General features: G+C 62.4%; 34 protein-coding genes and 3 pseudogenes. 29 read left to right on the top strand and 8 right to left on the bottom strand.

Translation table 11 applies throughout. The features are described from left to right. Positions 1 to 591: pseudogene (locus BMIN_RS07940) on the top strand (IS256 family transposase); the annotation flags it as partial. A 161-nt stretch (positions 592 to 752) separates the two neighbouring features. Next, a complete protein-coding gene (locus tag BMIN_RS01360) occupies positions 753 to 1175 on the top strand; it encodes a hypothetical protein (RefSeq protein WP_152595264.1) in 423 nt (140 codons plus the stop codon). 466 nt (positions 1176 to 1641) lie between these two features. Here BMIN_RS01360 and BMIN_RS08845 read toward each other — a convergent pair. Continuing rightward, a pseudogene (locus tag BMIN_RS08845) lies at positions 1642 to 2904 on the bottom strand (IS3 family transposase). Positions 2905 to 3271: 367 nt separating this feature from the next. Here BMIN_RS08845 and galE point away from each other — a divergent pair. Continuing rightward, positions 3272 to 4282, top strand: coding sequence for a UDP-glucose 4-epimerase GalE (gene galE / locus BMIN_RS01340; protein WP_022861818.1), 1011 nt, complete (start codon positions 3272 to 3274; stop codon positions 4280 to 4282). Between the two features lie 389 nt (positions 4283 to 4671). On the opposite strand, the gene BMIN_RS01335 is transcribed toward galE, so the two are convergent. After that, on the bottom strand, positions 4672 to 5109 hold the full coding sequence (locus BMIN_RS01335) for a hypothetical protein (protein ID WP_022861819.1): 438 nt from the start codon (positions 5107 to 5109) through the stop codon (positions 4672 to 4674). 260 nt (positions 5110 to 5369) lie between these two features. Beyond that, complete coding sequence (locus tag BMIN_RS01330) at positions 5370 to 6425, bottom strand: alpha/beta hydrolase (protein WP_162138771.1); 1056 nt, start codon at positions 6423 to 6425, stop codon at positions 5370 to 5372. Positions 6426 to 6951: 526 nt separating this feature from the next. On the opposite strand from BMIN_RS01330, the gene BMIN_RS01320 reads away from it, so the two are divergent. Genes BMIN_RS01320 through BMIN_RS01310 form a run of 3 tightly spaced genes read left to right on the top strand, consistent with a single transcriptional unit; the run spans position 6952 to position 10770 of the window. Further along, the gene (locus tag BMIN_RS01320; RefSeq protein WP_022861822.1) at positions 6952 to 8736 is read left to right on the top strand and encodes a DUF4012 domain-containing protein; all 1785 of its coding nucleotides are present in this window, start codon (positions 6952 to 6954) and stop codon (positions 8734 to 8736) included. After that, positions 8736 to 9296 carry an arsenate reductase/protein-tyrosine-phosphatase family protein gene (locus BMIN_RS01315; protein WP_022861823.1) on the top strand — a complete coding sequence of 187 codons (561 nt, stop codon included), beginning with the start codon at positions 8736 to 8738 and terminating at the stop codon, positions 9294 to 9296. The genes BMIN_RS01320 and BMIN_RS01315 overlap by 1 nt, the downstream gene beginning before the upstream one ends. A gap of 55 nt (positions 9297 to 9351) precedes the next feature. Further along, positions 9352 to 10770 (top strand): tyrosine-protein kinase domain-containing protein, encoded by a 1419-nt coding sequence (locus tag BMIN_RS01310; RefSeq protein WP_022861824.1) that lies wholly within the window; start codon positions 9352 to 9354, stop codon positions 10768 to 10770. Positions 10771 to 11619: 849 nt separating this feature from the next. On the opposite strand, the gene BMIN_RS01305 is transcribed toward BMIN_RS01310, so the two are convergent. Next, positions 11620 to 12636, bottom strand: coding sequence for an aggregation-promoting factor C-terminal-like domain-containing protein (locus BMIN_RS01305; RefSeq protein WP_022861826.1), 1017 nt, complete (start codon positions 12634 to 12636; stop codon positions 11620 to 11622). A gap of 207 nt (positions 12637 to 12843) precedes the next feature. Next, positions 12844 to 13185 carry a thioredoxin gene (gene trxA, locus BMIN_RS01300; RefSeq protein WP_022861827.1) on the bottom strand — a complete coding sequence of 114 codons (342 nt, stop codon included), beginning with the start codon at positions 13183 to 13185 and terminating at the stop codon, positions 12844 to 12846. A 189-nt stretch (positions 13186 to 13374) separates the two neighbouring features. On the opposite strand from trxA, the gene BMIN_RS01295 reads away from it, so the two are divergent. The 13 genes from BMIN_RS01295 to BMIN_RS01235 all read left to right on the top strand — a co-directional run bounded on the left by BMIN_RS01295 (position 13375) and on the right by BMIN_RS01235 (position 29182). Continuing rightward, complete coding sequence (locus BMIN_RS01295; protein ID WP_022861828.1) at positions 13375 to 14001, top strand: NUDIX hydrolase family protein; 627 nt, start codon at positions 13375 to 13377, stop codon at positions 13999 to 14001. Positions 14002 to 14096: 95 nt separating this feature from the next. Then, positions 14097 to 14957 (top strand): alpha/beta fold hydrolase, encoded by an 861-nt coding sequence (locus tag BMIN_RS01290; RefSeq protein ID WP_022861829.1) that lies wholly within the window; start codon positions 14097 to 14099, stop codon positions 14955 to 14957. Beyond that, positions 14957 to 15982, top strand: coding sequence for an NAD(+) diphosphatase (gene nudC, locus BMIN_RS01285; RefSeq protein ID WP_022861830.1), 1026 nt, complete (start codon positions 14957 to 14959; stop codon positions 15980 to 15982). The genes BMIN_RS01290 and nudC overlap by 1 nt, the downstream gene beginning before the upstream one ends. A 40-nt stretch (positions 15983 to 16022) precedes the next feature. Beyond that, positions 16023 to 17747, top strand: coding sequence for a L,D-transpeptidase family protein (locus BMIN_RS01280; protein ID WP_022861831.1), 1725 nt, complete (start codon positions 16023 to 16025; stop codon positions 17745 to 17747). Positions 17748 to 17810: 63 nt separating this feature from the next. Then, positions 17811 to 18218, top strand: a complete 408-nt coding sequence (gene gcvH, locus BMIN_RS01275) for a glycine cleavage system protein GcvH (RefSeq protein WP_022861832.1) — start codon at positions 17811 to 17813, stop codon at positions 18216 to 18218. Continuing rightward, positions 18215 to 19438, top strand: coding sequence for an App1 family protein (locus BMIN_RS01270; RefSeq protein WP_022861833.1), 1224 nt, complete (start codon positions 18215 to 18217; stop codon positions 19436 to 19438). The genes gcvH and BMIN_RS01270 overlap by 4 nt, the downstream gene beginning before the upstream one ends. A 120-nt stretch (positions 19439 to 19558) precedes the next feature. Then, entirely contained in the window at positions 19559 to 21931 is a 2373-nt protein-coding gene (locus BMIN_RS01265; RefSeq protein WP_241435587.1) for a S9 family peptidase, read from the top strand. A gap of 99 nt (positions 21932 to 22030) precedes the next feature. Beyond that, positions 22031 to 23071, top strand: coding sequence for a 3-isopropylmalate dehydrogenase (locus tag BMIN_RS01260; RefSeq protein WP_022861835.1), 1041 nt, complete (start codon positions 22031 to 22033; stop codon positions 23069 to 23071). Between the two features lie 64 nt (positions 23072 to 23135). Next, positions 23136 to 23693: a TM2 domain-containing protein gene (locus BMIN_RS01255; RefSeq protein WP_022861836.1), complete on the top strand. Its 558-nt coding sequence runs from the start codon at positions 23136 to 23138 to the stop codon at positions 23691 to 23693. 17 nt (positions 23694 to 23710) lie between these two features. Beyond that, on the top strand, positions 23711 to 24847 hold the full coding sequence (locus tag BMIN_RS01250) for a lipoate--protein ligase family protein (RefSeq protein ID WP_022861837.1): 1137 nt from the start codon (positions 23711 to 23713) through the stop codon (positions 24845 to 24847). Between the two features lie 46 nt (positions 24848 to 24893). Next, positions 24894 to 25619: a Crp/Fnr family transcriptional regulator gene (locus BMIN_RS01245; protein WP_022861838.1), complete on the top strand. Its 726-nt coding sequence runs from the start codon at positions 24894 to 24896 to the stop codon at positions 25617 to 25619. A 158-nt stretch (positions 25620 to 25777) separates the two neighbouring features. Beyond that, entirely contained in the window at positions 25778 to 27934 is a 2157-nt protein-coding gene (locus tag BMIN_RS01240) for a transglycosylase domain-containing protein (protein ID WP_022861839.1), read from the top strand. Between the two features lie 99 nt (positions 27935 to 28033). After that, positions 28034 to 29182, top strand: a complete 1149-nt coding sequence (locus tag BMIN_RS01235; protein ID WP_022861840.1) for an NADH:flavin oxidoreductase/NADH oxidase — start codon at positions 28034 to 28036, stop codon at positions 29180 to 29182. 51 nt (positions 29183 to 29233) lie between these two features. Here the strand turns inward: BMIN_RS01235 and BMIN_RS01230 are convergent, their stop codons facing one another. Beyond that, complete coding sequence (locus tag BMIN_RS01230) at positions 29234 to 30379, bottom strand: quinone-dependent dihydroorotate dehydrogenase (RefSeq protein ID WP_026647638.1); 1146 nt, start codon at positions 30377 to 30379, stop codon at positions 29234 to 29236. Positions 30380 to 30528: 149 nt separating this feature from the next. Between BMIN_RS01230 and BMIN_RS01225 the strand changes: the two genes are divergently transcribed. From BMIN_RS01225 to BMIN_RS01200, 6 genes are all read left to right on the top strand, one after another. Further along, complete coding sequence (locus BMIN_RS01225) at positions 30529 to 31269, top strand: polyprenol monophosphomannose synthase (RefSeq protein WP_022861842.1); 741 nt, start codon at positions 30529 to 30531, stop codon at positions 31267 to 31269. A gap of 21 nt (positions 31270 to 31290) precedes the next feature. Beyond that, positions 31291 to 32094 carry a DeoR/GlpR family DNA-binding transcription regulator gene (locus BMIN_RS01220; protein ID WP_026647639.1) on the top strand — a complete coding sequence of 268 codons (804 nt, stop codon included), beginning with the start codon at positions 31291 to 31293 and terminating at the stop codon, positions 32092 to 32094. Between the two features lie 21 nt (positions 32095 to 32115). Beyond that, positions 32116 to 33519 (top strand): galactokinase, encoded by a 1404-nt coding sequence (locus tag BMIN_RS01215; RefSeq protein WP_022861844.1) that lies wholly within the window; start codon positions 32116 to 32118, stop codon positions 33517 to 33519. Positions 33520 to 33539: 20 nt separating this feature from the next. Further along, positions 33540 to 36083 carry a glycoside hydrolase family 31 protein gene (locus tag BMIN_RS01210; RefSeq protein WP_051126491.1) on the top strand — a complete coding sequence of 848 codons (2544 nt, stop codon included), beginning with the start codon at positions 33540 to 33542 and terminating at the stop codon, positions 36081 to 36083. 98 nt (positions 36084 to 36181) lie between these two features. Then, positions 36182 to 36454: an ACT domain-containing protein gene (locus BMIN_RS01205; RefSeq protein WP_022861846.1), complete on the top strand. Its 273-nt coding sequence runs from the start codon at positions 36182 to 36184 to the stop codon at positions 36452 to 36454. A gap of 17 nt (positions 36455 to 36471) precedes the next feature. Further along, positions 36472 to 37836: a PFL family protein gene (locus tag BMIN_RS01200; RefSeq protein ID WP_022861847.1), complete on the top strand. Its 1365-nt coding sequence runs from the start codon at positions 36472 to 36474 to the stop codon at positions 37834 to 37836. 93 nt (positions 37837 to 37929) lie between these two features. Here BMIN_RS01200 and BMIN_RS01195 read toward each other — a convergent pair whose 3' ends face one another. Continuing rightward, positions 37930 to 38529: a tRNA (cytidine(34)-2'-O)-methyltransferase gene (locus BMIN_RS01195; RefSeq protein ID WP_081648092.1), complete on the bottom strand. Its 600-nt coding sequence runs from the start codon at positions 38527 to 38529 to the stop codon at positions 37930 to 37932. A 621-nt stretch (positions 38530 to 39150) separates the two neighbouring features. On the opposite strand from BMIN_RS01195, the gene BMIN_RS01190 reads away from it, so the two are divergent. The 4 genes from BMIN_RS01190 to BMIN_RS01175 all read left to right on the top strand — a co-directional run bounded on the left by BMIN_RS01190 (position 39151) and on the right by BMIN_RS01175 (position 48761). Further along, positions 39151 to 40020: an HhH-GPD family protein gene (locus BMIN_RS01190; RefSeq protein WP_033395815.1), complete on the top strand. Its 870-nt coding sequence runs from the start codon at positions 39151 to 39153 to the stop codon at positions 40018 to 40020. Between the two features lie 100 nt (positions 40021 to 40120). Beyond that, entirely contained in the window at positions 40121 to 40840 is a 720-nt protein-coding gene (locus BMIN_RS01185; RefSeq protein ID WP_026647642.1) for a hypothetical protein, read from the top strand. A 251-nt stretch (positions 40841 to 41091) separates the two neighbouring features. Further along, positions 41092 to 44658, top strand: a complete 3567-nt coding sequence (rpoB, locus tag BMIN_RS01180; RefSeq protein WP_022861851.1) for a DNA-directed RNA polymerase subunit beta — start codon at positions 41092 to 41094, stop codon at positions 44656 to 44658. Positions 44659 to 44753: 95 nt separating this feature from the next. Then, positions 44754 to 48761 carry a DNA-directed RNA polymerase subunit beta' gene (locus tag BMIN_RS01175; protein WP_022861852.1) on the top strand — a complete coding sequence of 1336 codons (4008 nt, stop codon included), beginning with the start codon at positions 44754 to 44756 and terminating at the stop codon, positions 48759 to 48761. A gap of 506 nt (positions 48762 to 49267) precedes the next feature. On the opposite strand, the pseudogene BMIN_RS01170 reads toward BMIN_RS01175, so the two are convergent. Continuing rightward, a pseudogene (locus BMIN_RS01170) lies at positions 49268 to 49478 on the bottom strand (transposase); the annotation flags it as partial.

Raw genomic sequence — 49478 nt, 5'->3', positions numbered from 1 at the left:
CATGAAGGAGGATGCCGTCAGTTGGCAGAATTTCATCACCAGTCTGATCGCACGCGGATTGACGGGTGTGCGCCTCGTGGTGGGTGACCGGTGCGCCGGTTTGGTCTCGACGGTCGGCGAACTGCTGCCCAGGGCGCGCTACCAGCGGTGCATGGTGCATTTCATGCGCAACATCCTCTCGAAGGTCTCGCGTCGTCACAGCCGGTGGGCCGCCGACGCGCTGAAAGCCATCTTCGCTTCGGAAACCCGTCAGGCCGCCTTGGCCAAGGCCGAAAGCGTCGCCACCGAGATGGAGCAGAGGAAACTCAACCAGGCCGCCACGTGTCTGCGGGAGGGGATCGGCGAGACCACCACCTACCTGCTCGACGATTATCCTCGTGAGCACCGCCGGCGGATCCGCACGAACAACATGATCGAACGATTGAACCGCGAGATCCGCAGAAGGACCCGTGTCGTGGGCGCATTCCCCGACGGCAAATCAGCTTGATGCTCATCACCGCCAGAATCAGATACGTCACCGCCAACGACTGGTCCACACGCCGCTACCTGGACATGTCCCGCCTCCAGGACACCATACAGGAAGCGAACTGAAAACCCACACAGGCGGGCAAGAACCAAAGTGCGCAAGAACCCGGGCACTACCGGTTCTTCCTTTCCAGATCATCAAAGGCATCGAGATAGCGGGCTTCATGGCCGTCGGTCTGGTATGCCGCCAAGCGTTGCTTTCGGTCACGAGACCTCGGGCGGCCTCAATGGCGATTCCGTTGATTGCGCTGTACGTGGTCGTGGCGGTGTCGGCTGTTCATTTCACTGTCCCTGAGGGGATGCTGTGGGTGGTGAGGATGATTGCCGCGATATCAGGTGCAGTGGGGTTTACGATGCTCTGTATCGTTGTCGGGGAGCAGCCGGTGCTTGCACGGGTCGGTCGTGACAGTCTCGTTTTCTATGCCGTGAATGCTCTGTCGCTCAACGTCGGGAAACTCGTGATATTCAAGTTGTTGGACATTGATGCGGTGCACTGGGGTTATGTGGGGCAGTTGGCTATGGGATTGGCGACCACTGCGTTCGCGATGCTGGTCATGCTTCTCATTGATCTTGTGGTGCAGAGATATTTCTGGTGGTCCATCGGCAAGGACCGTCCGATGAGCGTATCGCGAACCGGTACTGCGGAATAGCGATGCAACTGAGAAATCTTCTAGTGCGGGTATGTTCCGTAGGGTGACTACAGGGGGAGCGGATCAGGGACTTGGTCGCGGGCGGGAGCCCGCGCGTGCGGATCGTGCTGGTGTGGGGAGGCGGCTGACGGTCGCCGTCGTTTCTCATAAGCCGTATCGGATGCCGGCGCTTGTTCGTGGATGAGTTCAAACCGTGCCGAGGTGAGGGTCGCTATGATCATGTCGTTTCACAGGATGAAACCAGTGAGTTTTCTCTTCCACTCCGACGTTATTTTTTCGAATTGATGTCGTTGTCGCATCGAAATCACCTGCAATCGTTGCCCTGCGTCTTCGATTACTCGCAGTTTGACAATACTTGGCGAATTACGGGGTTGTGCAGGTAGCCGAGTTTTCTGACGAGTGTCGACCAAATGATGGCTCGTATGACGATATGTACTTAATGTGCCTATTATGAATCGTCCGAAGTTCAGCGGGTGATGTGGACTGGTTTTTGTTCCCGGTGTCTTATTGGGCGACGAGTGTCGCCTTGGTTTGATGATACAGGGTTTCGACTTCTGCTGGTGTCCGGTAGTCGAGGTGCTGGTGCAGGCGCTCCCGGTTCCACCAGGAGACCCATTGGAAGGTGGCCTGTTCCAGGGCGTGCACGGATTCGAACGGGTCGGATCGTTTGATCAATTCCGTCTTGTATGCGCCGTTGACGGTTTCTGCCAGCGCGTTATCATACGAGTCGCCCACGCTGCCCGTGCTGGCGAGAATGCCGGCTTGGTTGAGGCGCGTGCCGTACAGGCCGCTGATGGACTGGGTGCCGTGATCCGAATGGTGGACCAGGCCGCGCGTATCCCCATGTCGGGCAGCCCGGCTGATGGACTAATCCAAGGCGATCAACGGCAGTCGCGTGGTGTGCTGGCTCGTGCTGACGGCCCAGCCCACGATCCGACGCGCGTACGCGTCGGTGACGAACGCCGCATAGGCGAACGAGCCTGACGCGAGTCGTGATGATGGTGATGTCCGCCACATGCAGGCGGCCCGGAGCTTCGGCGGTGAATCGGCGTTCCACCAGATCCGGCCTGCCACCCGCGCTCCTGGCGGGGCGCGTGGTGATGGGAATCCTGCCACGACGCACTCCCTGGATGCCGAGTTCCTGCATGACGTGCAGCACCTGGTCGCGCCCGATCCCACGCCATCCCCGGCGGATCAGCCGGTGATACACCTTGCGATACCCGTACACCGCCTGGAACCGGTGCGCGTGCATCACCTGGATGTCGCGTGCCAGCGTCCCATGACGCGCCCGCATCCTACTGGCGGCACGCTTCTTGGCCTGCCAGTAGGCTCTGGCGGTGAGAAACCCGCCAGCCAGCGCGGCCCGCAAGGACCGTGCGGATCGGCCCGACCCCAAACCTGGCACGATGCGCGTCGATATACGCGACCATCAACGCCGTGTCGGGTCGAGCCGCGAGGCGAAAAAAGCCGACGCCGAGGAAAGGATCCCGTTCGCCCGACGCAGCTGTGCATTCTCCCGGCGCAGGCGCCTGGGCTCACCGGACTCCTCGCGATCCGTAGTGCATGCCGTATCGGCCTTGGCCTGCCAGCGGCGCAATGATTCCGCCGCCACACCCGGATCCTTCGCCACGCCGACCAATGCCTGCGTCTGCGACGAATAATTCCCACGGGACTCAGCCAGCAGCCTGACCGCCCGTTCCTTGAACTCCTTCGTATATCGAGTGCTCATAATTCCATCATTCCTTATCTGGGGAAATCAGGAACAAAACCCAGTCCATATCAGTCATGGAGTCCATCGACCTGGTACGGTGTCGGTGGACTCCATCGTGTTGTGGGGACGTGTTGTGTTGTGGGGACGTGTTGTGTTGTGGGGACGTGTTGTGTTGTGGGGACGCTGTTTTCCACGATATGGTGACGGCGGTGAACGATCGGATTCCGGTGGATCTCGAAGTGGATCCGTCGAGCGATTTGTTCGTTTTTGTTGTCTTTATGTGATATATTGTTAGTGCGATAAGGCAGACAACGGTGTGATGGTCACGAGGCGCCAGTGAGGGTCGACGTTCAGCACGCCATGATTTTGATGGGGATGTGATCATATGACAGTTCTTGTTACCGGAGGATGCGGATACATCGGCGCCCATGTCGTTCATGCGCTTCATGAGTCCGGGAAGAGGGTCGTCGTGGTTGACGATCTGAGCTACGGGAAGCCCACTCGCATCGAGGGCGCCCGCCTGTATGGCATGGACATCTCCTCTCCCGGTGCCGGAGAGCGTCTGGGGGAGATCATGAGCGACGAGGATGTGGACTCCGTCATTCATTTCGCGGCCCGCAAGCAGGTCGGCGAGTCCGTCGCCAAACCTCTGTGGTACTACCAGCAGAACATCAACGGGATGCTCAACGTCCTGACGGGCATGACCAAGTCCAACGCCAGCCGTCTGGTCTTCTCGTCGTCGGCGGCCACCTACGGAGTCCCTCCGGTGGACGTGGTCCCCGAGGACGTCGTTCCCATGATCCCGATCAACCCCTATGGCCAAACCAAGCTGTTCGGTGAGTGGATGGCCCGCGCGTGCGAGGAGCCGTTCGGAATCCGCTTCTGCGCGCTTCGGTACTTCAATGTGGCGGGCTGCGGCCCGGTCGAGCTTGAGGATCCCGCGATTCTCAACCTCATTCCGATGCTGTTCGATAGGCTGAAGAAGGGCAAAGCGCCCCTCGTCTTCGGCGATGACTATCCCACGCCCGATGGGACATGCGTGCGCGATTACATCCATGTGTCGGATCTTGCGGACGCGCATCTTGCGGCCCTCGCGTATCTCGACCGTGACGAGCGCCGTTATGACGCCTTCAACGTGGGCACGGGTGAGGGGACCTCCGTGCGTCAGATCGTGGATGAGGTCAAGAAGGTCACGGGTCTTCCCTTCGTCGAGACGGTCGCGCCGCGCCGCGCCGGCGATCCGCCGCATCTTATCGGGTCTCCGAAGCGAATCAACGACGAGATGGGATGGCATGCGCGGTACGGCGTGCACGACATCGTCGAGTCCGCGTGGAAAGCCTGGCAGGCCAACCCCGAACACCACATTGATGTGGATGCGTGGAAGCAGGAGGACTAGCGCGACCTCATATTCCTCTATATATTCCGCACGGCGCTGGTGGCTGCCGCCGCATTGGCGGCCGCCGCTGCCACGCCGTCCGCCATCGCCACGTCTATCGCCGTGTCGTGACGCCCCGCGTCCTGGTCGCGCCGTCGCATCGATGCGGGAACATGACCGGGGAAGTATGACCGGGAACAAGACAAAATAAAACAAGGGTGCGCGGATCACGAATGATGGCCTATGCCGTGTCATGATCGCGCACTCCTCGTTGTGTTGCCGCGCCTCGTGCCGTCGTGATCGCGCATCCCTTGATCCGCGCGTCCTCTGATCGTATCGGTTCCATCCGGTTCCGGCGGCGCCGTCGGAACCGGATGGTCGAGACCGGGATGATGCGGGGATCTCTCCACTCAGGCTGCGGACGCCTTCTTGCGGCCGCGGCGCTTCATGGTTCCGCTCACGGCTTCGGACGCGGTGAAGACGGCGATTTTCTCGTTCGGATAGAGGGTCCCGGACACCAGCTGGTAGGAGAGTTCTCCGTCGGGTGCCTCGGGAAGCTTGAAGAACTTCGCGACCGCGTCGAGAAGGGCCTTGTCCTTGAGGCTGACCGAAGCCGTCTGCTTCCCCTCGGGCTTGCTGAACTTGATGGCGTTCTGTTCCTTCGCTCCACACGGCTGGACCGCGACCTGACCGGTTTTGGCATTCACCAGAATCTTGACGTATGCCGGGAACCCCAGCGCCTCCGCGGTTCCCTTGTTGAAGCGAAGAACGGATTCCATAACGGTCATGGTTATCTTGATGGTCGGAACATCAGTGCTGATTTCTTCAAATCCTTGCAAAATGGCCATTAATTCTCCTTGTGATCAATATCTTTGTTATCGCTATTCAGTGTTACCACTATTTCGTGTCATCACCAGATCAGTGTTGTCGCCAGTCATAGTGAAGTTGTCGTCGTGAATGGGAAGATTTGATCATGTCCATTCACCATGCCAATTATAAATGGTAAAACAAATAAAAATGACAATGTGGAGAAAATTCCATCTCGTTTATTCACATCTCGTATTTATACGGATACTGTGTTCCTTATGCGGATACTGTGTTCGCGAGGTTATTTCATCATCGACGTGAGAAAATCACTCACGTCGTTCCAGACGAGTCCTGATTCCGGATAGGCGAAATCAAACTGAAATTCATGGGGGAGCGAGGGCTCGTCGGGGAAGAAACGGGACTTTACGGAAACCTTCGCGTCGGTGAGCCTTTCGACGAGGGACCGTCCCTGATCCGGGAACGAGACAAGGTTGCCATCCGTGACATAGGTGGGAGGAAAATTCGAGAAGATGTGGTTGACGATGGTGGCTTCGTCAAGCTCGGTGCTGTCCTTCCAATCACGCCGTCCGAGATATCCCCAGCCGATGGTGTTGATGAACCATTTCTTCACCACGGAGGATTCCTCTGCGGCGGACGACTCCAGATCATAGGGTCCACAGAACAGGATCGCCCCTTTGAGCGGGCTAGACAGCGATGTCTTCGCGATATGCGTCCACTGAGAATATCCCGGTGTGGTGTTGACGACGACGAACTGCGCCGCGATCTGAGCCCCGGCCGAATCTCCTCCCACGATGATCCTCGTCGGGTCGAGGTCACGGCGCGAGGCGATGGTGGACACGTAATCCACCATCTCGCCCATCTGGATAACCGGCGTGGGATATGTTCCATCAGGTGCGTAGTCATAGTTCACCGTCACCACGGCGTATCCCTCGTTGGCCATCAATGTGGCATACGTCTCCATGCTCGCCTTGTCGCCGGCAATGAAGCCTCCGCCATGCGCCCATACGATCACGGGCAGCGGCTTGGCGCTTTTCTTCGTGGGCTCATAGAGATCGAAGGTGTTGCGGCCGTATCGTGAGGGGTAGGTAGGGTTGTGAACCACCGTCACGCCGGCCTTGACGCGCGTGAACCCGGCGGGCTTCGTCAGCTCCTGCTGCCGGAAGGCGTTGCGGAGAAGAAGGATGGATGGCGTCGGGGTAATCGAGAACCAGATCGCGGCCAGAATGACGGATGTCGTGATGGATAGCGCCACGGCCAGCCAGAAACGCCGTATGCGGGTATGAACCGATGGGCGGCGACGCGGCTGCTGGTCCGGAACGTGGCTCGATGATGGCATGCCCGTCGTGATAGCCGCAGCCGGACCCATGCCTTCATCATTCCTTCACGGGACGAGGCATACTATGACATTAGTGGGTATTGTCCATGACAATGAGGTGGTGCGCCGTGAGAGGACGACATTGTGCAGTGCCGTTGTGCGATCAGCCTGTTGAGGAGTTCTGGGACACCATCCGTCAGGAGCGCTCCTCGGACGGCGAATCGCCTGCGACACTTCCCGTATGCCGATTTCATTCATGGATTCTTGACAGGGGTGGACATCTGACCTTGAGATATCGAGGATGATGACCGTGCCATGCGGCTAGTTTCAGGATGCGTGGATTGCCGATCGTGACGAGCGAATCGTAGCGGGCCATGATAACCGGAACGGCGGATGATGCCGACGTCGGCGACATGGGGGGATGCCCATCTGTTATAGGGTTTCTCTCGTGGATCGTGATGATACGGAAGATGAGGGAACGATGGGGAGACATACTGTGGTCCATGCAACGCGGAAGCCGCCACGGCCACGGCGTATCTGGATCCGGGTGCTTGTCGTTGTGGGAATCGCGTTTGTCGTCATTGCCGTCGCCGCGGGCGTGATGTCTTGGCGACTGTATCAGCAGGCTCGTTCGGTCAAGGAGTATGAGAGCCGAGCGGTGAGTTCTCTGTCATCCCTGTCATCGGTGGTGAAGGCGGATGGGATCTCGCAGAGTGAGTTCTCCAAACTGGAGGAGAAGATCTCCTCCGCCCAGATGAACACGAGAAAGGCAAAGGCGATAACCCACGGGCGCCTATGGGATTTCGCTGCGGTTCTTCCTCTGGTCGGTGATGACATTGCGACGGTGCAGGGGATGACGGACGTGGTATCGGATGTGGCGGAGAACGTCGTGCCACGGCTTGCCGACGTGATCCACACCCTCCAGAATTCGACGCTCAGCGCCGGAGACGCCACGATCAATCTCAGCCCCATACTCGCCTCCCAGAAGGAGATGTCCTCGATCAGCGTGGCCTTGAACCGGCAGACCGAGAAATACGACAATCTGGCCACCCCTCGATTGACGCCGATAAAGACGGCGTATCTATCGGGCCAATCGTCCTTGTCCTCCGTCAAGGACTCCGTGACGAGTCTGGCGGATGGATTCCGGATACTTCCGGAATTCCTCGGCGCGCAGGGCGCCAGAACGTATGCCGTGATGGCGATGACGACGTCGGAGGCGCGATCCTCCGGCGGACTCATCGGATCGGTCGGAGAGATGCATACCAATAAAGGAGCCATCAGCATCGGCGACTTCCGGTCGAACAAGGATTATCTGTCCTATAAGGGGGGAACGCCGACATCGGATGAATCGCGGCTTTTCACCGCGTGGGGACCCTTGAAGATGTCCTTTGACATCCGTGATTCAGCGGTGTATCCCGACACGGCTCGTGTCGCCGAGGCGATGAAGGGCATATGGAAGAACACCCCATGGGGAACGCAGGAGGACCTCGATGGGGTCATTCTCGTCGATCCCGTCGTCCTGCAGCAGTTGATAGCCGCCACGGGAAACGTCACATTGCCGGATGGCCGTGTGCTCACCGGGAGCAATACCGCGGAGTTCCTGCTGAACACGGTGTACATCGATTATCCGGTCGCTCAGCAGGATCAGCTGTTCGAATTGGTCGCCGAGCGCACCCTGAGCAGCGCGTTTTCGGATATGACGGTCAGCAAGCTCATGACCATTGGCACGATCATGGGATCCATGGCCCAGGGCCGCCATATGTCGGTGTTCGTCTTTGACTCGGCTATCCAGAAGGCCGTGGCCGCGGCCGGTTTCACGGCATCGTCCCCTGACAGCGAGAAGAACCCCTCCGTCGGCGTGTATATCACCCAGCAGTCCCCCTCGAAGATGGATTGGTACGTCCACCGCACGTCCACGGTCGTTCGTCTTTCCTGCAATACCGATGGGTCCCAGACATATCAGGTTACCTACAGGATGAAAAACACGTTGTCCAGTGACAAGGTCGCGGATCTCCCCTCATACATCACCGGCTCGACGCGTAGCGGCAACGCCGTCGAGAAGACGCTCGTCTATCCGCCGAGCGGCGGGTCGATCAGGGATCTGACGATCGACGGTGACGCCACTTCCCCGAAAAATACCACGCTGAACGGTAAAAAGGTCTATGCGAGCGTGATCACCATACCCCCCGGAGGCGAGGCGACCATATCGTTCACTGCGGTCACGTCGGTCAAGTCGGTGACCGACCTGCGAATGGATCAGACTCCTATGGGGTGGGTGGATCAGGGAATCACCTACGACATGTCCGTCTGCACCGTGGAAAAGCGATCCTGATGAGAATCCTTGTCGTATGCACGGGGAACGTCTGCCGCTCTCCTCTAGGGGAGTTGCTGCTGAAACGTTACCTTGAGGGGACCTCCATCCGTGTGGAGAGCGCGGGGACCAGAGGCCTTCCCAACCATGCCATCGATCCCTCAAGCGCCCGTCTGCTTGATGGGGTCGGCATCGAGTCGCAGGACTTCCGCTCGCGACGATTGACGAAGGATATGGTGGAGTCCGCCGATCTCGTGCTGTGCTTTGAGCGTCAGCAGAGACGTGACATCGTCTCTCTCGTGCCCGCCTCCGTCCGATGGATCTTCATCCTGCCCGAGTTCGCCGCGATGTGCCGCTATTGCGCGGACCACGGCAGTGTGGTGGGGCGGACTATCGGGGAGCGCCTTATCTCCGTGGCCGAGCAGGCGACGCTGGTGCGTGCACGGATTCCCCCGTTCGAGGACGTCCCCGACCCTTACGGGCGTGATTTCGAGTGTTTTCTGCGGGTCGCGAACCAGATCAATGAATCCCTGCGCACCATGCTGCGAAGCATGCGCCTGGGACACCGGATTCGGGGATGACCTGATGGTAGAATACCGTACTGTTTGACATTTTTTGGGGAGAAATGAGAGTATCGTGACCTTAGCCGATATGTGGATCATTCTGAAAAAGCGACGTGTGACGGCGTTGGTGACGGCATTCGTCGTCTTTGGCCTCGTCGTCATAGTCACCTTCCTCATGCCTCCGAAATACACCGCCACGGCGGAGATCTTCGCTTCGTACGCGAGCAAGAGCGAAAGCAGCCAGACCTCGGCGGATATGAACTCGGGGACGTCATATCTGTCGACGCAGATCAAGACGTACCCGTCGCTGGTCAAAACCGAGGCAATTCTGAAGCCGGTGATATCGGATCTCAATCTGGACATGACGGTCGAGCAGCTGGCGGATATGGTGACCGCCACGAATCCGACGAACACGTTCATGGTCGATATCAGCGTCGAAGGCGGGGATCCTGATCAATCCGCCGCCATCGCCAATAGCGTTGCCAACAATCTGGCCCGGCAGATATCCTCTTCCCTGTACTCGGGAGATGATGACACATCTCCGATAAAATTGAGTGTCGTCCAACCTGCGGTGGTTCCGCAATCGCCGAGTACCCCCAAAATTCCGTTATATCTGGTTGCGGGCCTTGTTCTGGCTGTGGTGATGGCGGTGGCCGTCGCTCTGATCAAGGATATGGTGAACACGAAGATTGACAGCGTCGATGATGTCAAGGAGATCGACAATGGCGCAGCGTCTCTGGGGAGCGTGCCGAAGTCGGCGTTTATGACGGAACAGGCCGTCGTGGTCTCCGCGCACCCGGCGAGCGCCGAGGCTGAGGATTTCCGACGGATTCGTTCGAACATCTCGTTCCTCACTCCCCCGCAGGCAGGGAAGGGACATCTCCTGATATTCACGTCCGCCGAGCCGGGCGAGGGGAAGACAACCGTCGCAACCAATGTCGCCGCCGCCATAGCTGAGGAGGGGAAGACCGTCCTGTTGATCGATGGCGATCTTCGGCATCCGTCCGTCGCCCGCGCTCTTGACATCGAGGGTAATGTCGGATTGTCTCATATACTTTCGGCGCAGGCTACTCCCATGGATGTCGTCCAGCCGTATTGGAGGCCGAATTTCCATATACTTCCTGCGGGGCGGCGTGTGGCCAACGCGAGCATTCTGCTCAATTCCGCGATCATGCTGGAGTTGGTCGAGCAGGCGCAGAAGCAATATGACTATGTGATAGTAGACATGACGCCGATGTCCGTGTCCAATGACGCGGCGGTGCTGGGAAAGATCTCTGACGGCGTGGTCATGGTGGTGGGTCGTGAGGTCGCGGACAAGCGTGATCTTCGTTCCGTCCTCGAATCTCTGACGACCACCAAGGTCAAGATTCTTGGCTACATCTTCAACCTTGCCAACCCCAAGAAGATCCATTCCAAAAACTACTATTATTATGCGGAGGAGTCTTCGACGGGCGCGCATCATGCGGGAACCGCCAAAAAACGGAACTCATAATCGATTGTGGTGCGTCAATGCCCGTTTTTGATGACAGGGAGTCTGCGCGATGAGCGATATCGACGGTGCCTTTGACTTAGCGTTGCTCATGCGTGTTCCGGTGAATCACAGCGCGTCCGGGAACGCTTCGATCGCCGATGCCCCCATGATTCCGAATGGCTCCCAGTTGCCGAGCCTCCCCGCCGACCCGGCGTATGACCGTGACATCGTGGACTCATCATGGGATATTCCGGTCATCGATTTTCGCAGGTCCGTACGATCGGTTGCTTCCGATGGGCGGGATTCCTTGTCACGCGCCTCTGATGGACGTGACCGTCACACCGCGTCGCCGGCCTCGGGGAAAAGCATCGGTGCGACTCGTGCGGTCCGGGAGGCCCGCCACGCCGCAGCGAAACCGTTCGGGGCGTCCTTTCCGTGGTGGTGCGGGCCGTCCGCAATTGCTGCGGCCGTAGGTGCGGCGTTTCTGGTCATGGTCATGTGAGTCCACTGTCATGTGGGTCCGCTTTGGGGGAATAACCATGAAGAGGCGTCCGGTCACCGTCATCGGTTAGTGGTTGTCGTCATCCTGTCATCGTCTTCGTCATTCTGTCTGGTGTTGCGAGGTGGAGAAGCACCTGTCCGGAGCAGCAAATGATGAGAGAGAGACACGCACACTCTTATCGTTCTCAGGTGACGGGGTTCGAGAGACCACACGGTTCGAGAGACAACAGGATTCGGAGCCGAAATTCATAAACGCATACGGCGCCTTCTTCCCGTTGGAACCCTCTCCCCGTTGGAATGGGGACGAAGACGCCGCGGAGAAGAGCCTTCCGAGTCAGAGGTACCGGATGGCGGATCAGAGGTAGCGGATCAGTAGGAGCTGTGGGCCTGCCAGTAGGAGTAGGCTCCCTGGACGCTGCCATATCGCTGCGCGCAGTAGCCCCAGAACCATTTGAGCTGCGTCTGGTAGTTGGTGGCCCAGTCCGACCCGGCGGAGGCCATCTTGCTGCCCGGAAGGGCCTGGGGAAGTCCATAGGCGCCACTGGGATTGACGGCGTTGACCCTCCAGCCGGACTCGTGGGAGATGATGTACACGGTCGCGGTAAAATCCGCCTCGGTGTATCCGTTGGACAGCATGTAGTCGTGCGCCCATTTCTGCATGTCGCCGACGGGCGTGGTCGTTCCGATGTCGGTTGATGCCGCGGAGGACGACGACGATGACGATGACGACGAGGTGGTCCCCGTTCCCACGAGGATGACCTCGTCGACGGGAGCCTTTTTGACGTATGAGGTGAAGATGTTGGATTCGACGATATGCGATCCCGAACGTGTCACCAGGCTGGTCGTCTCCATGACGCCTTTGACGCCCTGTGTTTTGACCTGCTCGGTTCCCTTGGGGAGCGCGGATGTGGTCTTGCGCACGACGTTGAAGGCTATCGACGTGGTGCTGGTCTGAAGATCCGCTGATGCGCGGGTGATGGTGATGGACGTCGATTCGGAGACCTTGGTCGTCAGCGAGGGGGAGATGGTGTCGTCGGGATCCAGCGTGATGTCTCCGGCATCGAGGACGGATTTGACATCGGTGAACTTCGTGCCCAGCACCACACGGGACTTGCCGTTGATCGTCACCGTGACCATGGCGGTTCCCGCTTTGAGGCCTTTGATGGGCTGCCGATCGTACCCACGTGACACGTCAAGCGCGCTGCTGTCCGTAGCCGAGTACGCGGTGACGCGTGACTTCGAGGACTGCTCCTGCGCGTAGAAGTTTCGGGAGACCGCAGCTCCGGATGCCAGAAGTCCCACGGCCGTGAGCGTCGCCACGATGCGAACCCACTGCTTTTTGCTCAGGGACGTCAAGGTCGTTCTTCGCCTGCGGTGGTTGGCCATTGCTCTCCTTGATCGACCGTTCAGATATGCGCCTCGTCTATTGATAACAGACGACCCAAGAGGGTGTCCGCCGTCAACGTTGGCTGCATGACGCGGCTACTTGGTATACGCATCCGGCGACCATAATAGCCCTGCGGGGGCCCGAGTCCAAATGACCCGGTGCCGGGGAAGGCCCGGACCGGGTCGTTCGATCCATCGCGGACGCCGTCATTCCGCCGTTTTCGACATATCCAGATTGCGTGCCTGCGTGATGAGATCATCAAGATCCGAGGCGCGGAGCGCGCCCGCCTGCTTGAAGATGATCTGTCCCTTCTTGGACACCATGAGCGTGGGGATGGACTGTATTCCGGCGGCGCCCGCCAGCTCCTGGTTCTGGTCGACGTCGACCTTCGCGAAGACGATGTCGGGGTTCTTTTCGCTGGCCTGCTCGAAAACCGGTCCGAAGGCCCGGCAGGGGCCGCACCAGGTGGCCCAGAAATCGACGAGGACGATGTCGTTGTCGGTGATGGTTTTCTCGAATGTTTGGGTGGTCACGGCTTGGGTTGCCATCGGGGGTGTCCTTTCATGGGGTGATGCGCGGTGCGGCGCAGCGCTGTTATGTCATCATCATGCCACCAGGGTTGGTGAAAAAACGTCGAATCCGCTGACGGCACATCCATAAGACCGTCCATAAGGTGGCACCATGTGATGTCATGTAGCGGCAACGTGCCGGCATGACGATGGAGGGATAATGGGAGCATGCCAGTCCTGAACGATGAGGTGCCCGATGAGGGCGACTATGACGAGGGCCGTCGCCGTGGAGAGTTCGACGGCATAACCCCCGAGGATTTCGTGAGGGGGTCGGGCCGGGACAATCCTCCCGGATGGTTGTCCGCGTCCGAGATACAGCGCGTCCGCCGGCAGACTCCGATTCCATACGTGGAGGTCGTCCCCGTCCGGACGGATGATTTCGGTCGCGTCGTCGCCGTCGGGTCGCTTCTGCGCGTGACCGATGACGGATCGGTGAGTCGCACGCTCATCGCCGGGCGCGTGCTTTTTCACGAGACCATCCGCGAGGCCATAGTGCGCAACATCTCCAAGGATCTGGGCGAGATAGCGCTTCCCGTTCTTCCTCAGAGCCCCACGCCCTTCAGCGTCGCCGAGTTCTTCCCCACTCCGGGCGTGTCGGAGTTCTATGATCCCCGACAGCACGTGGTCGCGTTGTGCTACGTGGTCCCGATCGCCGGCGACTGCAAGCCCCAGGACGAGATGCTGGACGTCGAGTGGACCGATCCCGTCAGAGGCGAGATGGACGTCGTCATCTCGCAGATGGGCAACGGCCACGGTCGCATCGTCCGGCAGGCCTTGGCCTGGGCCGGCCTCTGAATGGGTGATGGTGACGACCCGCATGGACGCAACGCCCGCGCGGGTCGCTCCCGAGTGGCGGGATCGGCATCCCGCGTGTGCAAGGAAGGTTGATTATGACCATAGATATTCATAACACTCCGTACCGCGTATCAGGCCCCGACCAGGGATACCCCATGGTGCTCATCAACGCCTTTCCCGTCGATCACCGCATGTGGGACCGTTGCGGGAGGGAGATCGTGCGGATGTCCGAGGAAAGGGGAATGGATCCCTTCGCGGTCTGGGCCCCCGACATGCCGGGCTCCGGGGACTCTCCCGTTCCCGACGACCACGACACCGGGAACATGGCGGATGACGGTTCGTATCCGGACGCCCTGGACAATCTCACGGACGCCTATGCGCGTCTGGTGTCCGATGCCGGTTTCTCCGGAGCCATCTGGGTGGGGCTCTCCATGGGAGGATATGTGGCTGCCGATATGCAGCGGCGGCATCCCGATATGGTCGAAGGCCTGGCGTTATGCGACACCAGGGTCGGCGTCGATCCGCCACGGGCTCGCCAGGGGAGGTTGGATTGCGCATCCTTGGCACTGTCCCGCCACGACGTGTCTCCTGTCCGGCACTTCGCCGAGCCGAAGGAGGGGGATTCGACGGTCAAGAGATCGCAGGATTTCATCGTTCCGTTCTCCGAATGGATTGCCGAGCAGACGCCGGAGGGCATCGCCTGGCGTCAGCGCATGGCCGCGGGCAGGGACGATCTGACCGATCAGCTGGGATCGGTGACCGCGCCGGCCGCCATCGTCGTGGGGGACAGGGATCCCTCAAGCTCCGTTGATTCCATGCGGTCCATGGCCGCCGCGATGACCTCGACGAGCTGCGCCTTCACCGTGGTGGAGGACTGCGGTCATTTCAGCGCGTTCGAGCATCCGCGTACCGTCGCCGGAGCTCTTGTCGATCTGGCCGAGCGGGTCAACGGCTGATGGCGGTACCTCCCTCCTTCGCCACGGCGATGCCCCTGCCCTTCCTGCCTCTCGCGCAGGGCGACGTCGACTATCAGGTGGATCGCCGTGCCGATCCCCGTCTCATCCCGGACGCGCTCGCCGATCCATCCACGTCGGTTGTCGCCGTGTGCGCGGGGAAGCTGGCTGTGCCTCGAGGACAGGCCAGTCGTCTGGTCATGAGATCGGCGCGTGTGCGTCTGGCGACCATCCCCGGCCCCTATGCACGAACGTGGCTGGGAGAGGAGCGGAACGTCATATGGATGTATCTGGGGTCGTACCCTCGGGGGGACTCCCGCGCGTCGGTGGTGGCCGTGGACATCGGCTCATCGGACGCCGGCCGGGAGGGGGACGCGGGGCCCGAAGCCATCCTTGAGCGGATGAGGATGCGTTTCGATTGGGTGTCTCTCCGTGACGTCGCCCCTCATGCGTCGGCGCGTGACGCGGGGCTTGCGACGACGGCGAGCTCATTGAGCGTATGGCATTCGAGGCAGTCGTTCTGTCCGATGTGCGGGGCGACGGTCGTGGCGGCACTGTCGGGATGGGGGCAGCGATGCCGTGGCGATGACCACCACCTGCTGTTCCCAAGGGTCGAGCCCGCGGTCATCACGTCGGTCGTCGACGGCGACGACCGTCTTCTTCTGCAGCACAACGCCGAGTGGGATGACGATCGTCTGTACTCGGTGTCGGCGGGATTCGTCGAGTCGGGGGAGAACCTGGAGCACGCGGCCCGGCGCGAGGCTCGCGAGGAGACGGGGGTCGGACTGGGCGAGGTCCGCTATCTGGGATCCCAGCCGTGGCCCTATCCGGCGTCGTTGATGGTCGCCTTCACGGCCCGGGCGAGAAGCATCGACATCCACGTTGATGATAGGGAGACGGTGGACGCGCGGTGGATGTCACGTGAGGAGTATTCCGACGCGTTGACGTCAGAGACGATGGTGGCTCCCGGAAGGGCGACCATAGCGCGGTACATGATCGAACAATGGTACGGTCGGGAATTGGACTGATCGTCGGCGAGGACACGAGACATGGACGGAGGGTCACACGATGATCGATGGTGGGCGTGGCTTCAACCATGATGGTGACGGTGGGGGCGATGGCGTCGGTACGGGCGATGGCGTCGGCCGATCCTCCCGTTCGGGGGGGCACGTGCATGACGGTGCCGACTATCCCGATCCCGACTATCCCGATCCCGACTATCCCGGTGCCGACTATCCCGACTCCGGCGATGTTTACTACGAGGATGTGGACGATGAGCCCATGCCGCTGTCCGCCGTCTCGGACGTGACCGACGAGGAGGTGGTGAGGAAGCGCGAATCGAAGAGACAGAGCATCGGGCTGGTGGTTTTCGCCGTCGTCTGCGCTTTGTGCGCGCTCGCCGTCGGCATCGGTCTCCGCCTTGCCGAATCCCACTATCGCGACCGCGCCCTTCCGGGAGTCACGTTCGCCGGATCGTCGGTGGCGGGCATGACGTCCGCGCAGCTCAAGGATACGGTGACGCGGGCGGCGAAACGGACCGGCCTGAACCTTTCGGACGGCGACTCGCAGTCCGCGAAGGCCACGCTGGAGGATCTCGGGGTGACCGTGAAGGTCGCGCCGACGGTCCGATCCATCCTGTCGGCCAAAAGGAACTCGAACGTCTTCCTGAGGTACATGCCGTTCACCGGCGAATCGGTCGACCTGACGGTGTCGCGCGATGACACGGCCCTATCCGAGTATCTGACGAAACGGTTCGTGCGCAAGGCCGACAGGCCGGTCGCCTCCACCATCGGCTATGACAAGTTTCACAAGGTCTTCATCGTCAATGGAGGGCTTCCCGGCAAGGCCCCGCAGTCCACGGTGATCAGGGACGCCATCGATGACGTGGTGTCCGATCCGGGGAGCTTCAAGGATGTCACCTTCCGCTATGAGCGTGCGGAGATGCCAGTGTCGATCGAGACGGCGACGGCGGCGGCGCAGAAGGCGAACTCGCGTCTGGGTCTGTCGTTGTCGGTCACCGGTGGGGGCCGACGGCTCGACGTGGACCGCGCGACGATCGCCTCATGGGTGGTGGCGAAGGGGAACTCCGTCAAGGGGACCATCTCGCTGAGCTACAGTCGGGACGCGATAAGGGAGTATCTGGAGAAGAAGCTTCCCTCAAGCGTGGGAAGGACGATGGTGAACGAGAAGGACATCGTCGACGGCTCCGGCAAAACCGTCATGGTCGACGTCAAGGGAGTCGATGGCGTGACGGTGTCCAACGTCGACGAGCTCGTGGATTCCCTCCATTCCGCCGTGAAGTCGGGGACGTCGGGTTCGTTCTCGGCGACGACCACCACCCAGCCCCATGGAAAATCTACGGTGGTCGTCGACATGCGGATCGTCGTGGATCTGAGCGCGCAGACCGCCACCGTGTACAAGGGGTCCCGTGTCGCCGCGCGGTTCCTGGTCTCGGCGGGACAGGGGGCAGCGGAGGGATCGACTCAGAGTCATGTGGTCAAGACGGCCAAGAAAGCCTCGGTGAGCGTGTCGTCGTCGAAGACGGGTGATGGCGGGGCTTCGACTAGCGCCTCATCGTCCTCTGCTGCCTGGGTGACCTATTACGGCTCGTCCCAGGCGTTTCTGTCGGCTTCCTGGAGCGACGAAAGCATCAAGACGGGGAATCCGTCGTCCGCCCCATCCTCTTCGTTCGTCGATATGTACTCCTCCGACGCGCAGTGGATATACACGAACTGTCCCAAAGGCACCCGCGTCCAATTCACTGGGACGGCGCCATCGTCGTCGGTGCGGTGAGCGCGCACGCGCCGACGACGTCCGTGACGTGGTGACGGCCGATGCCCGCGGTATCCTGTGTCTATGAGCACTGATGAGACAGATCGCCCCGGACGAATCGATGTTCCCGAGCAGCTGAGCTACTCGCAGGAGCACGCATGGATCGACGATTCCGTCGATCCCGCGGTCATAGGAATCACCGAGTACGCGGCCGACCAGTTGGGCGAACTGGTCTATGTGGATCTCCCCGAGGTCGGGGATACGGTCCAGGCGGGGGACGAGGTCGTGGAACTGGAATCCTCCAAGGCCGTGCAGCCGCTGGTGTCTCCGGTCGCGGGCGTTGTGCGTGCGGTGAACACCGAGGTTTCGGACGATCCGGCGCTTGTCAACAATGATCCCTATGGGGAGGGATGGCTGATCAAAATCGCCTTGGATGACAACGAGCCCGACATGTTGACATCGGAAGAGTACACACGCATCATTCAGTCATGAGCGAGGGAAGTGGCGACATCGTGAAACCAGCCTCCGAACCGTCCGACGATATGCCGACCGTGCCTATTCCGGCACGACGGGTGATGACCATCTTCGATGCCGCGTCACGCCATGAACGCATCGAGGCCAAACCGCCCGTGGTCCGGCTCGCACGTCGGATCATCACGCGTGTTTTCGGACTGTGGCTGAGAATATCCACCTTCTTCGTGCGCAATCTTGGATGGCGGGAGCGCGTCGAGCCCTATGTTGGATACGGCACGGACGATTATTCGCGGCTGGTGTGCCGCACGGTGTACGGTCCGGCCAGACCGCGCTCCGGTATGGCCAATAGGGGGATCCGCGGAATGCTCACGGTTCCCGCGCCACGGGTGAGGGTGCGCATCGCCATCGATCGGATTCCGGTGGAGACGGTGCAGATCGGGGCGTCGGAGGTCTATGACAAGGTCGACCCCTCCGTGCGTACGGATAGCAGATCGGCCGCGTCCGATGCGGCCGGCTATCTCGATCTGGTCGCCGAACGTCGCCTGTCCCCGGGAATCCACGATGTGTCGTATCGCGTTCATGGCAGGGCCCCGGTCCACGCGAATCTGTTCACCATCGCTCCGGGAACGCCGGTCGGGGTCATCTCCGACGTCGACGATACGATTATGGTCACGCAGGCGCCGACGTTGTGGAAAGCGGCCTACAACCTTCTTCTCCTCAATCCGCGCAAAAGGGTTCCGGTCCCGGGCATGGGGGCGCTGTTCACCCGCATATCCGACCTCTTCCCCGAGGCGCCGTTCTTCTATCTGTCGACGTCACCGTGGAATGTGGAGGGATCCATCCGACATTTCATCGCCGACCACGGATATCCGCAGGGTCCGTTGCTGCTGCGCGATCTGGATCCTCGACCGAAGACGTTCGTCCCCACCGGAGTGCAGCACAAGCTGGAGTTCGCCGAGCAGCTTATGGCGGATTTCCCCGCGATGAGGTTCATCCTCATCGGGGACGACGGCCAGCGGGATCCGACGACCTACGCCACCATCGCCAGAAGATATCCGGGAAGGGTTCTGGCGATCGCCATCCGCCAGCTCAGCCCGCGCGAGTCGGGCCCCTGGGGCGGCGTGTCGGGCGTGGCGACAACGCAGCCCGCTCCGGTCACGGACGTTCCGGTGTTCATGGGAACGACCGGCGCGAACCTGATGTCGACGATGATCCCCTTCCTCCGCCAGTTCCGCTGAGGCGCGGCGGCTGTCCGCCATGCGCAGGGGACGGTCACGCGCCGACCGGCCCGCGAGGATGCCGTGGCCCGTACGTCCGGCGGCGAGGCGTACGGGGGGCCGATGCCTACAATGGCCGTCATGACCAATGAGCATGGGCGCGGGAGCGTCATGGACCATGATGTGCCGGAGCCTCCTGTGGCGAGGATCCTTCCGCGGGCCCGGATCCATCATCACGACGTTGTCCAGGACCCCTATGAATGGATGAGGAACTCCGAGGACCCCGCCGTGGCGGAGTACGTCCGGGCCGAGAACGAGTACTGCCGGGCCCGAACGGCCCATCTCCGGACGCTGCGGACGACGCTTTTCGAGGAGATCAGATCGCATGTTCAGGAGACGGACATGTCCGTCCCCGTTCGCGTGGACGGCTATTGGTATTTCGGCAGGACCGTCGAAGGCCGCCAATACGGCATGCAGTGCCGCATCCCCGTGAGGTCGGATGACGATTGGGACCCTCCCGTCGTTGATCCGTCGTCCGTTCCCGGCTCGCTTCCCGGCGAGGAGATCATCTTCGATGCGAACGCGGAGGCCGAGGGGCATGACTTCTTCCGTCTGGGGGGAATGGACGTCAGTAGGGATGGCCGTCGGATGCTCTACGGGGTTGACGTCACGGGCAACGAGCGCTATGACTTCCGCGTCCGGGATCTGACGACGGGCGAGGATCTGCCTGATCGTCTCACGTCGTTGGGAGGGGCCTGTCTGACGCCCGATGGCCGCTGGGTGTTCACGGTCGAGGTGGATGACGCGTGGCGTCCCTGCGCGATATGGCGTCATCGCGTCGGAACGGACCAGAGCGCCGATGTCGAGGTGTACAGGGAGCGGGACGAGCGGTTCTGGATATCCGTCGGCATGAGTTTCGACGAGTCGCTTATCGTCATCAGCGTGGATTCGAAAACGACCTCGGAGATGTGGACGTTGGACGTGCACGATCCGCAGGGCGAGTTCGAGGTGTTCATACCCCGGCGCGAGGGAATCGAATACAGCGTGGGGTTCTCCACGCTGGAGGGCGCGGGGGATTCCGGGGAGGACGTCCCCATAGCGGTGGTCTACCACAACGTCGTCAATCCCAATTTCGAGTTCGATGTGGTGGATCTCCGGTCGCATCGTCCCCCGTATTCCCTGGGCGAGGGGATCGTCGTGGCGCAGGGATCGCCCTACGGGTGCGAGAAGGGGGATGCCGTGATTCCCGGCGCGTCCGCGCTTCCGGCCGGAACGTCCTACGACGATCCGCGCAATCCCGCCGTTCTGCGCGGCGCTCGTGGTCTGACGCTGGATGGCATGTCGGTGCGCCGCGACTATGTCGTGATGGCCTATCGCGCCCAGGGACTGCCGCATATGGCCGTGATATCCAAGCGCGAGGCCGTCGAGGACTATCGGGCCGGACGCCCGTGGGGATTCAGGGAGGTCGTCGTCCCCGAACTGACGAATGACGATATGGCCGAGGACGAGGGTCGCCTGTATTCGGTGGGCATGTCGGGGAACCCCTCGTATGACGCGCCGCGCGTGAGATACTCCTTCACGTCGCTCACCAGACCCGGAGAGCTTCACGAGTACGATCCGGTCGGTGGCGAGGATCGTCTTCTCAAGTGCGCGGAGGTTCCCGGCGGCTTCGATCCACGGAACTATGCCGAGCGCCGCGTATGGATCACCGCGCGCGATGGCGAGCGGATCCCCCTCTCCCTGGCCTGGCGACGCGACCTTCTGTCCGGCGGGCGCCGTCCGGACGGTTCGGCGGCCCCGATGTTCATCACGGGATACGGGGCCTATGAGATCAGTTCGGATCCGGGTTTTTCGACGGCGAGACTGAATTTCCTTGATCGCGGGGTGCTCTATGCGGTCGCCCACGTCCGTGGCGGCGGCGAGATGGGGCGCGCCTGGTATGAGCAGGGGCGTCGTCTGTCCAAGAAACACACCTTCGAGGATTTCGTGGATGTGACCGAGGGGCTCCAGCGCCAGGGCTGGGGGACGCCCGCCACGACGGTGGCCAACGGTGGGTCCGCGGGAGGTCTTCTTATGGGTGCCGTGGCGAATATGGCGCCTTCGCTGTACGCCGGCATCGAGGCCGATGTCCCGTTCGTCGACGCGCTGACCTCGATATTGGATCCGTCCCTTCCCCTGACGGTGACCGAATGGGATGAGTGGGGTGACCCGTTGCACGACGAGGAGGTCTATCGGTATATGAAGTCCTATTCGCCGTACGAGAACGTTCCGCGGACCCCGGATGAGGCGCGCCATTTCCCGCGCATACTGGTGACCACTTCCATGAACGACACCAGGGTTCTGGTCGTCGAGCCCCTGAAATGGGTGGCCAGCCTCCAGGCCGTGGGCGTTGACGCGATCGAGAGGATCGAGGTCGAGGCCGGGCACGGAGGGGCTTCCGGCCGATACCGTCAGTGGGAGGATCTTGCCTTCGAGAACGCCTGGTGTCTTGACGTCATGGGGATCACCCGTTAGATCCGGTGATCGTGGTGATGGTCGCGTGACGTCCATGGAGTGTCCATTCCCCGAACCACTTCGTGGACACCACGAGGAAGTCGGGTAGTCTGCCGAGCTATGGGCACTGATAAGAAGACATTGCGCATTGCGGTCATCCCCGGCGACGGAATCGGCAAGGAAGTCACCCCCGTGGCGCAGGCGGCGCTGGACAAGGCGACCGAGGGCATGGTCGATCTCGATTACGAGTCGTTCGATCTGGGTGCGGAACGGTATCTGCGCGACGGTCAGATCCTCCCCGATGAGGATCTGGAACGCATCAAGGGCAAGGACGCGATACTGCTGGGCGCGGTTGGCGATCCGCGCATCAAGGCCGGGATATTGGAGCGCGGGCTTCTTCTCAAACTGAGGTTCGCCCTTGACCAGTATGTGAATCTCCGTCCATCCAAGCTGTACCGCGGAGTGACTTCGCCGTTGTCCGATCCCGGTGACGTCGATTTCGTCGTCGTTCGCGAGGGGACTGAGGGTCTGTATTGCGGCGCAGGCGGGGCGATTCGCCGTGACACTCCGGCGGAGGTCGCGACCGAGGTGTCGATCAACACCGCGTACGGCGTCGAGAGGGTGGTCCGGTACGCGTTCCAGCTGGCCATGCGCCGCCGCCGCCACGTGACTCTCGTCCACAAGAAGAACGTGCTGGTCAATGCCGGCGATATGTGGCAGAGGATCGTCGACCGCGTCGCGAAGGAGTTTCCCGAGGTCGACCATGACTATCTGCACATCGACGCGGCGACCATCTTCCTTGTGTCCCAGCCATCGCGGTTCGACGTCATCCTGACCGACAACCTCTTCGGCGACATCCTCACCGACGAGGCGGGCGCGGTCGTGGGAGGCGTGGGGTATTCGGCCTCGGGCTGCATCAACGCGACGAACGACTACCCGTCGATGTTCGAGCCGATCCACGGGTCCGCGCCCGACATCGCGGGACGGGGTCTGGCCAATCCCACCGCGGCGGTGCTGTCCGCGGCGATGCTTCTGCGTCATCTGGGCTTCGATGGTCCCGCTGACGCCATCGACGGGGCCGTCGAGGCCGACATCGAGGAGTCGGGATCCACGTCGCGTTCGACCGATCAGGTGGCCGCCGATATTCTCGCCAGGATCTGATCGGAGAGAAGATTCTGACCGTGAGCGGAGATTTACGGACTTCGCGATGGTCTATCGTTGACGTATGAGCGAATTCACCAATCCCGGCACCTCCGGTCAGGAGGGCGTCCCCGGTCAGGGGCCCACCCCCGGTCAGGGATCCACCTCCAATCAAGGATTCTCCTACGACTACGACCAGGGCGCTCCGCAGTATCAGGCGTCGCAGCAGCAGAACCCCCAGTACGGGCAGTACGGGAATCCCCCGGATCAGGGTTCCCCCCAGTACCAGAACGCGCCGAACTACCAGTCCGGGCCCACCGGTCCCATGCCGGGATACCAGCAGCCCTACGGATCCTATCCCGGGCAGACGCCCGCGGGCGTCCCCTACGGATATGTACCGAGAGAGAAGATCGTCGCCGGGCTGCTGGCGATTTTTCTGGGGGGATTGGGAGTCCACAATTTCTATCTGGGGTATACGGGCAAGGCCATAGCCCAGCTGCTGCTGACGATCGTCGGGTGGATCATCGTCGTTGGCCCCATCGTCGCGGTTGTCTGGTCGTTGATCGAAGGGATCCTCATCCTCTCATCGAATTGGGGGTCTCCGTGGCATCGTGACGCCAAAGGCGTGGAGCTCAGGGATTAGGGGAACCTCTTCGTTCTATGCGTGCGACATACAAGGTACCCGGCGGAAAACTGGTGGGGGTCGACGTGACGCTGTCGGCCGATGGCACACCCCAATCGTGCCGTATCGATGGTGATTTCTTCATGGATTCTCCGTCCGACGAGCGTTCTAGTGGGTTGCTGGATGAGCTCGCCGAGACGCTGGTCCACGGTGGTTCCGTGGCTGATGTGCTCGCGCGTTATCCCGATGTGCGGATGATCGGCGTCGATGCGGATGCCGTGGAGCGTGCCTTTCGCAGGGCCGTCCTCGCCGCCTCTTCATGCGGGTCAGAGTCGATTCACGGATCCGTTGCCCACGGATCCGTCGCTCACGAAGTCCCTGATGGGCCAATGACCGCGAATGACGGCTTTTCATCCGGCCGTGGAGCGCGGATGCCTGGGAGACCGCGCGGTTCCATGGATGAGGCCGCGCGGCGTCTGAGGCTATCGTCGCTTCATCCGCGCATCATCCACGATCACCCGCGGTCCCCTCAGGATCAGATGGACACCGATGAGAGATGGGCGCGTCTGGCCGCCAGAGGCGAGATGGGACCGACGCTGCGGTTCTGGGAATGGGCGTCGTCCGCGGTGGTCATCGGGCGCTTCCAGTCCCTGGACGCCGAGGTCGATCGGGATGCCGCCCGGCGCGGAGGCTTTTCCGTCGTGAGACGATGCACGGGCGGGGGTGCCATGTTCATCGAACCGGGAAACACGATCACCTATTCCCTGATCGCCCCATTGTCGTTCGTCTCCGACGTGACAATCGAGGAATCGTACAGGCTCTGCGACCAGTGGCTCGTCGACGCGCTGGGGGATCTCGGCATGGACGCCTTCTTCTCGGGCGTGAACGACATCGCCTCCCCCAAGGGAAAGATCGGAGGAGCCGCTCAACGCCGTTTCCCGGCCAGCGGTGACGGGCCGGGATCCGTCCTGCATCACGTCACGATGGCCTATGACATCGATGCGCGGACCATGTCGCGCGTACTGACGCCCTCCGCGGAGAAGTTCGCCGACAAAGCCGTCCGCTCCGCCGCCAAACGCGTCGATCCGCTGCGCTCGCAGACCGGTTTGGACAGGAGCGACCTCGTCGCGCGTCTCATCGGGTCGGCGGCGGTTTCCATGAGGGCGGTAGAATGATGCGGGATCATGGACGATTCGTAGTCGAGGAGGACTGGAAGTGGCGATGAATGCGCTGAAGCCGAACGCGATTCCGGATGAGGACGACGACAACGCCCTGCTTCACGCCGCCCTCTTCAAGCAGGTTCCACCGGATCAGTCCCGTGAGCTTCTGTCGCATCTTCGCCGCAGGACATGTCTCAAGGGGGAGTGCATATTCCGCGAGGGCGACACCGATCAGCGTATGTATCTGCTGGAAAGGGGGAGGGTCAAGCTCATCCGTCAGTCCTCCGACAACCGCGTGCAGCTGCTGAGCATCCACGCCCACGGGGATGTTCTGGGGGAGATACCGGTTTTCGATCCCTCCGGAGGTCCCCGCACCGCCTCCGCGGTGGCCATGTCCAACGCCACGCAGGTCGTCTGGCTTGAGCATGACGTTCTGTTCGCATGGCTCAATGAGCATCCGCGCGTCGCCATAGACATGCTTCAGGTGCTCGCCAATCGCATGAGGGCGAACAACGAGCGCATATCCGATCTGGTGTTCATGGACGTCCCCGGACGATTGGCCAAAACCCTGATCAATCTGGGCGAGAGATTCGGCAGGCCGGTGGAGGAGGGCATTCTCGTCCCTCATGATCTGACGCAGGAGGAGATGGCCCAGCTGGTGGGATCGTCCCGCGAGACGGTGAACAAGGCGCTGATGGATTTCGCCAGTCGCGGATGGATAGCTCGCGAGGGGCGGTCGATTATCATCTATCAGCCGGGGATGCTCATCCGCCGCGCGCGCAGATAGTCTCACGCTCGGAGGCTGTTGTACGCGTGATGGACCGCGTTCGGAAAACATGCGGCAATCATCGGGAAATCGTTCGTCCAGCCCTCAGGTTGTGAGGGATTGGGGATAGGCTGCGCATGTTCCTCCTTCGGTAGACTGTCGGTCATAGAATGGTCAGCATGCCAAAGAAGAAGAGCTCCCTGACACTCAAGCGCGTCTTCGCGCTGCTTCTCGCCTACGTGATGCTGTGCTTCGCGGGGGGCGTCGTCGCCAGTCTGGCTCTTCTGCCGGCGGCGGTCGCGATTAACGGCACGGTGAAGGCGACTCTGCCCTCCCTGTCGGTGGAGGGCATCGATTTCGATGTGACGAGTCTTCCGCAGAAGTCCCGGATCTTCGCCTCCGACGGCAAGACGGTGATCGCGTCCTTCTACGCGCAGAACCGTGTGGTGGTTCCCATCAAAAGCATTTCCTCCTACATGCAGAAGGCCGTCGTCGCGCGTGAGGACAAGCGGTTCTTCCAGCACAAGGGCGTGGACGTTCAGGGGGTTCTGAGGGCCTTCGTCCAGACGTATATCAAGAAGGGCGATACCCAGGGCGGATCCTCCCTCACCCAGCAGTACGTCAAGAACGTTCTTCTGGTGCAGGCGCAGGAGGATGACGACCCGATAGCGGAGTACCACGCATCCGAGGACACCGTGGCCAGGAAGATCCGCGAGATGCTCATCGCGGTGCAGATGGAACGCAAATACACCAAGGCCGAGATCCTCCAGGGGTATCTCAACATCGCCCAGTTCGGACGCAACAGCCTTTACGGGGTGGAGGCCGCGGCCAAACGGTACTTCAACGTCAGCGCGAAGGATCTCAACGTCGTGCAGTCCGCGACCATCGCGGCGATCACGAAGAACCCGACCCAGTACGACCCCTCGGTCAAGGCCAACCAGCCGGAGGCCGAGAAGCAGCGCAACATCGTGCTCGACCTCATGTATCAGCAGGGATTCATCACCAAGAAGCAGCATGACGAGGCCCGGGCCACGCCGTTGGTCAAGACGCTCGACATCCAGGACGTCGAGCTGAACTCGGGGTGCCAGTCCGCGGGGGACGCGGCCTTCTTCTGCGACTACGTCACCAACCAGATCCTCAATTCGAAGGAGTTCGGCAAGACCCGCGCCGAGCGCGTGCGGCTTCTCAATCAGGGCGGGCTCGACATATACAGCACCATGGACGTGAAAGCCAACGCCGCGGCCATGAAGACGGCGAGGGACACCATCCCCGTCAATGACCCCAGCCAGTTCGAGGTGGCCATCGCGGCCATACGCCCCGGCACGGGGGAGGTTCTGGGATTCGGCATCAACCGCACCTATGACGCGACCGATGCCGCCCGCGACGATCCCACCAAGACGGCGATCAACTATGCGGTCGATCAGAAGGACGGCGGCGGAATGGGATGGCCCGTCGGATCCACATGGAAGCCGATCAACATGGTCGCGTGGATGCTGGCGGGGCATTCCATCAACCAGTATCTTTCCACTTCGACCGTCTATAACATCAGCAAGTTCAAGTGCGGTCAGCACAAGTTCTCCGGCTATTGGTCCGTGCACAACGCCGACGGCTCGACGGTGAACCCCGAGTCGCCCTTCCTGGCCCTGGTCCACTCTCACAACACGACGCAGGCGGCCATGGCCTCGGTTATCGGACTGTGCGCCATCGCGGACACCGCGAAGACTATGGGATACGAGAACTCCCCGGAGGGGGAGGAGGACGTGTACTCCAGCAACTCCTTCAATGCGCCGATGGTGATCGGAGCCGTGCAGGCCTCGCCCCTGACCATGGCCAACGTCTATGCGACGATCGCGGCGAAGGGCGTCGAGTGCACGCCGATCGCGATGACCAAGGTCCTCGACGCAGCGGGCAACCAGCTCAAGGTCCCCAGCGCGAACTGCCATCAGGCCATTCCCGAGGATGTGGCCCAGACGGTGGCATATGCCATGAACCAGGGCGTCGTCCGGTCGGATGGTGTCGCCTCCGTCACCCAGCTGAACAATAAGCGCAAAACGTTCGCCAAAACGGGAACCAACGAGGAGAACTACATGCTCACGGGCGGATTCGTGCCGCAGGTGGCGTCCTTCGTCGCAGTGGGCAATGCCGAATACCAGGTGGACTTCACGGGCAAGACGATCAATGGCGTCACGCACTCCACATGGTACGGCGAATACATCGCCGCTCCCGCGTGGAAGGAGTTCATGGACACCTATCTGCAGTCCGCGAACATCGCGCAGGACAACAGTTACGGAACGCCCGCCACGAAGTTCACCAAGACGTCATACAGCACGAACTGAGCGCTTGTCCGAACGGCGGGAATATTCTCCGCAGGTGCCTCCCGGTGACGTCTCCGCCCCTACAATGGGAGAGGGTGTGATGTCGTGAAGGGAGACCAAATGGCCAAGTCGACGCAGTATTCACACAAGTCCGGTTCCCATGGGGGAGCCATCCATGGTTCAAAGGGGCCGGATCTTTTCGATCCCATGTCCATTCGGGGCATGAGGGTGCGCAACCGCATCTGGTTGCCTCCCATGGACACCTATTCCGTTTTCGCACGGGACGGGAAGCCCACTCCTTTTCATTATCAGCATTACGTCTCCAGGGCGATGGGCGGATTCGGCCTGATCATCGCGGAGGCCACGGCGGTCAGCCCAGAGGGGCGTATATCGCCATGCGACGTCGGACTATGGAACGACGATCAGGTGGAGGCGTGGCGCTGGATCGTCAGGGATGTCCGCGATGCGGGCGCGGCCATGGGGGTGCAGCTCAACCATGCCGGACGGAAGGGGTCCACGGGATGCGTTCCGACCGGCCATATCGCCGAGACGGTTCCACCTGAGGAAGGTGGCTGGGAGACCGTGGGGCCATCCGCCGACCCGTATGGCCGCTATGCGGCTCCTCGGGCTCTGGACGGCGAGGGCATACGGGCGGTTATCAGCGATTTCGCGTCGGCGGCGACCCGGGCGGTGGCCGCGGGATTCCAGTTCGTCGAGATCCATGCGGCTCATGGATATCTGATCTCGCAGTTCCTCGATCCCCTGGTCAATCATCGCGACGACGAGTACGGCGGCGATCTGGAGGGACGCGCGCTGCTTCTCATCCGGGTCGTGGATGCCGTTCGCGCGGTGATCCCGGAGGATATGCCTCTGTTCGTCCGTGTTTCCGCCACCGATTGGGCTCCGGGGGGATGGGATCTGGATCAGACGATCGCATTGTCGAGGACGCTCGCCTCGCGTGGCGTCGACCTGATCGACGTGTCCACCGGGGGGATCGTTCCCGGCGTCGCCGTTCCCGTGGAACCGGGATATCAGGTGCCGTTCGCCAGAAAGGTCAGGCAGGGGGCGGATGTTCCCGTCACCGCGGTCGGACTCATCACCAAGCCCAAACAGGCCAAGAGGATTCTGCGCAATCATGACGCCGATGCCGTGGAGATCGGCAGGGCCGCGCTCCGTGACCCGTACTGGCCGTTGCGTGCCGCGCACAAGCTGGGGATCGACGCGAAGGACGCGCCCTATCCCTTCCCCTATCAGCGCGGCGCGTTCTGACGCAGGATGTGACGCAATGCGGAACGCCGTCGCGCGTGGCCGCGTTATCGCCTATGCGTCGATGCCAACCGCCTGCGACACGGCGTCGAATCCGTCGCGGCGGAGGAGCTCGGCCAGACCTCGTTTGAGGACGGTGATCTGCTGGGGGCCCCGGTACATCAGAGAGGATATGAACATCACCAGTGATGCACCGCATCTGATCTTCTCATAGGCCTGCGCTGGCGTGAAGACGCCTCCCACGCCGGCGACGGTGAGCCTGTCGCCGAACTCGCGGTATGTCCTCCGGATGAGTTCGTTGCCACGCCGGTAGGTCGGCGATCCCGACAGCCCGCCCAGCCATTCCCGTGGAACCGCGATGCCTTCGCGGTCCTTCCGAAGATTGGCCAGGGTAACGCCCTGGACGTCATGCTCGGTGAGGACCTCGAGAAGCTCCCGGAACCGCGGCCACGGAAGGTCGAATGGCATCTTCACCATTGTGGGCTGCCTGCGATCCACGCCGTCGAGGACGTCGAAAAGCCTGTCGAGGTTGTCGGGGTCGCAGAAGGGCTCCCCGGCCCGGGTGTTGGGGCAGGAGATGTTGACTTCCACCATGGCGGTGCGGTTCGCCGCGCGCTCCAGCGAGATCCTGTAGTCCTCGATCCCTTCGTCGAGATCGCCGACCTTGTCGTCGTTGGTCCGTGCGATGGACACGGATATCTGCATTCCCCGCGATTCCGCCCACGCCCGTTCGGCCCTGTCGATCACCGCGGCGCTGCCGTCGTTCGCCAGCCCCACATGAACCAGCATCGAATCGTATTCGGGAAGGCGGTGGAACCAGGGACGCTCATTGCCGTCGCACGGGCGGGATGTGGTCGAGCCGATCGTCTCGAACCCGAATCCCGCGTGGTCGAGAACGGTCGCCATATCGCAGTTCTTGTCCAATCCGGCCGAAAGCCCCAGGGGGTTCGTGAAGTCGATGCCCATGACGGTGGTCTCCAGAACCGGGTCCGTGTAGTCGAGCATCTCACTGAGAAGCCACATCAGGGGGGCGATCCGTCCCGTCGTGCGGCAGAAGGCGATCATCCGCTCGTGCGCCTCGTCCGGGGGGATGGAGAAGACCATATGTGGCTTGACGACATGACGGTATCCGAAGGTGAAAAGATCGGTGGTCGCCTTGTTAACGGCGTCATGCCAGAAATCGTTCGAAACAAATCCCATGCTGGACATTATCGCACCTTTCGTGGCCGAAGGGGAGGCGTGAACGGATATCGTCGCGCGGATGGCGCCATAAGCGGCATGGGCGTTACAGTGGAGGGGTGAGTAAGACATCCGACTGCCCGGGGTCCGGCGATGCCGTGTGCGTGGTAATGCCGACCTATGACGAGCGCGAGAATCTCCGATTGACGCTGGCCGGGATCCGATGGTTCGAGCCGCACGCCGACATTCTGGTCGTCGATGACTCGTCCCCCGACGGCACGGGTGATCTTGCCGATGCCATGGCCCGCGAGGACGGACACATCCACGTTCTCCACCGGCCGGAGAAGAATGGTCTGGGGCCGGCGTACCGCGAGGGGTTCAGGTGGGCGCTCGACCATGGGTACGACATCGTCTGCGAGATGGACATGGACGGTTCGCACCGGCCTGCGGATCTGGTCAGGGTTCTTGACGCCCTGCGCCGTGACCGCGTGGTGGATCTCGCCATCGGGTCCAGACGCGTGGGGAGAGGCGGAACGCAGGGGTGGCCGTGGTACCGCGATTTCATCTCGAGAGCCGGATCGTGGTATGCCCGCATGATGCTCGGTCTCGCGGTCCGTGACATGACGGCCGGCTTCCGCGCCTACCGGGCGGATATCCTTCGTCGGATCGACGTGGAGTCCGTGCAGTCGAACGGCTATGTGTTCCAGATCGATATGACGCGTCGGATCGCGCAGGCCGGAGGACATATCGTCGAGGTTCCCATATTGTTCGTGCAGCGCACGCGGGGCCGGTCGAAGATGGACTCGCGCATTGTTCGGGAGGCGATGATCCGGGTGACCCAGTGGGGCATGGAGCGTTGGCGCTCACATGGGCGTGGTTCTAGGGGTTTCGACGCTTCGTCCGACATATAGGAAGTTTACTTTTGCGCGGAGATGTGCGATAATGTGCGAGTGATTTCTTCGCAACGACAGCATCTCATCCTCAGCCGTCTGCGTACGCGCGGGGCGGTGCGCATTACCGCGCTATCGCAGGAGCTGGGCGTCTCCGCGATGACGATCCGGCGCGACATCGCGGATCTCGCCGATAAAGGGCTTCTTAAACGGGTGCATGGTGGAGCCATCAGCACCAGCACGCTGCTGAGCGAGCCATTGTTCTCCGTCAAATCACAGATGGACATGGGTCTTAAGGACGCCATCGCCCGAGCGGCCGTCGATTATGTCTCCCCGGGCGACGTCATCGCGATAGGAGGGGGGACCACCGCCTATGTCTTCGCCCAGCATCTGCTTGAGTCCCAGCGCTGCGAGGGCATCACCATCCTCACCAACTCCATGCCCGTGGCCGAGCTCGTCCAGGCCATCGAGTCCAAGGAGGTCGAGGTCATCGTCACGGGAGGCGTCATCACGCGGTCGAACGCGCTTGTCGGGCCCATCGCCGACAAGGTCGTGGCCTCCCTGCGCGTCAACACGGTCTTTCTGGGAACGCATTCGGTGTCGCTTCCTCGGGGATTCCTCATGCCGAACTCACTGGAGGCGGCGACCGACATGGCGATGATGGACATCGCGGACCGCACCATCGTCATCACCGACCACACGAAGTGGAGCAGCACGTCATTGTCGCTGTTCGCCCGTTTCGATCAGGTCGACACGGTGATCACCGACAGTGGGCTTGCGCCTCATTCCATCGAGGAGACGCGGAAACTGATAGACAACCTTGTGCTGGTCGATGTCGACCAATAAGAAAAGGAGAGTGAGCGACAAGTGAGCGACGGGACTGTCACCAAGGATGGGAATCCCGGATTCGCCTATTACACGCCAGGCGAGTATGCGCGCGAGAACATCCGCATAACCCCGACCACGCTGTCGGACGGCAGGGATTTCTTCTATCTCGACGATGAGCCCGAATACGTCAGCGGCGAACGAACCCGTGAGCTGCATGATCCCCGCGATCTTCCCGACCGCTTCGCCCCGCACCGTGACGCCGACGGCAATCTCGTCCCCTATCAGGAACCGCGCATGCGGCGGGATCCTCTGACGGGCGACTGGATCCCCATGGCGACAGCGCGCATGAACCGCCCGATCACCGTGGGCAAGGGCGCGACGGTCACCGGTAACCCGCTCGCGGCACGCAGGCCGGGCGCGGAATACCAGGACGGCGAGATCCCCGACGTCGATTACGATACGGATCTGGAGGGACTCCGGGCGGGTGGCGTCGACGGGTGGGCCGCGTATCCGGTCGGAGTGGCGTGGGCGCTGCGCCGAGAGGGATTCCCCTCGGTGAGGGGTTTCGACCCGGCCTTCGTGTCCTGCGTGCCGCTGGGATCGGGACTGAGCTCATCGGCCGCGATGACGTGTTCGACCGCGTTGGCCCTTGACGGCGTGTTCTCTCTGGGATGCGCGGAAACCGATGAGGGACGTATCCGGCTCATCCAGGCCGCCATGTCCGCGGAGAACGATATGGCGGGAGCCTCCACCGGAGGCCTGGACCAGAGCGCGTCGCTGCGCGCCACTGCGGGACATGCTCTGCTTCTCGATTTCCGTCCCGAGTTGAGCGCGATGGACAGCGCTCGGCAGGAGCCCTTCGATCTGGAGCGGTTCGGGCTTGAGCTGCTGGTGGTCGACACCAGGGCTCCTCATCAGCTCAATGACGGCCAGTATGCCCAGCGTCGCTCCGCATGCGAGTCAGCGGCGAAGCTTCTGGGAGTCGCCAATCTCCGTGTTCTGGCGGATCGGATCCTGTCGAGCGAGGATCGGCAGGGCGCTCTCGAGGAGGTTCTGAACCGGCTCCCTGATGCGACCACGAGGAAGCGCGTGCGTCATGTCATCACGGAGATCGGCAGAGTGCCGAGGTTCATCGAGGCCTTCGGCCGTGGCGACGTGGACGAGGCGGCCCGGCTTTTCGACGCCTCTCATCAGTCGCTTGCCGACGATTACGAGGCCACCGTGCCGGAGCTTGACGTCGCGGTCGAGGTGGCGAGGCGGATGGGCGCCCACGGCGCCAGGATGACCGGCGGCGGGTTCGGGGGGTTCATCATCGCGATGGTCGACAAAGGCGAGAGCCGCCATGTGGCCGAGGCCATCGCCCAGGAGTTCGCGACTCGTGGATTCCGACAGCCGCAGTATCTTACCGCGGTTGCGTCGGCGGCGGGATGCCGTGAGGACTAGCGGTTGCGGAAGGGAGTGCCATGGCCTCGGGTGATGGTGATGACGTATGGAGGGATTTCCTGTCCCGGACGCGTCCCGTGATGCGGGACGACGCGGTGGTTCAGGGTGATCATTGGCGTGTGGGCGTGCTGTCGGATGCGCTCGTCAGACTGGAGTGGTCGGATGACGGCGGGTTCGAGGACCGTCCGTCGCAGGTGGCCGTTACGCGCGATTTCGGTTCCACTCCTGACTACGAGGTCTCCCGCCGTGACGGGATCCTGAGGATCGAGACCTCCGCCTTCCGGCTCGAGTACGATATGCGGCCTTTCAGCCGTGAGGGGCTGAGCATAACGGCCAAAGGGTCGGACGGGCATGCGAACACCTGGCACTATGGCGATGGCGGCAGGCATGGCAATCTCCTCGGAACCGCGAGGACCCTCGACCAGGCCGATGGCGGCGTGCCGCTTGACCAGGGCGTGGCATCGCGTGACGGCTGGGCGGTGCTCGACGATTCCACATCGAACGTCTTCGTGCCCGACAACGGCCGGAGTTCGAATCCCTATGGCGCGTGGATCGCGTCGCGCGGGGAGGGCGGAATCGATCTTTACGTCTTCGCCCACGGGCACCGCTATGCCGACGCCGTGGCCGATCTCTACCGTCTGACGGGCCGCACGCCGCTGCTGCCGCGCTGGGCACTGGGGAACTGGTGGAGCCGGTATCACCGGTATTCGCAGGACGAGTACCGCGCGCTCATGGACCGCTTCGAGGCGGAAAGGATCCCGCTGACCGTCGCCGTTCTGGATATGGACTGGCACATCACCGATCCCGATCCGGAATATGGTTCGGGATGGACCGGGTACACATGGAACAGCCGGCTTTTCCCGAATCACCGGGCTTTTCTGGAGGATCTGCACAGGCGCGGACTCAGGGTGACGCTTAACGTGCATCCACGCGACGGAATCAGGGCCTTCGAGGACGGGTACACCGAGGTGGCGCGGGAGATGGGGATGGATCCGAAGTCCGGTCGTCCCGTGCTGTTCGATCCCACCGATCCGCGTTTCGTGCATGCCTATCTTGATCTTCACCACCATCTTGAAGCGGAGGGCGTCGATTTCTGGTGGCTGGACTGGCAGCAGGGCGGCGTCACCCGGCAGAAGGGCCTCGACCCCCTGTGGATGCTCAACCACATCCACTGGCTTGATTCGGGACGCGACGGTCGGTGGCCCATCACGTTCTCCCGCTATGCCGGACCCGGCTCTCACAGATATCCCGTCGGATTCTCCGGCGACACGGTCGTCTCGTGGAGGTCGTTGGATTTCCAGCCCTATTTCACGGCCACCGCGTCGAACGTCGGCTACGGCTGGTGGAGCCACGACATCGGCGGCCATATGCTTGGCATCCGTGACGAGGAGCTGGAGGCACGCTGGTATTGGCTGGGCACGTTCAGTCCGATCAACCGCCTTCATTCGACGGATTCGGAGTTCTCCAGCAAGGAGCCGTGGAATTTCGCGGAGCCGGCGAGAACCTCGATGGTCGAGGCCCTGCGTCTGAGGCACAGGCTTGTTCCCTACCTGTACACCATGGACTGGCGAGCCCACGATGAGGGAAGGCCCGTGGTGGAGCCCATGTATTGGGAGCATCCCGATCAGGGGGAGGCCTACGAGTTTCCCGACGAATACCGTTTCGGAACGCAGCTGGTGGTGGCGCCCATCACGCGTCCGGACGACCGCGCGATGGCGGCCGGAAAGGCCGACGTGTGGCTGCCTTACGGGCGATGGTTCGATTTCCAGACGGGGCGGCGATACGAGTCGTCGTCGCGGAGCGGACGGCGGATTGCCGCGTGGAGAAGACTTGATCGCATTCCGGTGTTCGCGCGGGCGGGCGCGATCGTCCCCCTGCAGGATGACGATGCGGCCTCGACTCGCGGTGCCGTCAATCCTTCGAGAATTGAGATTCTGGCATTCCCCGGTGCCGACGGCGAGTTCGTCATGCGCGAGGACGATGGACGCTACTGCGCGGACGACTCCCGCATGGCCGTGTCCGACACCACGATCCGTATGGAACGGGACGGAGGCGTCATCACCGTGTCCGCCGCATCGGACCCCGACGTGGTTCCCGAAGTCCGCGACTGGACCATCACCGTCCGTGGCGCCGCGACGTCCCGTGTCGAGGTCGACGTCGCCGGAGCGCGCGTGGATGCGGAGACGGTCTACGACGAGTCGACTCTGAGCCTGAGCGTCAGGATCCCCTCGGTTTCCGTGCGGTCCGATATGGAGGTTCGCTTCCTGGACGGCATCGTCGTCGCGGACGACCCGTGGATGCGGGACGCGTTCGATGTGCTTTACCGCACGCGTATGCACTATCTGACCAAGGAGCAGGCCATGTCGGCCATCAGAGGCGAGGGGAAGGCGGCCGTGGCGTCGCTGTTCTCCCTTGAACATGGCGCTGGCGTCGGCGATGGCGATGCTGGAGCGTGTGAAGGAGAGGATCGTGCCGGCGGTGATCTGCATGCGGGGCATATGCCGATAAGCGTGGTGTCCGGGTTGTCGGAGGTGCTTCTGCGTGGCGGCGTTCCGTCGGCCTGATGGACGCGACGCCTGATTTGTGCGGGCGTATCCATATACTTGGTCACGAATCCGCGCGCCGGTGAGGGCTGCCGGCGCATTCTCGTCTCAGGAGCTCCATGAACAAGGCAATCATCACCGTTGTGGGTCAGGATACCGTTGGAATCATCGCACGCGTGTGCACCTATCTGTCGCAGCATGGCGTGAACGTCCTCGACATCTCGCAGACGATCATCGATGGGTTCTTCAACATGATGATGATCGTGGACTATGGCGGGGCCGATGAGGAGTTCTCCGCCATGGTCGGTGATCTGGACTCCATCGGCGAGGACATCGGTGTGCGCATCAGATGCCAGCGCGAGGAGATCTTCACCCGCATGCACCGCGTCTGAGCCGCAGGGAGGCAATCATGCTGAATATCATGGAGGTCCACGAGACCAACCAGATGATCGAGCAGGAGCGGCTCGACGTCCGCACCATCACGATGGGGATCAGCCTTCTCGACTGCGTTGCGGGGACGGTGGACGAGGTGTGCTCGAACATCTACCGCAAAATCGTCGACAAGGCGCATGACCTGGTCGCCACGGGCGAGGCCATCGAGCGCGAGTACGGCATCCCGATCGTCAACAAGCGCATCACCGTGACGCCGGTGTCGCTTGTCGGTGCGGGCGCATGCCGGTCCTCCGAGGACTTCGTGCGCATCGCCCATACGCTTGATCGTGCGGCCAAGGAGGTCGGAGTCGATCTCATCGGCGGTTATTCGGCTCTGGTGTCGAAGGCGATGACGCCCGCCGAGGAGCGTCTGATCCGCTCGCTTCCCCAGGCGCTGTCGGAAACGGATATCGTGTGCTCGTCCGTGAACGTGGGATCGACCAAAACCGGCATCGACATGAACTCCGTCGAGCTCCTCGGCCACATCATCAAGGACATCGCCTATGCCACGCGGGACAACGACAGCTATGGCTGCGTCAAGTTCGTGGCGTTCTGCAACGCGCCCGACGACAACCCCTTCATGGCGGGAGGCTTCCATGGCGTGACCGAAGGCGACGCGGTGATCAACGTGGGGGTCTCCGGCCCCGGCGTCGTCTCCCGGGCGCTGGACGCCGCCGTCGGCAGGGATTTCGAGTTCCTGTGCGAAACGATCAAACGCACGGCCTTCAAAATCACGCGCGTCGGCCAGCTCGTCGCCCAGGAGGCGGCTCGTCGGCTCGGCGTGCCCTTCGGCATCATCGATCTGTCCCTTGCCCCCACTCCGGCGCAGGGGGACTCGGTCGGCGAGGTGCTCGAGAAGATCGGTCTTGCGCAGGTCGGGGCTCCCGGAACCACCGCGGCCCTGGCCATGCTCAACGATCAGGTCAAGAAGGGCGGCATCATGGCGTCCTCGTATGTCGGCGGGCTGTCCGGCGCCTTCATCCCCGTCTCCGAGGATCAGGTGATGATCGACGCGGCCAGCGCGGGATGCCTGACCATCGAGAAGCTTGAGGCGATGACCTGCGTGTGCTCGGTCGGTCTGGATATGATCGCCATTCCCGGCGAGACCAGCGCGTCCACCATCTCCGGCATCATCGCCGACGAGGCCGCCATCGGCATGGTCAACCAGAAGACCACCGCGGTTCGCGTGATTCCCGTCTATGGCAAAGGCGTGGGCGAGTCGGCGGAGTTCGGGGGGCTGATGGGCCACGCGCCGATCATCCCCGTCAACCAGACCAGCTGCGAGGCCTTCGTCACGCGCGGCGGACGGATACCCGCGCCCATCCACAGCTTCAAGAACTGACGGCTTTCCTGTCCTGGCTCTTTCCGGTCCCGGCCTATTCCGGTTCTGGTCCATTTCCGACCCGCTTGTCCGGGCGCGATCGTGTCGAACGGTCTATCTCCCGCCGGCGAAGTTCAGCTGACGCCATGCCTCGTAGACCGCGATCGACGCGCAGTTGGTGAGATTGAGGCTGCGCAGGCTGGGGCGCATGGGGAGTCGGACCTGCCGATACACGTGGGGTCCCGTCATGATGTCCATCGGGTCGGGGATGTCGCCGGGCTCCGGGCCGAACAGCAGGATGTCGGTGGGTCGGTAGTCGACGTCGGTGTACAGCGTGGTGGCGTTGGCGGTGAAGGCGATGATGCGCGAGTCCGGCATCGACCGCACCAGATCGTCGAAGTCGGGATGAAGTACCACATGCGCCATGTCATGGTAGTCCAATCCGGCCCGGCGCAGCTTGGTGTCGTGCAGATTGAACCCCAGCGGCTCGATCAGATGCAGGATCGTTCCGGTTACCGCGCACAGGCGTATGGCTGAGCCCGTGTTTCCGGGGATTCGTGGCGAGTAGTAGCACAGGTGCGGCGTCTGGGTCTCCGTCTGTGCGGCGTCCTCGGCGCTGAGCATGGCATCGACGACGCTGATGGGGTTCCCATGGCTGTCGGTCACCAGCTCGTCCGGGCCATAGGTGGATTTGCGATACCCGTATTCGTACATTCCCTCGGGAACGTCGCGGCGTTGGGCCCACGAATGGCCGGAACCCACGCCGGAGGTCGTGTCGCCGGGGGTCGTGTCGTTGGGTATGCCGTCAACCATATGAATGGTCCTTTCTCCCGCGCTTTCATGGCGGTTGTGGAAATCCGTCGGTCCGAACGGCGCGTCCCGCTCCACCGGACGTGGTCCCGTCTCGTTGTTGCGCCGTGCGCCGTGTCGCGGCGCGGGCGCGTCCGGAATCCGAGCATAATTGCCGGCATACCCGCGGGGGGACTCGCCGCGGCGGACGGTGATGTGGTCGGGCGGACGGTGATGCGGACGGGCGGATGGCCGACCGTCATGCGTGCGAGCGCCGTCGCGCGGGGATGGATGTTCGCGCGGGGATGGACGTTTTTCGGGACTCGCTTCGTCGACGCTTCGCCCAGCGGAAAGAAACATCGCTCGTCGACCGACGTGCGGCCGTTGATGCCGCACAATAGGGGAGTGTCATATTCTCGTTCCCTTCCCCGGCAGAGTTCCCCCGAGAGTTCTCCTGAGAGTTCCCCTGGCGGTTCCACGCCATCGCATCCCATCGCATGCGATTCTCCGTCGCGTCGTGACGCGTCGTGGCGTCAACGGCATCTGATGCCCGCGCTTCATGAATGGTGGGACGCGAACGCACGTGACCTTCCCTGGCGTTTCGGGCGCACGACTCCATGGGGCATCCTTCTTTCCGAGGTGATGAGTCAGCAGACTCCGATGAGTCGTGTGGCGCCCTATTGGGTCGAATGGATGCGCACGTGGCCCGACCCCCGGGCGCTGTCCGAGGCTTCCGTGGCGGAGGTGATCACCGCGTGGGGACGGTTGGGGTATCCGCGCCGCGCGATCCGGTTGCGTGAGTGCGCGACCCAGGTGTGCGAGCGGTTCGGAGGAGTCGTTCCGGACGACTACGACGATCTCGTGTCCCTTCCCGGCATCGGCGATTACACGGCGTCCGCGGTGGTGAGCTTCGCGTACGGACGGCGGGTCGCCGTGAAGGACACCAACATCCGTCGTGTTCTCTCCCGCATCGTCGACGGGACCGAATCGCTCGGCGGATCGGCCACGTCGCGGGACCGCGAGCTGGCCGACGCCATGCTTCCGCGCGATGCCCATGACAGCGTCGTGTGGAACCAGGCGGTGATGGAGCTCGGCGCCGTGGTGTGCACGGCGCGAACGCCTGGCTGCTCGGATTGTCCGGTCTCGGCGTACTGCGCCTTCCTCGCGGCGGGACGCCCGGGTCTGGGGGAGCGCAGGACCAGACCCCGGCAGCGATTCGAGGGGACGGACAGGCAGGTGCGTGGTCTCATCCTCGATGCTCTTCGCTCCCGACCTGCCGACAGTCCGGGGCTCTCCCGGGCTTCGGTGCGGGGATTGTGGCATGACCCGGTGCAGGTGGATTCCTGCGTTGCGTCCCTGGACGAGGATGGTCTGGTCGAGATCATGCCGGACGGCTCGATCCGCCTTCCGCGGTGAGTCGGGGCCGTGGCTTGTGACTATCGTCCATGCGGGCCGACCTCGGTGGGATGGCCGCGCGGATGTGAAGAACGATCACGCATAGCCTACACTCGGAGGCATGGCGACCCGTAAGCCCACCTTCGCAGCCCCCCGCGCCCGTGCGGCGTCCGGTAAGGGCGGTTCATCACGACCGCGGGGCTCGTCCACGGGTCGTTCGGCGCGGTCGGCGCGTTCCGGACGATCCATGGACCCGCGTCGTCGACGCGTCTATCGTCGTCGTCGAATCGTTGTGGGTGTCGCGTTGATCCTGATCCTGGCTTTGCTGGTTTTCAGCGTCGTCAGCCTGACGAAGGGCGTCGCGGCGTTGATAGGGGTCGTCAAGGACTCCGACGTCACGATCTCGCGTTCCGAGGTTCCGTCCCCGCATGCGTCCAGCTCGACCGCGGACTGCGCGTCCGGCGACGTCGACCTTTCGTTGACGGCGAAGTCCCAGACGCTCGCGGTGGGCGGATCGGTGGATTTCATCGTTTCGGCGACGCATACCGGATCCCGCAACTGCCTGATCGACATGTCATCCTCCGCGCAGGTCCTCACCATCACGTCGGGCAATGACGTCGTGTGGTCCTCGGCGGTCTGCCCGGCCGATTCCAATTACCTGCTCATGGCACAGGGGGACAAGTCGGATATGACCATCACGTGGAACGCGGATCGCACCGGGTCCACGTGCGTGGAGGACTCGCAGCTTCCCCGCGTGGACAAGGGGACGTACGTCGCCAAGGTTGTCATGAAGGACGATTCGAAAGTCGCCAGCGATCCCGTATCCGTCGCGGTCGAGTAGCCCGTCCGATCCATGCACGGGATTGCGCGTCCCGACATGATCGGTTGCGCGTCGTCGTCGGTTGCTTCCCCGGCGCTGTCTCTTGCGTGCCGTCGTCCGCCGTGGTATGGTTGATGCTTTGCATGAGGTATGTCATATTGCGGGCATGCTGAGGGGTCAGTGTCCGCGCGGACGGCATATGGCGGTCGTCGGCTGTGGCCTGTTCCCTAAGGATTGGTATCCAACAACAACCGAGCGATAAGGAACGTCCATTGGCTGCCATTAAGGCTGAGACGAGTACCACTACCACCGCACGGGCCGACGAGCACGACATCGCCTTGCACAAGGCGTCGGACCGCGTCAATTTCGGTTCCATCAGGGAACCCATCGATGTCCCCTACCTGTTGGGGGTTCAGACCGACAGCTTCGATTGGCTGATCGGCAATGATCGCTGGAAGGCGAGGGTCGCCGAGGATGAGGAGAACGGGACCCATACCGTTCCCCATGTGTCGGGACTGGAGGAGGTCTTCCAGGAGATCTCCCCGATCGAGAACTTCGCCCAGACGATGAGCCTGACGTTCTCCGATCCGTACTTCGAGGAGCCGCGTCACACGGTCCAGGAGTGCAAGGAGAAGGACTACACCTATTCCGCGCCCCTGTACGTCAACGCGGAGTTCGAGAACGGCGAGACCGGCGAGATCAAGAGCCAGACCGTGTTCATGGGCGACTTCCCCCTGCAGACGCCGCATGGAACGTTCATCATCGGCGGCACCGAGAGGGTTATCGTCTCGCAGCTCGTCCGCTCCCCGGGCGTGTATTTCGATCGGTCCTCGGACCGCACCTCCGACAAAGAGGTCTTCGGCGCGAAGATCATCCCCAGCCGTGGGGCGTGGCTGGAGTTCGAAATCGACAAGCGTGATGTCCTCGGCGTTCGCGTGGACCGCAAGCGCAAGCAGTCGGCCATCGTCTTCCTCATGGCCATCGGCATGACGAAGGACGAGATAGCCGAGGCCTTCAAGGGGTATCCGCTCGTTCTCGACGCGCTCTCCAAGGAGACGGGCATCACCACGCAGGATGAGGCGCTGTCCGATCTGTACAAGAAGATCCGTCCCGCCGACTCGCCCAGCGCCGAGGCCGGACGCAACCTGCTGGATTCCTTCTACTTCAACACCAAACGCTACGACCTCGCGCGCGTCGGCCGCTACAAGATCAACCGCAAGCTGGGTCTGATGACCGACTATGAGAACCGCAGCCTCAACCGCGATGACATAGTGGCGACCATCAAGTATCTGGTGTCGCTGCACAGCGGCGAGACCTCCTTCCCCGGACGCCGCGACGGCAAGGACATCGAGCTCCGCGTCGACGTCGACGACATCGACCATTTCGGCAACCGTCGCATCCGTCAGGTCGGCGAGCTGATCCAGAACCAGCTGCGCACGGGACTGAGCCGTATGGAGCGCGTCGTGCGCGAGCGCATGACGACCCAGGACGCCGAGGCGATCACCCCGCAGTCCCTGATCAACATCCGCCCGGTGAACGCGACCATCAAGGAGTTCTTCGGGACCTCCCAGCTGAGCCAGTTCATGGACCAGAACAACCCGCTGGCCGGCGTGACCAACAAGCGCCGCCTGTCGGCCCTGGGCCCCGGCGGCCTGTCCCGCGACCGCGCCTCGATGGAGGTCCGCGACGTGCACCCGTCCCACTTCGGACGCATGTGCCCGATCGAATCCCCTGAGGGACCGAACATCGGACTCATCGGATCGCTCGCGACCTTCGGCCGCATCAATCCCTTCGGATTCATCGAGACGCCGTACCGCAAGGTCGAGAACGGCCATGTCACGGATGACGTCGTGTACATGACCGCCGATCAGGAGACCGAGCACGTCATCGCCCAGGCCAATCAGGAGCTGGACGAGAACAACGACTTCGTGTCCAAGGAAGCCCTTGTGCGTGACGCCGCCGGAGAGGCGGAGGACGTTCCCGTCGATCAGGTCGACTTCATGGACGTCTCCCCGCGGCAGATGGTCTCCGTAGGCGCATCGCTGATCCCGTTCCTCGAGCACGATGAGGGACACCGTGCGCTGATGGGAACCAACATGCAGCGTCAGGCGGTCCCGCTCGTCAAGTCCGAGCGTCCGCTTGTGGGAACCGGCTCCGAATGGCGTTCGGCCGTGGATTCGGGTGATGTGATCCTGGCTCAGAAGCCGGGCGTGGTCACCTACGTCTCCGGCGACATCATCCGCGTCATGAACGATGACGGAACGCAGTCCAGCTACCGGCTGGCCAAGTTCCAGCGGTCCAACCAGACGACCTGCTACAACCAGGTGCCGCTGATCAAGGATGGAGAGCGCGTGGAGGAGGGGACCGTCCTCGCCGATGGTCCCGCCACCGAAAAGGGCGAGATGGCGCTGGGCAAGAATCTGCTCGTCGCCTTCATGCCGTGGAACGGCTACAACTACGAGGACGCGGTCATCATCTCCCAGCGCCTCGTCCAGGACGACACCCTGTCGTCCATCCATATCGAGGAGTACGAGATCGACGCGCGCGACACCAAGCTGGGCGCCGAGGAGATCACCCGTGATCTTCCCAACGTCGGCGAGGACGCGGTGGCGAACCTTGACGAGCGCGGCATCATCCGCATCGGCGCCGAGGTCGAGGCCGGAGACATTCTGGTGGGCAAGGTCACGCCGAAGGGCGAGACCGAGCTCACCCCCGAGGAGCGGCTGCTCCGCGCGATCTTCGGAGAGAAAAGCCGCGAGGTCCGTGACACCTCCCTGCGTGTTCCCCATGGGGAGACCGGAACGGTTATCTCCGTCAAGGAGATCACCCGGGAGGACGCCGAGGAGGATGGCGACGAGCTGCCGAACGGCGTGAACCAGATGATCCGCGTCTACATCGCGCAGCACCGCAAGATCACGCAGGGCGACAAGCTCTCCGGACGCCATGGCAACAAGGGCGTCATCTCGCGCATTCTTCCCGAGGAGGACATGCCCTTCCTCGAGGACGGAACGCCGGTGGACATCATGCTCAACCCGTTGGGCGTACCCTCTCGAATGAATCTGGGACAGGTCCTGGAGCTCCATCTTGGGTGGATCGCCCACGCCGGATGGGACATCAGCCTCGACCCCGATCTCAAGGCGGCATGGAAGAAGTACGTTCCCGCAGGCGCCGAGAAGGGCGTGCCCGGAACCCCGGTGGCCACGCCGGTGTTCGATGGCGTGCGTCCCGACGTTCTCAGCGGGCTGCTCAAGAACACCCTTCCGGATCGAGACGGCAACAAGCTCGTCGGCGAGGACGGGAAGGCCAGGCTGTTCGACGGCCGGACCGGAGAGCCGTTCCCCAAGCCGATCTCCGTGGGATACATGTACATGCTCAAGCTCCACCATCTGGTGGACGACAAGATCCATGCGCGTTCCACGGGTCCGTATTCGATGATCACCCAGCAGCCTCTGGGAGGAAAGGCCCAGTTCGGCGGTCAGCGCTTCGGAGAGATGGAGGTGTGGGCCCTTGAGGCCTATGGTGCCGCCTACACTCTGCACGAGATGATGACCACGAAGTCCGACGACGTCGATGGGCGCGTGCGGGCCTACGGCGCGATCGTCAAGGGCGAGAACCTGCCGCCGGCGGGAATCCCCGAGTCCTTCAAGGTGCTTCTCAAGGAGATGCAGTCGCTCTCCCTGAACGTCGAGGTGCTGAGCGCCGATGGAAGCACGATCGACATGAAGGCCGATGACGACGACCCCGTGTCCTCCTCGAACGATCTGGGCTTCAACATCGGGGCGCGCCCCGATGCCGCGGCCAAGGAGGACCAAGTGGTGGACGAACCGGAGTACCGCTGAGTCTCGAAGCGTGACGGGACGAGACCCGTCACGCGTCCCGAGATAACCGAATCCATTTCCGTGAGCACACAATTTTCACAGACAGGACAAGCAGAGTGCTGGACGTCAACGCATTTGACAAACTGAGGATCGGACTGGCGACCGCCGAGGACATCCGCAATTGGAGTTTCGGCGAGGTCAAGAAGCCTGAAACGATCAACTATAGAACTTTGAAGCCCGAGAAGGACGGTCTGTTCGGCGAGCAGATCTTCGGGCCCACCCGCGATTGGGAATGCGCCTGCGGCAAATACAAGCGCGTGCGATTCAAGGGCATCGTGTGCGAGCGCTGCGGCGTGGAGGTCACGCGCAGCCGCGTCCGCCGCGAGCGTATGGGCCACATCGAGCTCGCCGCTCCCGTGACGCACATCTGGTTCTTCAAGGGCGTGCCGAGCCGTCTGGGATATCTTCTCGATATCCCGCCGAAGGACCTTGAGAAGGTCATCTACTTCGCGGCGTACATGGTCACATCCGTCGACGAGGAGAAGCGCCATGCCGATCTTCCCGATCTGGAGGCCGAGCATGAGCGTGAGGTCACTGCGATGACCCAGCGCCGCGACCTCGAGATCGAGGCGCGCGCAAAGAAGGCCGAGGAGGATCTCGCCCAGCTCGAATCGGAGGGCGAGGTCAAGGCCAGCGTCAAATCCAAGCTGCGCAATGGCGCGGATCGCGAGATGGCGGCCATCCGTCAGCGCTACGATGACCAGATCGCGCGGATGAACACGGTCTTCGGCCGCTTCAAGGAGCTCAAGCCGGGCGACATGGAGTCCGACGTGGATCTGTGGCGCGAGATGATGGACAAGTACGGCGAGTACTTCGACGGGTGCATGGGCGCCGAGGCGATCAAGAAGCGTCTTCAGGACTTCGACCTTCAGGGCGAGTCCGAGAAGCTCCGCGACGAGGTCGTCACCGGAACGGGCCAGCGCAAGACGCGTGCCCTCAAGCGCCTGAAGGTCATCAACGCCTTCCTGACCACGGGGAACAAGCCCGAGGCCATGGTTCTCGACGTGGTTCCGGTGATCCCCCCGGATCTGCGACCGATGGTCCAGCTGGATGGCGGACGTTTCGCGACGTCCGACCTCAATGACCTCTATCGCCGTGTCATCAACCGCAACAACCGGTTGAAGAGGCTTATCGAGCTGGGCGCGCCGGAGATCATGCTCAACAACGAGAAGCGCATGCTTCAGGAGGCCGTCGACTCGTTGTTCGACAACGGCCGCCGCGGTCGTCCGGTGACGGGCGCGTCGAACCGTCCCCTCAAGTCGCTGTCCGACATGCTCAAGGGCAAGCAGGGCCGTTTCCGCCAGAACCTGCTCGGCAAGCGCGTCGACTACTCGGGCCGTTCGGTCATCGTGGTCGGCCCCTCGCTGCGCATGCATCAGTGCGGTCTTCCCAAGCCGATGGCCCTCGAGCTTTTCAAGCCCTTCGTCATCAAGAGGCTGGTGGACCTCAACTACGCGCAGAACATGAAAAGCGCCAAGCGTCTGGTCGATCGCGCGGACTCCGCGGTCTGGGGCGTCCTCGAGGAGGTCATCTCCGAGCACCCCGTGCTGCTCAACCGCGCTCCCACACTGCATCGTCTGGGGATCCAGGCCTTCGAGCCGATCCTCGTCGAAGGCAAGGCCATCCATCTTCCGCCGCTGGCCTGCGCCGCGTTCAACGCCGACTTCGATGGCGACCAGATGGCCGTCCATCTTCCGCTGAGCGCCGAGGCCCAGGCCGAGGCGAGGTCGTTGATGATGGCGTCGGACAACATCCTGAAGCCCGCCGACGGCCACACCGTCACGATGCCCTCCCAGGACATGATTCTGGGTCTGTACTATCTGACGACCGTCGTTGATGGAACCAAGGGACAGGGACGGGTGTTCTCATCCATGGCCGAGGCCGCAATGGCCCTCGACCGTCATGAGATCGACATGCAGTCCAAGGTCCTGATCCGGCTTCCATCCGATTTCATCCTGCCCACGAACTGGGAGCCGTCCGAACTCAAGGCCGTCGACCCGGAGCCCGGAAGCCCCGACGTCGTCAAGGAGGAGCGTCTCTCCGACGGTTCCGTGTTGTTCGCCACGTCGTATGGCCGGATGCTGTTCAACGGCACGCTGCCCACCGACTACCCGTTCATCAACGAGCAGGTCGCGAAGGGCCGCCTGTCGAAGATCGTCGACGACATAGCCGCCCGCTATCCGGTGGCCCAGGTCGCCGCGACGCTGGACGCGCTGAAGGATCTCGGATTCACCCGCGCGCCATGGTCGGGCGTGACGATGGCCTTCTCGGACATCATTGCGCCGCCCAACCGCAAGGAGATCGTGGCGGGGTACGAGGATCAGGCCGCCGAGGTCAACACCCGCTACGACATGGGTATGCTCACGGACGAGGAGCGCCGCCAGGAGCTCATCAACCTGTGGACCGAATGCACCGACAAGGTCGCGGACGCCATGCGCGAGAACTTCCATGATGACAACAACGTGAACATCATGGTCCAGTCCGGAGCGCGTGGAAACTGGATGCAGATCCGTCAGATCGCCGGTATGCGTGGACTGGTGGCCAACCCGAAGGGCGAGATCATCCCCCGTCCCGTGAAGTCGAACTACCGCGACGGCCTGTCCGTTCTGGAGTACTTCATCTCCCAGCACGGCGCGCGCAAGGGACTGGCCGACACCGCACTGAGAACCGCGGAGTCGGGATATCTGACCCGTCGTCTTGTGGATGTGGCCCAGGAGGTCATCGTCCGTGAGGAGGACTGCGGAACGACGCAGGGGTTGTGGATGCCGGTTGCCGACCATGACGAGAACGGCGATCTGGTACTCGTCAAGGCCGCCGATGGTGGTCCCTACTCACGACTGCTGGCTCAGGATGTCCTTGATCCCTCCGATGGAAAGACCGTTCTGTACAAGGCCGGCGACGCGCTGTCGATGGACGTCCTCAAGGATATGGTCGCGCATGGAGTCGAAAAGGTCTGCGCTCGGTCGGTCCTGACCTGCGAATCGACGCGCGGCGTGTGCGCGAAGTGCTACGGCTGGTCCTTGGCGACCAACCGCCTGGTGGATGTCGGCGAGGCCGTGGGAATCGTGGCCGCGCAGTCCATCGGCGAGCCCGGAACCCAGCTGACGCTGCGCTCCTTCCACTCGGGCGGCGTCGCGTCGGCCTCCGACATCACCCAGGGTCTTCCCCGTGTGACGGAGCTTTTCGAGGCGCGCACGCCGAAGGGCGAGGCCCCGTTCGCGGAGTTCGACGGAACGATCAAGGTCGAGGATTCGGATCGCGGCCGCACCATAACGGTTCTGCCCGACGACGACCGCAACGCCGAAAGCGTGTTCAAGGTCACGCGTCGCGCTCCGATGCTGGTCAAGGACGGCGACCATGTGTCCAGCGGCACGCAGCTCATCGAGGGATCCGTGGATCCCAAGAAGATCCTGCGCGTCCAGGGCATCCGCGCCGCCGAGATCAACATCGTCACCGAGGTGCACAACGTGTACCGTTCGCAGGGCGTGGACATCCATGACAAGCACATCGAGGTTATCGTGCGTCAGATGCTGCGCAGGGTCACGGTCAACGACGCAGGGGACACCAGCCTGCTTCCCGGAGAGCTGGTCGATCGCGCGAAGTACCGCGAGGCCAACAGGGCGGTGGTCGAGTCCGGTGGACATCCCGCGACCGGGCGTCCGGTGCTTATGGGAATCACGAAGGCTTCCCTGGCCACCGATTCGTGGCTGTCGGCCGCGTCCTTCCAGGAGACCACCCGCGTTCTCACCGATGCCGCACTCAACCAGCGTGACGACGATCTCAAGGGTCTTAAGGAGAACGTCATCATCGGCAAGCTCATTCCTGCCGGCACAGGACTCGCCCGGTACCGCGACGCCGTCGTGGAGCCGGACAAAGCCATCCGCGACAGCATCTACCCGAACTTCGGTCTGGGCGAGGGAATGGACTCGATTCCAGGATTCGACGAGAACGATACCGGTGATGTGGATCTTTCCAGCATCGATTTCAGCGACTACGTGCCCGGGGACGAGGACAATCCCGATGATTTCCTCAACGATCAGGGAGGTCAGGACCACATCGTCTGATCGTGGACAATCCGGTCATGCCCGTCCGGTCATGAGTTGAACGGCCGATGAACGAGTCGCCGCGGAACCGTCGGTTCCGCGGCGACTTACGTTTTGGATCCATAGTTTTGGATTCATATCTAACGCGGGACGGTCTTGTCGGAACGGTTCATGTGGTATCACACTGATTATGAGTGAACGTTTGCGTGGACGGTTGCCTTATCCGCCGCCACCTGACAGGGGATGGTATTCGCAGGATGGCGTGTCCGCGGTCGATGACGACGACACCTCCTTCCGGGGTGACACCTCCATCCAAGCAGGCGCATCCATTCAGGCCGGCGCATCCATCCACGGTGGGGACGAAGGCGGTGGCGGTGGCGGAGCCGCCGTCGGTGGCATGGGCTTCGAGGATGGCGCAGATAACGCGTGGAATCGGGATGGGACCGTTTTTTTCGCGGGTTTTCCCGGGGCCGGAGGTAGTGCCCGGGTTCTTGCGCACTTTGGTTCTTGCCCGCCTGTGTGGGTTTTCAGTTCGCTTCCTGTATGGTGTCCTGGAGGCGGGACATGTCCAGGTAGCGGCGTGTGGACCAGTCGTTGGCGGTGACGTATCTGATTCTGGCGGTGATGAGCATCAAGCTGATTTGCCGTCGGGGAATGCGCCCACGACACGGGTCCTTCTGCGGATCTCGCGGTTCAATCGTTCGATCATGTTGTTCGTGCGGATCCGCGGCGGTGCTC

It is taken from the genome of Bifidobacterium minimum (assembly GCF_000741645.1).
GTDB classification, from domain to species: Bacteria; Actinomycetota; Actinomycetes; order Actinomycetales; family Bifidobacteriaceae; genus Bifidobacterium; species Bifidobacterium minimum.
The sequence above is the reverse complement of the archived record's forward strand: the minus strand, read 5'-3'. Positions and strand labels throughout refer to the sequence as shown.

Excerpts from the sequence above, each read along its gene's own strand:
- BMIN_RS01360 (WP_152595264.1), top strand. The coding sequence starts at position 753 with ATGGCGATTCCGTTGATTGCGCTGTACGTGGTCGTGGCGGTGTCGGCT.
- galE (WP_022861818.1), top strand. The coding sequence starts at position 3,272 with ATGACAGTTCTTGTTACCGGAGGATGCGGATACATCGGCGCCCATGTC.
- BMIN_RS01335 (WP_022861819.1), bottom strand. The coding sequence starts at position 5,109 with ATGGCCATTTTGCAAGGATTTGAAGAAATCAGCACTGATGTTCCGACC.
- BMIN_RS01330 (WP_162138771.1), bottom strand. The coding sequence starts at position 6,425 with ATGCCATCATCGAGCCACGTTCCGGACCAGCAGCCGCGTCGCCGCCCA.
- BMIN_RS01315 (WP_022861823.1), top strand. The coding sequence starts at position 8,736 with ATGAGAATCCTTGTCGTATGCACGGGGAACGTCTGCCGCTCTCCTCTA.
- BMIN_RS01305 (WP_022861826.1), bottom strand. The coding sequence starts at position 12,636 with ATGGCCAACCACCGCAGGCGAAGAACGACCTTGACGTCCCTGAGCAAA.
- trxA (WP_022861827.1), bottom strand. The coding sequence starts at position 13,185 with ATGGCAACCCAAGCCGTGACCACCCAAACATTCGAGAAAACCATCACC.
- BMIN_RS01295 (WP_022861828.1), top strand. The coding sequence starts at position 13,375 with ATGCCAGTCCTGAACGATGAGGTGCCCGATGAGGGCGACTATGACGAG.
- BMIN_RS01290 (WP_022861829.1), top strand. The coding sequence starts at position 14,097 with ATGACCATAGATATTCATAACACTCCGTACCGCGTATCAGGCCCCGAC.
- nudC (WP_022861830.1), top strand. The coding sequence starts at position 14,957 with ATGGCGGTACCTCCCTCCTTCGCCACGGCGATGCCCCTGCCCTTCCTG.
- BMIN_RS01280 (WP_022861831.1), top strand. The coding sequence starts at position 16,023 with ATGATCGATGGTGGGCGTGGCTTCAACCATGATGGTGACGGTGGGGGC.
- gcvH (WP_022861832.1), top strand. The coding sequence starts at position 17,811 with ATGAGCACTGATGAGACAGATCGCCCCGGACGAATCGATGTTCCCGAG.
- BMIN_RS01270 (WP_022861833.1), top strand. The coding sequence starts at position 18,215 with ATGAGCGAGGGAAGTGGCGACATCGTGAAACCAGCCTCCGAACCGTCC.
- BMIN_RS01265 (WP_241435587.1), top strand. The coding sequence starts at position 19,559 with ATGACCAATGAGCATGGGCGCGGGAGCGTCATGGACCATGATGTGCCG.
- BMIN_RS01260 (WP_022861835.1), top strand. The coding sequence starts at position 22,031 with ATGGGCACTGATAAGAAGACATTGCGCATTGCGGTCATCCCCGGCGAC.
- BMIN_RS01255 (WP_022861836.1), top strand. The coding sequence starts at position 23,136 with ATGAGCGAATTCACCAATCCCGGCACCTCCGGTCAGGAGGGCGTCCCC.
- BMIN_RS01250 (WP_022861837.1), top strand. The coding sequence starts at position 23,711 with ATGCGTGCGACATACAAGGTACCCGGCGGAAAACTGGTGGGGGTCGAC.
- BMIN_RS01245 (WP_022861838.1), top strand. The coding sequence starts at position 24,894 with ATGAATGCGCTGAAGCCGAACGCGATTCCGGATGAGGACGACGACAAC.
- BMIN_RS01240 (WP_022861839.1), top strand. The coding sequence starts at position 25,778 with ATGCCAAAGAAGAAGAGCTCCCTGACACTCAAGCGCGTCTTCGCGCTG.
- BMIN_RS01235 (WP_022861840.1), top strand. The coding sequence starts at position 28,034 with ATGGCCAAGTCGACGCAGTATTCACACAAGTCCGGTTCCCATGGGGGA.
- BMIN_RS01230 (WP_026647638.1), bottom strand. The coding sequence starts at position 30,379 with ATGGGATTTGTTTCGAACGATTTCTGGCATGACGCCGTTAACAAGGCG.
- BMIN_RS01225 (WP_022861842.1), top strand. The coding sequence starts at position 30,529 with ATGCCGACCTATGACGAGCGCGAGAATCTCCGATTGACGCTGGCCGGG.
- BMIN_RS01220 (WP_026647639.1), top strand. The coding sequence starts at position 31,291 with ATGTGCGATAATGTGCGAGTGATTTCTTCGCAACGACAGCATCTCATC.
- BMIN_RS01210 (WP_051126491.1), top strand. The coding sequence starts at position 33,540 with ATGGCCTCGGGTGATGGTGATGACGTATGGAGGGATTTCCTGTCCCGG.
- BMIN_RS01205 (WP_022861846.1), top strand. The coding sequence starts at position 36,182 with ATGAACAAGGCAATCATCACCGTTGTGGGTCAGGATACCGTTGGAATC.
- BMIN_RS01200 (WP_022861847.1), top strand. The coding sequence starts at position 36,472 with ATGCTGAATATCATGGAGGTCCACGAGACCAACCAGATGATCGAGCAG.
- BMIN_RS01195 (WP_081648092.1), bottom strand. The coding sequence starts at position 38,529 with ATGTACGAATACGGGTATCGCAAATCCACCTATGGCCCGGACGAGCTG.
- BMIN_RS01190 (WP_033395815.1), top strand. The coding sequence starts at position 39,151 with ATGCCCGCGCTTCATGAATGGTGGGACGCGAACGCACGTGACCTTCCC.
- BMIN_RS01185 (WP_026647642.1), top strand. The coding sequence starts at position 40,121 with ATGGCGACCCGTAAGCCCACCTTCGCAGCCCCCCGCGCCCGTGCGGCG.